Genomic DNA, 55,598 nt, shown 5'->3' on the forward strand with positions numbered 1-55,598 from the left:
GGGGTGCCGAGGAGCGGAGCTTTTCGTGGATCAGGGCCGCGCGTGTTTGAGCGCAGCGAGTTTGCGCGGACCCCACGAAAAGCGAGCACCGCAGGTTGCCCGTAGCGCAGCGAAGGGACGCCCACAGCAGGGTCGCCTTTTCTTTGCTTCCTTTCTTTTGGCGAAGCAAAAGAAAGGAAGTCGCCCGCCGGGGCGAGTCCCGGCCAACGGCCTAACCAAGCACGCCACCCCATGACCCTCCTAAAAGTCCAAGACCTAGGCAAGTCCTTCGGCGGCGTAAAAGCCGTAGACGGCATCACCTTCACCCTCCCCCCCGGCGAGCTCCTGGCCCTCATCGGCCCCAACGGCGCAGGCAAGTCCACCACCTTCAACATGGTCAACGGCCAACTCAAGGCAGACCGCGGCTCCATCCTCCTCGACGGCGAAGAACTCGTAGGCCGCAAGCCTAGAGAGATCTGGCGCATGGGCGTAGGCCGCACCTTCCAGATCGCCGAAACCTTCGCCTCACTCACCGTGGCCGAAAACGTGCAGATGGCCTTGCTCTCCAATGACCACAAACTCTTCACGACGTGGCGCCGCGCAGCCGACCACAAGCGCGACGAAGCGATCGAATTGCTCGACCAGGTCGGCATGAAGGCGCAAGCCGACCGCCCCTGCAGCGTGCTCGCCTATGGCGACGTCAAACGCGTCGAACTCGCGATCGCGATGGCCAACCGTCCCAAGCTCCTGCTCATGGACGAGCCCACCGCCGGCATGGCCCCCAAGGAACGCAACTCGCTGATGGCGCTGACCAAGCAACTGGTCGTCGATCGCGGCATGGCGGTGCTCTTCACCGAGCACAGCATGGACGTCGTCTTCGCGTATGCCGATCGAATGATCGTCCTCGCGCGCGGGCGGCTGATCGCGCAAGGCAAGCCGCTGGAGATCCGTGACCATCCGAAGGTGCAGGAGGTGTATTTCGGCAGCGGCAAGACTTTCGAGAAGATCGCGGAAAAGGCGGCGGCGGTGAACGCGGCGGTGGGAGAAAGCGCATGAGTTCGCACGAGGTATTGCTCGAAGCCAAGGCACTTTGCGCCTGGTACGGCGCTGCGCAGATCCTCTACGACGTCGACCTCGAAGTGCGGCGCGGCGAAGTGGTGGCGCTGATGGGGCGCAACGGGGCGGGCAAGTCGACGACGCTGAAGGCGCTCATCGGCATGCTCGGCAAACGGCGGGGCGCTGTGCGCTTTCTCGACCATGACATCTCCAAGAGCGAGCCGCATCAGGCCGCGCGGCTGGGCCTGGGCTTCGTGCCGGAGGACCGTCGCGTGTTCACCGATCTGAGCGTGATGGAGAACCTCGAAGTCGGCAAGCAGGACGCACGTCGCTGGAGCGATGGCACCGACGCGCCGCTGTGGACGCCCGAGCGGCTCTTCAAGCTGTTTCCCAATCTCGGCGAGATGCCCCATCGCCCGGGCGGGCGCATGAGCGGTGGCGAGCAGCAGATGCTCACGGTGGCACGCACATTGATGGGCAATCCCTACCTCGTGCTGCTCGACGAGCCTTCCGAGGGTGTTGCGCCGGTGATCGTCGAGCAGATGGCCAACATGATCCTGGAGCTCAAAGGGCAGGGCGTGAGCATTCTCTTGTCGGAGCAGAACATGCACTTCGCGGAGCTGGTGTCCGACCGTGCCTATGTGCTGGAGAAGGGGCAGATCCGCTATCAGTCGACGATGGCCGACCTGGCCACCAACGACGAAGTACGCCGTGCATACCTGAGTGTCTGAGCATCGATTTTTCAACCACGAGGAGTGAAGACCATGACGACCATGCATCTCACGCAACGCAGAACTCTCTTGAAGTCCGCAGCCGCCTTCGGCCTGATCGGCGGGCTGGGTGCCTCGGCACCGCTCTTCGCAGCTTCGAAGATCAAGCCGGCATCCAACGCGGCGCTGATCGTCGTCGACGTGCAGAACTGCTTCATCGATGGCGGAACCTTGCCGGTCAAGGGTGGTGCCGAGGTCGTGCCGATCATCAACAAGCTCGCCGGATCCTTCGACAACATCGTCGTCACGCAGGATTGGCACACGCCGGGCCATGCCTCCTTCGCGAGCACTTACGCGGGCAAGAAGCCGTTCGAGACCACCAAGCTGAGCTACGGCACGCAAGTGCTTTGGCCGGACCACTGCGTGCAGGGCACGGACGATGCCGCGCTCAACAAGGATCTGAAGCTGCCGACGGCGCAGATCATCATCCGCAAGGGCTTCCACAAGGGCATGGACAGCTACTCCGCATTCGAGGAAGCCGATCACAAGACGGCGACCGGGCTTGGCGGCTACCTGAAGGCACGTGGCGTGAAGACAGTGTTCGTCACCGGGCTCGCGACGGACTTCTGCGTGGCCTGGACGGCGATGGATGCGCGCAAGGCGGGCTTCGATGTCTACGTGATCGAGGATGCGACGCGCGCCATCGACCTCAACGGCTCGCTCGCCGCGGCATGGAAGCAGATGACCGCCAAGGGCGTCAAGCGCATTCAATCTTCCGATATCGAAAGCGTGTGACACCGACCCGCCTCACGGTCAACGGACGCGGCGTCGAACTCACCGCGCCGCGCGAGGCGACGCTCCTGCACGTATTGCGCAACGACCTGGGCCTGAACGGGCCCAAGTACGGCTGCGGCCTCGGGCAATGCGGTGCCTGCACGGTGTGGGTGGACGGCGTGGCCGCGCGTTCGTGCGTGATTCCGGCGCACGGCGTGGCGGGCCGCGCCATCACCACGCTCGAAGGCCTCGGCTCGCGTGATCGATGGCACCCCGTCCAGCAGGGCTTCGAAGACGCACAGGCGGCGCAATGCGGCTATTGCCTGAGCGGCATGGTGATGCAGGCAGCAGCATTGCTCGCCCGTGAGCCGAACCCGAGCGAGGCTCGAATCCGCAGCGAGCTGTCCGGCAATCTCTGCCGTTGCGGCACGCACGTGGAGATCGTGGCGGCCGTGCAGCGCGCGGCACTGTCGATGGCGAGGGACGCGGCTTCGTGACTCGGCGCGCCGACCAGCCCCGCACGCGCAGCGATTTCCTCCATGCCGACGGCGTGCTCGTCGTCGTGCGCGACACGCCGCCGGCACCGCCCCCGGCAAAGGGACAGCCGGCGCTCATCGCAGGCAACCCGGCAGAGGGGCCGGAGGTGTTGGTCGCGATATGGGACGACGGCAGCGTGACCGCGCTGAACGGCCATGTCGACCTGGGCACCGGCATCCAGACCGCGCTGTCGCAGATCGTCGCGGAAGAGCTCGATGTGTCGCTGGCGCAGGTGCGCATGGTGTTGGGCGACACCGCCAAGGCGCCCAACCAGGGCGCGACCATCGCGAGCGCATCGATCCAGATCCATGCCGAGCCGCTTCGCCGCGCGTCGGCACAGGCGCGCGCCTGGCTCGTTGCGCAGGCATCGGAGCAGCTTGGCGTACAGCCTTCGCTGCTGAAGGTGCGCGATGGCCGGGTGCACGCCGGAGACGATCCGGCCTTCAGTCTCGGCTTCGGCGAACTGGTCGCCGGCGCGCGCACGGTGCTGCAGCTTGATCCTGCATCGCGCTTGAAAGACCCTGCCGACTACCGCATCGTCGGCAGCCGCATTCCGCGCGTCGATATCCCTGCCAAGCTCACTGGCGAACTCGTCTTCGTGCATGACATGCGCGTGCCGGGCATGCTGCACGGCCGTGTCGTGCGCCCTCCGTATGCGGGGGCGGACCATGGTGACTTCATCGGCAATACGCTCGAATCGGTCGATGAATCGTCGATCGCCCACATCCCCGGAATCCGCGGCGTGGTCGTCATTCGCGACTTCGTCGGCGTGGTTGCGGAACGCGAAGAGCATGCCGAGCAGGCCCTGCGTGAACTGCGCGTGACCTGGAAAGCATGGCCCGGCCTGCCCGCGCTCAGCGATCTGGAAGGGGCATTGCGCAACAACCCTTCGACCCAGCGCGTGCTGGTCGACGAAGGCGACGTGGACCGTGCACTTGCGAGCGCCGCGAATCCGATGCCGCGCACCTACGTGTGGCCCTATCAGATGCACGCGTCGATCGGGCCCTCGTGCGCAGTCGCGCAGTGGGAGCCCGAGGGCGATGACGGCTACAAGCTGCGCGTGTGGGCCGGTTCGCAAAACCCGCACGTTCTGCGCGCCGATCTTGCAAAGCTGATGGGCCTCGACGACCTAGCTGTCGATGTCGTGCGGATGGAAGCGGCCGGTTGCTACGGACGCAATTGCGCCGACGACGTGGCGGCCGACGCGGCCCTGCTCGCGCGCGCAGTGAGCGCGCCCGTGCGAGTGCAACTCACGCGCGAACAGGAGCATGCGTGGGAGCCCAAGGGCGCCGCTCAGTTGATGCAGATCCGCGGCGGGCTCGACGCTGACGGCAATGTTGCGGCTTACGATTTCGAAACCTCCTATCCATCGAACGGTGCGCCGACGCTGGCGCTGCTGTTGACGCGCACCATTGAACCTGTCGCCCAAGCCTTCGAGATGGGCGACCGCACCGCCCGCCCGCCCTATGCCTACGCAAACCTGCGCGTCAAGGTCAACGACATGGCGCCCATCCTTCGGGCTTCATGGCTGCGCGGGGTGTCCGCGTTGCCGAGTTCGTTTGCGCACGAGTCCTACGTCGACGAACTCGCGACGGCCGCGGGCCTTGACCCCGTCGCCTTCCGCCTGCGCCATCTGCACGATCCGCGCGCCGCGGACCTCGTGCGCGAGACGGCACAGAAGGCAGGCTGGCGCATGCGCACCGGCCCGCAAGAGAACGCCGATGGCGGGCTGGGACCCGGTGGCGACATTCTTTTTGGGCAGGGCTTTGCCTATGCGCGCTACGTGCACAGCAAGTGGCCGGGCTTCGGGGCCGCATGGTCCGCCTGGGTTGCGGATGTGGAGGTCAACCGAAAGACCGGCGAGGTGCACGTACGCCGTGTCGTGGTTGGGCATGACGCCGGCCTCATGGTCAACCCGGCGGGCGTCGAACACCAGATTCATGGCAACGTGATCCAGACGACGAGCCGCGCGCTGAAGGAGCGGGTGCAGTTCGCGCCGCAGCGAGCGCCGGACGCCGAAACGCTCCCCGGCGTGCGGCCTTCAGGCGTGGTCGCGAGCCGCGAGTGGGGCAGCTACCCGATCATCAACTTCCGCGAGGTACCGGTCATCGAGGTGATGCATATGCAGCGCCCCGGAGAGCCGCCGCTCGGCGCGGGCGAATCGTCTTCGGTGCCGGGAACGGCGGCGATTGCCAACGCGATCTTCGATGCGACGGGCGTTCGCTTCCGGTCACCGCCGTTCACACCGGAGGTGGTGCTTGCGGCGTTGAATCCACTCGCGGCGCCGACGCCAGCGGGCGAGGGCGATGGTCCGCAGCCGAGGCGTGTCGAGCCGCTTCGCGAGCCGCCTGCTGACGCGCGGTGGCCTCGTCGCAGAGGTCTGTGGGCCGGACTCGCCGCGCTGGTCGTCGGCGGCATAGGGGTCATCGCGGGTTCCATGGGCTGGCGCTCCGCCATTGCGCCGGTGTCTTTCAGTGCACCGGCCTACAGCGAATCGATCATCGAGCGCGGCCGCACGCTCGCAGCACTCGGCGACTGCGCGGTTTGCCACACGGCAACCGGCGGCAAGCCCAACGCCGGCGGGCGCCCGATGCAAACGCCCTTCGGCACGATCTACACCACCAATCTCACGCCCGATGCCGAGACAGGGCTTGGCCGCTGGTCGTTCAGCGCCTTCCAGCGGGCGATGCGCGAAGGCATTTCGCGCGACGGCCATCATCTTTATCCGGCATTTCCGTACATGGCGTTCGCGAAGACCAGCGACGACGATCTGCAGGCGCTCTACGCGTATTTCATGTCATTGACGCCGGTCAGCGCCGAAACACCGAAGGCGGACCTGAAATTCCCCTTCGGCGCGCGGCCGCTCATGGCGGGGTGGAATGCGCTGTTCCACGATCCTTCGCCGATGCAGCCCGTTGCTTCGCAGAGCGCGGAATGGAACCGCGGCGCCTACCTCGTCAATGGGCTGGGCCACTGCGGCGCCTGCCACACGCCGCGCAACGCACTGGGCGCGGAGCAGGGCGGCACCGCGTTTCTGTCGGGCGCGATGGTGGACGGCTGGGAAGCGCCGGCGCTGACTTCAGTATCGACATCCGCCGTTCCGTGGAACGCCGAATCGCTCTACAGCTACCTCCGCCACGGCCACGCGAAGAACCACGGCATTGCAGGCGGTCCGATGGCGGAAGTCGTGCGCGAACTCTCAGCAGTGCCGGACGCGGACATCCGCGCGATGGCCACGTACCTTGCGTCCTTCAACCCCGACACATCCGATGAAGCAACCGCAGCGCAGGCGAAGCGCGTGGTGGCCGACGCTGCCGCCCGACAGGGGCGCCTGCTGGGCAGCGGTCAACGCTTGTTCGACGGCGCTTGCGCCGCCTGCCATCACGATGGCGACGGACCGACGCTGCTCGGCGTCAACACGCCCCTGGCGCTGAACACCAATCTCACGAGCGCCCGGCCAGACAATCTCCTGCGCACAATTCTGGATGGTGTGCGAGAACCGGCATCGCGAGACATCGGCTTCATGCCCGCGTTCGGCGATGCGCTCGACGATGCGCAAATCGCCGAACTGTCCAGTTACATGCGCGCGCGTTTCGCGCCGCAAGAGCCGGCATGGAAGGACCTGCCGCAGGCGATTGCCCGCGTCCGCGCGAGCGGTACCGACAAAGCGCGCTGACAGTCCCGTACGATCTGCAAATCAAAAAGGAGACTTCTGCATGACCTCGTCGCTTTCGCCAGATCAATCATTGCCTCAGGATGCCGAGCGCGCCACGCTGATCGGCCGCATCTGGCTGCCCGACGTCGGTCCGGTGCTCGTTGCCCTGCACGAGGGCGGACTGCACGACCTCTCGCGCATCGCCGCGACTGCCAGCCAATTGCTCGAACTCGATGACCCGGTGGGCGCGGTGCGCCAGGGGTTGCGTGACGAACGCCTGCCGCGCGTGGCTGCACTGGAGCCGACCTTGGCCAACAGCGACGAGTCGCAACGCGACACCCTGCATCCCTGGATGCTCGCGCCGTGCGATCTGCAGGCAGTCAAGGCCAGCGGCGTCACCTTCATCGCGAGCCTGCTCGAACGCGTCATCGAAGAGCAATCGCGCGGCGATGCGTCGAAGGCGGAATCCATCCGCGCAGCGCTCGGCGGGGTGCTCGGAGACAACCTCGCCGGCATCGTGCCCGGATCGCCGCAAGCAGCCAAGGTCAAGGACGTGCTCATTGCACAGGGCGCGTGGTCGCAGTATCTGGAGGTCGGAATCGGCCCCGACGCCGAGATCTTCACCAAGGCGCCGGTGATGTCGGCAGTCGGAACCGGCGCCGACGTGGGCATTCATTCGGGATCGATCTGGAACAACCCGGAGCCCGAGGTGGTGCTGGCCGTCAACAGCCGTGGACAGACGCTCGGTGCGGCGCTCGGCAACGACGTGAACCTGCGCGACTTCGAAGGCCGGAGCGCACTGCTGCTCGGCAAGGCAAAGGACAACAACGCTTCTTGCGCCATCGGGCCTTTCATCAGGCTCTTCGACGAACACTTCGGCATCGAAGATGTGCGCCGCATCACTGTCGCGCTGCGAGTGCTCGGGCCGGAAGGCTTCACGCTCGAAGGGTCGAGTTCGCTCTCCAAGATCAGCCGCGATCCCCTGGACCTCGTGTCGCAGGCGATCGGGCCGCACCATGCCTATCCGGACGGCCTGATGCTCTTTCTCGGCACCATGTTCGCGCCCACGCAGGACCGCCATGGCCCGGGCCAGGGGTTCACGCACGTGGTGGGCGACCGCGTCACGATTTCGGCCCCTGAACTCGGCGCCCTGGAGAACCGTGTGGTGCATTCCGAAGACGCCGCACGTTGGAACTTCGGGATCGGCGCGCTGATGCGCAACCTTGGAGGTCGCGGACTTCTTTGACCCACTATTCAGTGAGCGTCGCGTTCTGCATGGCATCGCTCTCGCTCGCGCAGTTGCCGAATTCGCAGCGCACCACCATCACCTCTCCATCGCTGCACGGCACTGCGTGAAGCTCGAAGCCGGGGCCTTTTTCCTGCAGTGATGCAAACGGAACCGCTGCGCAGTTCCGATCCTTGGCCAGGGCTTCGACGTTGTAGGTGTCCCGTCCCGTCGCACGGGGCGGCGGCTTGTTTGGCATCAATGAGCGCGGTGCCCAGGTGACCTTCACGCCCGGATCCGCGTTGACGTAGCCCTTCTCGGCCAGGCAGTTCATCAGCATGGTTTCCTGGCGCGACCACCAATCGACGCGCTCGGGCATGTACGCGACGAAATGCAGGCCCGCCAGTCCCAGCAGCGCGCCGCCGCCGGGAAGAACGCCCCAGCCAGCCGCCCAGCCCAAGCCGACCGTACCGACGTCGATGGCTGCCAGCGCATCGTCGTGCCGGTCCATCTTGAATGGCACGTTCACCGCACTTAGCCTGCAGTGCGCGACGTCCTTGTCGAAGGCCGCGATGTCGGTCGATGGGGGATGAACGTTGGGTACGTAGTCCGCCCCGTAACGCGATCCCGGCCCCTCGTTGGGACGAATCGCACAGCCGCAAACCAGCGCGGCCGCGCACGCCATGCTCAGCACTTTTTTCATACCTCTCCCTGCGAAATTCTTGATTTAGGGTGCGGATTCAACCACACCGGCCAATCAAGTCGCAGTGCGCAACGCGCGCCGGTATTGCACCGCTTCGGCGACGTGGCCCACCTGGACTTCACCGGCTTCCGCCAGGTCCGCGATGGTGCGGGCCACCTTCAATGCCCGATGTGTGCTGCGCGCCGACCAGCCCAGCTTGGCCGCCGCTGTGTGCATGAACTTCAACGCGTCGGCTGCCAACGAAGCGTGCTGGTCGATCTCTGCGCCCTGCAACGCGTGGTTGGTCTTTCCTTGTCGCTTTACTGCAAGTTCGCGAGCGCGAACGGCGCGCTCGCGAATGGCGCCGGTCGCTTCGCCGGCAGGCGCCTCCAGCAGTTGCTGCGCGGACACTGCAGGCACTTCGATGTGAAGATCGATGCGGTCGAGCAAGGGTCCGCTGAGCTTGCCCTGGTAGCGCGAAACCTGATCCGGCGTACAGCGGCAGGCTTTCAGCGTCGATCCCAGATAGCCGCAGGGGCAGGGGTTCATCGCCGCGATCAACTGGAACTTCGCGGGGAACTCGGCGCGCCGCGCCGCGCGTGCGATCGTGATGGTCCCGGTCTCCAGGGGCTCGCGGAGCGCCTCCAAGGCGGGCCGTGTGAATTCCGGAAATTCATCGAGAAAAAGGACACCGTGATGCGCCAGCGAAATCTCGCCGGGCCGTGGAGGCGACCCGCCGCCCACCATGGCGACGGCGCTCGCCGTGTGATGCGGGCTGGACGTCGGCCGGCACATCCAGCAGTCGACCGCGAACCGGCCACCCAGACTGGCGACGGCGGCGCTTTCGAGCGCTTCGTCGACGCTCATGGCAGGCAGCAACCCGGCGAAACGCTGCGCCAGCATCGACTTGCCTGAACCGGGCGGCCCCACCATCAAGAGGCTGTGATTGCCAGCGGCGGCGATTTCCAGTGCGCGCTTGGCGCCGGCGTGTCCCTTCACATCAGCCAGATCGGAATGAGCCACAGCGGTTCTGCCAGGCACCGGCAGGACGCGGGCCCAGCCGTCATCCCTGGCTTCGGGCGGAACGCTGTCCGGCGGGAGAAACTGCTGGACCACGTCGAGCAGATGCCGCGCGCCATAGACCTCCGCGCCGGGCACCAGGGCGGCCTCCTGTGCGCTGTCGGTCGGCAGCACCAGCCGGGTGGCGATGCCGCGCGTATGCAGCGCCAGCGACATGGCGAGCGCACCACGCACGGGACGCAGCTGCCCCGAAAGCGAGAGCTCGCCCGCGAACTCATGCCCCACCAGTCGCGCGGCCTCGATCTGGCCGCTCGCCGCGAGGATGCCAAGGGCGATCGGCAGATCGAAGCGCCCGGAATCCTTCGGCAGATCCGCAGGCGCGAGGTTGACCGTGATCCGCTTGTTATTGGGGAACTCGAGGCCGGCGTTCTGGATGGCCGACCGCACGCGTTCGCGTGCTTCCCTCACTTCGACGTCGACCAGACCGACCAACGTGAAGCTGGGCAAACCATTGGCCAGATGCACCTCAACCGTGACGCTGGCGGCTTCCAGGCCCAACAGCGCGCGGCTTTGCACCAAACAAAGACTCATGACACTCCCTATCCCCAGGATGGTGCACCCATCCCTTTCTTGTATGAAACGACGTACATGCCGCGCCGGCCCTTGTAAGGCAGGCCTTGTTGCGCTTGGCACGCTCCCTGCTTTGAGGTGGTTGATCACCACTTTCAAAAACAACTCCGAGGAGTCTTTCGATGATGCACCGTAAACCCGTCCGAATCCTGGCTTTGGGCGCACTCGCTGTCTTGCCGATGCTTGCGAGCGCGCAAGCCACCGACGCAAGTGCAGCGCCGGCGGCAGCTCCAGCCCCGAATCTCACGGGCAATATTTCGCTGACCACGAACTACAAGTTCCGCGGCCAGGATCAGGACACCATCGGGCACAACGGCTTCGCCAAGACCAGCTGGTTCAAGCCCGCCATTCAAGGCGGCCTGGACTACGCCTTTGGAGAAAGCGGCTTCTACGTCGGCAACTGGAACTCCAGCGTGAACTGGCTGCCGGGCAACTCGATCGAGATGGACTTCTACGGCGGCTACAAATTCAAGGGCGGCCCGATCGACTGGGACGTGGGCGTCTACCAGTACTACTACCCCGGCAACACCGCGGGCAACACGACTGAAATCTACGGCGGCGCAAGCTGGACCGACGAGCGCATCGGCACCTTCGCGGGCAAGTATTCGTGGACCGTATCGAGCGACTACTTCAACTACGCCGGCAGCCAGGGCGGCTCGGGGCTCGATGGCCAGAACACCAGCTACCTGAATCTCTCCTACTCGAAGGAGATCTTCCCGAAGCTGACCTTCAAGACGGCCGTTGGCTACACCTTCTTCACCAGCGACATCAAGAGCCTGGGCTACAAGGACTACCTTGACTACAACGTAGGCGTTTCCTACGACTTCGGCAGCGGCTTGGCGTTGGCCGGCTCGGTGCAGGGGGGCAACAACCAGAGCGCCTTCAACCTGGTTGCCAGTCCAGGGATCCCCACCGGGACTGCCTTCGGACCGATCGGCCAGACCACCTTCTCGCCGAACGTCACCCGATTCATCGTCATGCTCACCAAGACGCTGTAGCTGCCGCAGGCGCGGCACCCATGGCCGCGCCGCTTCCATCCATCAGGAGAAACATCATGAAGCTGGTCACAGCCATCATCAAACCCTTCAAGCTCGATGAAGTGCGCGAAGCGCTCTCGGCCATCGGCGTGCAAGGGATCACCGTCACCGAGGTCAAGGGCTTCGGTCGGCAGAAGGGCCACACGGAGCTGTATCGCGGCGCTGAGTACGTGGTCGACTTCCTGCCCAAGGTCAAGATCGAGGCCGCCGTGGCCGACGAACTCGTCGAGCGAGTGATCGAGGCGGTCGAGTCCGCCGCACGCACCGGCAAGATCGGCGACGGCAAGGTTTTTGTGTACGACCTGGAGCAAGTCGTCCGCATTCGCACCGGCGAAACGGGCCGCGAAGCGCTCTGAACTACAAGGCATGAAAGACATACCGAAATGAAGAAATTCCTTGTTTCACTCGCGCTCGGCCTGAGCGTGCTTGCCGCCGGCACCTCCGGCTTCGCGCAGACGCCGCCGGCAGCGCCCGCTGCAGAGGCGAGCGCCCCGGCCGCTGCCGCCACCGCAGCAGCACCTGCCGCAGCCGCTGCTGCCGCAGCACCGGCCGACGCCGCTGCAGCAACGCCCGCTGCTGCACCCGCGCCTTCCTTCAACAAGGGCGACACCGCCTGGATGCTCGTCTCCACGCTGCTGGTGATCATGATGACGATCCCCGGCCTGKCGCTGTTCTACGGCGGCCTCGTCCGCAGCAAGAACATGCTGTCGGTGCTGATGCAGGTGATGGTCACCTTCTCGATGATCGTGGTGCTGTGGCTGATCTACGGCTACAGCCTGGCATTCACCGAAGGCAATTCATTCATCGGCGGATTCGACCGGCTCTTCATGAGGGGCATCTTCGATGCGTCGACCGGCGTGTTCGCGCCCGGCGCGACCTTCAGCAAGGGCGTGTACATCCCCGAGCTGCTGTTCGCCGCCTTCCAGGCAACCTTCGCCGGCATCACCTGCTGCCTGATCGTCGGCGCCTTCGCCGAGCGCATCAAGTTCTCGGCCGTGCTGCTCTTCATGGCGATCTGGTTCACCTTCAGCTATGCGCCGATCGCGCACATGGTCTGGTTCTGGATGGGTCCTGACGCTTACTCGAGCAAGGACGTCGTCGACGCCATGAACGCCAAGGCCGGTTTGATCTGGCAGTGGGGCGCACTCGACTTCGCGGGCGGCACGGTGGTGCACATCAACGCGGCCGTCGCCGGCCTCGTCGGCGCCTTCCTGGTCGGCAAGCGCATCGGCTACGGCAAGGAATCGTTCACGCCGCATTCGCTGACGCTGACGATGGTCGGTGCTTCGCTGCTGTGGGTGGGCTGGTTCGGCTTCAACGCCGGCTCCGCGCTCGAGGCAGGCACCAGCGCCGTGCTCGCCTTCATGAACACCTTCTCCGCGACCTCCGCCGCCGTGCTGGCATGGTGCATCGGTGAAGCGCTGATGCGTGGCAAGGCTTCCATGCTGGGTGCCGCATCGGGCGCCGTCGCCGGCCTCGTGGCCATCACCCCCGCCGCCGGCAACGTCGGCCTGATGGGCGCGATCATCATCGGCTTCATTGCCGGCTTCGCCTGCCTGTGGGGCGTCAACGGTCTCAAGAGACTGCTCGGCGCGGACGACTCGCTCGACGTCTTCGGCGTGCACGGTGTCGGCGGAATCGTCGGCGCACTGCTCACCGGTGTCTTCAACACCCAAGCGCTCGGCGGACCTGGCCTCGTCGGCGACTGGGTCACCGCCAGCGTCATCTCCAACGGCATCGGCGCCCAATTTTGGATCCAGCTCAAAGCCGTCCTGCTGACCGTCGTCTGGTCTGCCGTCGTCGCCTTCATCGCCTTCAAGATCGCCGACCTCACCATCGGCCTGCGAGTCACCGAAGAAGAAGAACGCGAAGGCCTGGACATCTCCGCCCACGGCGAAACCGCCTACAACCGTTAACCCAAGCGTCTCCTCTGGATATTAGGCCCGCTAACGCGGGCCTTTTTTTGCGCAAAGAAAAAGCCCAGCGAAGCGGGGCCCCCACCAGAAACACCGCGGAACCGGCTTCGCCGGGCCGCTGGTGTTGCCCCCGGTAGGGGGTGGAGAGCGACACGAAGTGCGCGAGCCTGGGGGCGAGCATAATTTTTCGGGCGAGCATAATTTTTAGATGTGGACCACACTGAATGAGAGCTTGAGCCAGCTCGGCGAATCGCCCTTCTGGCATCCGGCGGAACGATCGCTCTATTGGCTGGACATCCCCGGCCGCGCCGTTCTGCGCACGCGCGGCGACATCGCCGATCCGAAGGTCGAGCGATGGGACATGCCGACCGAGCCCGGCTGCATGGCGCCGGCGCGGCGCGGCGGGCTGGTGATTGCGCTGCGCGACGGCGTCTATCGCGCGCGCGAATGGGGCCGCACGCTGCAAGCCATGGCCGGTGCCGACCACGACGTGCGCACGATGCGCTTCAACGACGGCAAATGCGATCCGCTGGGTCGCTTTTGGGCCGGCACGCTCAATGAGGCCAAGGACCGGCCCAACGCGGCGCTCTATTGCCTCGACGCACGCGCCGGCCGCGCGCCGACGCTCAGGCAGATGGCCAACGAAGCGACCACGGCGAACGGGCTGGCCTTCTCGCCCGATGGCGCCACGCTGTATTGGGCCGATACCGCGGCGCACTGCGTGCGTGCGTGGAATTGGGCCGCGCGCGCCAACACCATGACGCATCCTCGCGTGTTCCAGCAGTTCGCCGACAAGCCCGATGGCTGGACGCCGGAGTCGCCCGTGCGCTACGAGGGCCGGCCTGACGGAGCGACGATCGACGCCGAAGGGCACTACTGGGTCGCCATGTTCGAGGGCGGCCAGTTGCTGCGTTTCTCGCCCGCGGGTGAGCGCGTGTTGTCATTGCCCACGCCCGTCCAATGCCCGACCATGCCCTGCTTCGGCGGGGACGACCTGCGCACGCTGTTCGTGACCACGGCGCGACGCGGCAGGCCGGCGGCGGAGCTCGAAAAGCGGCCCGCGTCGGGGCATGTGCTGTCGATTCGCGTTGCGACGCCGGGGCTGCCGGTCCAGTTTTTCGAAGAGTGATTGCGCCGGCGGTACGATCGCCCGCATGGATCCAGCCCTCTGCCCGATCACCGAGCGCATACGCGCCGCCGCGAGCGCCGCCGACGGCACGTTTCTCTGCATCCGCGGCCACGGAACCAAGGACTTCTACGGCGAGATGCCGCAGGGCGAACCGCTGCTCACTGGAGGACTCGCGGGCATCACGAGCTACGAGCCCAGCGAATTGGTGGTCACGGCGCGCGCCGGAACGCCGCTCGTCGAGCTCGAAGCCGCTTTGGCGGCGCAAGGCCAGTGCCTGCCTTTCGAGCCGCCGCGCTTCGGTGCCGGCGGCACGGTGGGCGGCATGGTGGCTGCCGGACTCAGCGGGCCTGCGCGCGCGAGCGTCGGCTCGGTGCGGGATTACGTGCTCGGCGCCACGATCGTCAATGGTCGCGGCGAGGTCCTCACCTTTGGCGGACAGGTCATGAAGAACGTTGCGGGATACGACGTCTCCCGCGTGCTTGCCGGTTCGCTGGGCGTGCTCGGCCTCATCGCCGAGGTAAGCCTGAAGGTGCTGCCGCTGGCGCCGGCCGAGGCAACGCTCGATTTCGAATGCAGCCAGGCCGATGCGATGCGATTGCTGAACGAATGGGGTGGCCGTCCGCTGCCGCTGAACGCCAGCGTCTGGCGTGAACGCGACGGCGCGGGCGTGTTGTCGCTGCGCTTGCGCGGCGCGGCGGCGGCGGTGGAGGCCGCGTGCGTGCACCTCGGCGGTGAGCGACAGGACAACGCACGCACGGGCGCCGGCTGGGATTCTCTGCGCGATCAGACGCATCCGTGGTTCGCCTCGGCGCAGGGTGCGAACGACCTCTGGCGGATATCGGTGCCGCAGACCGCGCCAGTGCTCCAAGTGGACGGCACGCCGCTGATCGAATGGCACGGCGGCCAGCGGTGGTATCTCGCGCCGCCGGACCAGCGCCCGCGGCTGCGAGCTGCCGCGCGTGCAGCCGGCGGCCATGCGACGTTGTTCAGGGCTTCGGACGCACACAGCCAGCGCGTGCTCGACAAGTTCGACGCGTTGAGCGCTCCGGTCGAGCGCATTCATCGCGCACTGATGCAGGAGTTCGACCCGCACGCCGTGTTCCATCGTGGCCGGCTCTATCCCGCGCATTGATGCGCAACCCCATGCACTGACACGTACACGCACGCACCAGCATGCAAACCGAACTCGCACCCGAATTCCAGGGCACTCCCGAAGGCCGCGAAGCCGAAGCGATCCTGCGCAAGTGCGTGCACTGCGGCTTCTGCACGGCCACCTGTCCGACCTACCAGTTGCTCGGCGACGAACTCGACGGGCCGCGCGGGCGCATCTACCTCATCAAGCAAGTGCTCGAAGGCAAGGCCCCGACGCGCAGCACGCAACTGCACCTCGATCGTTGCTTGACCTGCCGCAACTGCGAAACCACCTGCCCGAGCGGCGTGCAGTATGGCCATCTGGTCGACATCGGCCGAAAGATCGTCGACGAGAAGGTGCCGCGGCCCGCATTCGAAAGCGCCGTGCGCTGGACGCTGAAGGAAGCGTTGCCGTCACCGCTCTTCGCGCCTGCGATGAAGCTCGGCCAGTCGGTGCGCGGCCTCTTGCCTGCCAAGCTCAAGGCCAAGGTGCCAGCGCCGCAACCGGCCGGTGCGTGGCCTGCGCGCGCCCACGCGCGCAAGATGCTGATGCTCGCCGGCTGCGTGCAGCCTTCGATGTCGCCCAACATCAACAGCGCGACGGCGCGCGTGCTCGATGCCGCCGGCATCCAGGCGGTGGTGGCGCCCTCGGCGGGTTGCTGCGGTGCCGTCAAGTTTCACCTCAACGACCATGAGGGCGGCAAGGCCCAGATGCGCGCGAACATCGACGCGTGGTGGCCGCAGGTCGACAGTGGCGAGGTCGAGGCGATCGTCATGAACGCATCGGGCTGCGGCGTGACAGTGCGCGAATACGGCCACATGCTGAAGGACGATGTGGCCTACGCGGCAAAGGCTGAACGCATCAGCGCCCTCACACGCGACTTGAGCGAACTGCTGCCGGACATGGTCGAGACATTGAAGCCGCGCGTCCGTGCGCCATCGGGCGTGGTCGCCTACCACCCGCCCTGCACGCTGCAGCACGGGCAGAAGCTGCGCGGCGGGGTCGAGAAGAACCTGCGCATCCTGGGTTTCGACATTCAGGTTGCGCAGGCCGAGGCGCACCTCTGCTGCGGATCGGCGGGCACCTATTCGGTCCTGCAGCCGGACTTGGCCTATCCGCTGCGCGACCGAAAGCTCGGTCACCTCAACCAGTTGCAGCCGACGACTATCGTGTCGGCCAACATCGGGTGCATCACCCATCTGCAAAGCGGCAGCGAAGTGCCCGTGCGGCATTGGGTCGAACTGCTCGACGAAGCGCTCGCTCCCGCATCGGCACCCTGATCGGACAGCGACAGGGGGTTTGGTCCGACCCTGGCGCAGACGTTGTGCCGCGAGCATTCCCGGATGTTCATGACGGGAGTGATGTGATGGCTGCCTCTTTCCGGAATCTTGCGCGCGGCGCCGCCGTATGTGTGTGCGCACTCGTGCCATGGGTGGTGCAAGCCCAGTCCGCCGCTCACGTCACCGAAGATGGTGGCGCGAAATATGTGTGCGGCGGCGTCGGCTCGGACGAATCCGTCGCGCTCCGGGCGTCGATGAAAGACCATCCGTTGTCGCTGCTGTTTGCTCGGTCCAACGGTGCCTATCTGGCGGACGTGGCTGTGACGGTCAAGGATGCCGGCGGCACAACGGCGCTGGCGATGCGCGCCACCGGGCCCATCTGCCTGGTGGACCTTCCGGCCGGGCGCTATACCGTCGAGGCCGAGAGCGAGGGCGTCACCAAGACGCAGGTCGTGACGCTCGGCGGCAACGGGTCGAAGACGGCCGATTTTCGGTTCTGACCCCGCACGTGCTCTTTGCGCGCGTCACGCCGCCAGCGCGGCCTCGATGTCGCGCGTGATCGACTCGGGCTTGTCCAGCGGCGCATAGCGCCGGATCACTTGCCCGTCCTTGCCGATCAGGAACTTGGTGAAGTTCCATTTGATGGCCGTGCTGCCGAGGAGTCCCGGGGCTTCCTTGACGAGCCACTTGTAGAGCGGCGCCGCGTCCGGTCCCTTGACGTCGATCTTTTCCATCATCGGAAAGCTCACGCCGTAGTTCTTCGTGCAGAAGGCGCCAATTTCCTCGTTGGTGCCCGGGTCCTGATGGCCGAACTGATTGGATGGGAACCCCAGCACCGCCAGGCCCTTTGCCGCATATTTCTCGTACAGCGCCTCAAGCCCTGCGAACTGCGGCGTGAAGCCGCACTGGCTGGCCGTGTTGACGATCAGCAGTACCTTGCCCTTGAAGCTTGCGAGCGACACCGGCTTGCCGTCGATCTGGCGGGCTTCGAAGTCATAGACGCTGGTCATGGCATGTCCTTCCGGAAAACAGTGGGACGATCATCGTCGGCGACCGGATTTCGCGCAAACGCCGACCACACCGCCGCGAGCACGATGAGTGCGCCGCCGATCCAGATCCGCTGGTCGAGAGTCGCCGCACCGAGCGCAACGGAGGACACGCTCGCAAACAGCACTTCGGACAGCATGAGCACCGAGGTCGCGTTGGCCGCAAGGCGCGCGGCGCCGTATTGCAGGCAGACGTTGGCGAACACGAATCCGCAGCCCAGCACCAGCGCCCAGGCCCACAAGCCGGAACCGCCGAGCGCAGGCGCCGGCATCGCTCCCACGATGGTGCCTGCAACGGCCGTCACGCCGGCTGCCAGTGCGCAGCCGCCGAACATGGCCAGCGCGCGCGACTCGCCCGGTGCGGCACGCAGGCGGCGCAGCAGGATGTTGGTCACGGCAAAGCCGAAGCCCGCCGCGACAGCGAGCCAGTCAGGCAGGCTGGAGGGCACCGGCCAGTCGGTCTCCGGCGTCTTGAGCACCACTGCCACGCCGATGAGCGCGAGCGCCACCCGGGCCAACGCCGATGCCGTCGGCCGCTCGCCGAGGAAGATCCACGCCAGCAGCACGATCCACAGCGGCATCAGATAGAACAGCAGCACCACGCGCACTACGTCGCCCTGGGTCACCGCCCAGTTGAAGCCGACGTTGGTGAAGCCCGCCGCCAAGCCCAGCAGCACGAGCGAGGGAAAGCGCGCAAAGGCGTGCCACATGCTGCGGCGCAGCAGTGCCATCACGGCCGTGATCGCGGCATAGATCAGGAAGGTGGCCCACACCGGATGGACTCCGTGGCTTTCGATCTGCCGAAACGGAAACCACGAGACGCCCCAGACGAAGGCGTTGAAGATCAGCGCAATAGCGGGCAAGGCTGTTCCGGACCCGCGCTCAGTGATGCTTGTCGCTGCGTGCGATGGCGAGGAGGTGCTCGACTTCCTCCGGGTAGCGGCGGAGATTGTTCTGGTGCCAGCGCTTGATCAGCCACATGAAGCCCGCCACCACGACGCCGAAGGCGGTAATGGCCGAATAGGCCGACATGCCGATGCCCGTGCAGGCGCTGTAGAAGGCGCCGAGGACCAGGATGCAGGACTGCTCGTTGAAGTTCTGCACGGCGATCGAACGGCCGGCGCCCATCAGGTTGTGGCCGCGATGCTGCAGCAGCGCATTCATGGGCACCACCAGAAAGCCGCCCAGGCCGCCCAGCAAGATGAGGAAGGGCACGGCCAGCCAGATGTTGCCGATGAAGTTCATGCCGATGACCAGCACGCCCATGCCGATGCCCATCGGGATCACGCGCGTCGCCATGTCGAGCCGCATGCGCACCGAAGCGACGATCGCGCCGACGGCGGTGCCGATGGCCACCACACCCGTCAGCGACGACGCCTGCGCCGTGTTGTAGCCGAGCGCCAGCGAGGCCCAGGCCAGCACGATGTACTTGAGATTGCCGCCCGCGCCCCAGAACAGGGTGGTGGTCGCCAGTGAGATCTGGCCGAGCTTGTCACGCCAGAGACGCGAATTGCAGTGCCAGAAGTCGGGCAGCAGCGCGGCCATGTTGCGCAGGACGCCATGCTGCGGATTGGCCCGCAGCGGCCGCATCTCGACCCCGGTGTCCGGAATGCGGGTGTTGAACCATGCGGCCACCACGTAGACCACGATCAGCGTCGCGATCGCGGCTTCGGGCGGCGTGTTGACGCCGGTGTCGATGAAGGGGAAGTCCAGCGCCAGCAAGTGGCTGGCCAGCGCATGGCTCACCAGCTGACCGCCGAGCACGATACCCAGGATGATCGATGCGATGGTCAAGCCTTCGATCCATCCATTGGCCTTCACCAGCTGCGAAGCCGGAAGAAGCTCAGTCAAGATGCCGTACTTGGCCGGCGAGTACGCAGCCGCCCCGAGCCCGACAATCGCGTAGGCAAAAAGCGGATGCGAGCCGAACAGCATCGTCACGCAGCCGACCACCTTGATCGCATTGCTGATGAACATGACCTTGCCTTTGGGCAAGGCGTCCGCAAAGGCACCCACGAGCGGCGCGAGCGCTACATAGAAGACGGTGAAGATGGGGACCAGTGCGGCGCGCTGCCATTCGGGCGCGCCGCTGCTTCGCATGAGTTCGACGGCAGCGACAAAGAGCGCGTTGTCGGCCAGCGACGAAAAAAACTGGGCCGACATGATCGTATAGAAACCGCGCTTCATCGATGGCTGACTGGCCGGTAACAAAAGTGGTCCGGCGATAGTGGAAGAGGGGCCGCTTCAGCGGCGGCTGCGCGGTTATAGCATGGGGGTGCGATGTCAAAATGGCGCGATGTCCCCGTAGCGCCGGGCACATTTTTGTGAGTGTTTTCTGCTTTTTCAGGGTTTTTATCGTGCCGCGTCCGATCCTTGCCACTGTTCATCTTTCCGCCCTGCAGCACAACCTCGACCGGGCTCGCCGTGCGGCGCTCGACTCGCGCGTCTGGGCCGTCGTCAAAGCCAACGCCTACGGACACGGCATCGAACGGGTCTTCGAGGCGTTTCGCGGCGCCGACGGGTTTGCGCTGCTCGATCTGGCGGAGGCCGAGCGCGTGCGTGCCTTGGGCTGGCGAGGCCCGGTGCTGCTGCTCGAAGGCGTCTTCGATGCGCGCGATCTCGAGCTTTGTTCCAGGCTCGACCTCTGGCACGTGGTGCATTGCGATGCGCAGATCGACTGGCTCGCGGCCCACAAGACACAGGTGCCGCACCGGGTCTTCCTGAAGATGAATTCAGGCATGAATCGCCTGGGCTTCCCGCCGGATCGCTTCCGTTCGGCATGGACGCGCCTGAACGCGCTGCCGCAGGTGGACGAGATATCGCTGATAACGCACTTCAGCGACGCGGACGCCGAGCGCGGCATCGGCCACCAGATGGAGGCCTTCGAGCGCGCCACGCGGGACCTGCCCGGCGAGCGTTCGATCGCCAACAGCGCCGCCACCCTCCGCCATGCGCCCAGCACACGCGCCGATTGGGTCCGCGCCGGCATCATGCTGTACGGCAGTGCGCCGGATTTTCCCGAGCACGACATTGAGCACTGGCAGTTGCAGCCGACGATGACCTTGTCGACTGAACTCATTTCTGTGCAGACGCTGGAGGCCGGCGACAGCGTGGGGTACGGTTCCAGGTTCACAGCCGAAGGCCCGATGCGCATCGGCGTGGCGGCGGTCGGCTATGGCGACGGCTATCCGCGTCATTGCGGCACCGGCACGCCGGTGTTGGTCAATGGCGTGCGCACCCGGATGGTGGGACGCGTCAGCATGGACATGGCGACCATCGACCTTACGCCCGTGCCCGGCGCGGGCTTCGGCAGCGAAGTCACCTTGTGGGGCCGCGCCTCCGGCGGGGCGATGTTGTCGATCGACGAGGTCGCGCAGGCCGGCCATACCGTGGGCTATGAGCTCATGTGCGCGATCGCTCCGCGCGTGCCGGTCGTGGTCGACTGACCGACCGGCCAATTCAGAGACTCTTCAGGTCGGCGCCCGGTGCGCTTCCGCGGCGGCGCCGCGCGACATCGCCACCTTGTGCAGCAGTTCGATCAGCATCATGCGCTCGGCCACTGAAAGATTGCCTAGCGCTTCGTGCTCGCCCTCGAGCACGGATCGGGTGGCCTGGCCGGCGAGCGCCGCGCCCTCCGGCGTGGTCCGCAGGTACTGAGCCCGACGATCGGTTGCGTGCGGCGTGCGCTGGATCAAGCCCCGGCGCTCAAGTCTCTCGATCCATGCAGTGATGTTGGGCGCCGTTACCGCGAGCGCCTTGGCCAGCCGCGCGGCCGAGACATCGGGGTTTTCATGGATCAGGCTGAGCACCGTGTATTCGACTGGGCGCAGATCGAATGAGGCTCCGATGCGGCCCGCAAAAACCGCATTGGTGACGATCGACGCCTGCGCGAGCTGGTAGCCGAGCACGAGGTGCAATGAGGCTTCGACCAGCCGGCCGGCCGGCGTGGCGTCCTGCGGAGTGCTTCTGTTCTTGGGCATCGCCGGCATTGTCGCGCGACTCGTATTGATTCAGTGACTGAACTTCATGGGGATTTGAGGCGCCAGTCTTTCGCACACTCTGTAGTGGAAAACCATGACTGATTGCCAAATATAGTTAAATAGACTAACTAAATGGCGCCGTCAGCATGCGTCAAAGGAGACATTCTTGAAGACCTCTGTATCGCTTTCGGCCATCGTTGCCGCCTCTCTGTTGACCGCTTGCGGCGGCGGCGGCAGTGGCGGTGGTATCTCCTCTCTGGTTTCGCCTGCGGGCGGGACGACGACGGGAAGCGGCACCACGGCCGGCAACGGCTCCGGCAATACGAGCACCGGCAACACCAACACCAACACCGGAAACTCGACGCCGGTCGAAACCTTGCCGGTCCTCGGCGTGGCCACTGGCGCAACGCTTGGCAACTGCGCCGCGCTCGCCGGCTTCAGCTTTGCGAACACGACCATCACCGCCGCGAACTCGATTGCCGCCGGAACGCTGAAGGTCGCTGGCAAACCGATCGACGCCCATTGCCAGGTGCGCGGCAGCATGTACGCGCGCACCAGTTCGGTCGACGGACAGAACTACGCGATCGGCTTCGAGATGCGCTTTCCGCAGAACTGGAATGGGCGCTTCTTCTATCAGGCCAATGGCGGCGTGGACGGCAGCGTTGCCACCGCAACCGGCGCTATCAACGGAGGCGGCGGCTTGAACAACGCCTTGAACATGGGCTTCGCCGTCATCAGTTCGGATGCCGGCCATCAGGCGCCGACACCGTTCTTCGGCATCGACCCGCAAGCACGGCTGGACTACGGCTATCAGGCCGTCGCAAAGCTCACGCCGATGGCGAAGGCGCTGATCGCGTCGGCCTACGGCAAAGGTCCGGACCGGTCGTACTTTGGCGGCTGCTCCAATGGCGGGCGGCACACGATGGTCGCCATGTCGCGCTATCCGGACGACTACGACGGCTTCCTCGTCGGCGACCCGGGCTTCCGGCTTCCGCTCGCGGCGTCGGCCAACATCGTCGGTGCGCAAAACTACAACGCCCTGGCGACCACGCCCGGCGATTTGGGCACCGGCTTCACGCAAGCCGAACGCACGCTGGTTTCCAATGCCGTGTTGGCCAAATGCGATGCGCTCGACGGCTCGACCGACGGGCTGGTCCAGGACACCGGCGCCTGCCAGGCCGCTTTCAACCTGAATCGCGACGTCCCCACCTGCAGCGGTACCCGCGACGGCACTTGCCTGAGCGCGGACCAGAAGCAGCGCATTGGCCAGCTCTTCGCGGGCGCGCTCGATGGGAACGGGCAGAAGTTCTATTCGAGCTTTCCGTTCGATTCGGGGGTGAACACGAACGGCTGGGCCTCGTGGAAGTTCAACAGCTCGCTGAACCTCGATTCGGGTGCCGTGGGTTTCATCTGGCAGGTTCCGCCGGAAACGCAAGCAGGCTTCAATGGCCCGAACTTCACGCTCACCACCAGCATCGACACCATCCTCGCGAAGATCACCGCGACCAGCGCGCTCTACACCGAGAACTCGCTGTCATTCATGACGCCGCCGAATCCCGCGGACCTGAGCCGGCTCAAGAAGCGCGGCGCCAAGGTGATGGCCTATCACGGCACCAGCGATCCCATCTTCTCGAGCGACGACACCCAGCATTGGTACGACCAGCTCGCCGCAGCCAACTCGGGAGATGCTTCGAACTTCGCGCGCTTCTATCGCGTCCCGGGCATGAACCATTGCAGCGGCGGTCCCGCAACCGACCAGTTCGACATGCTCACGCCGCTCGTCAACTGGGTCGAGAAGGGCCAGGCCGCCGATTCAGTGGTCGCATCCGCTCGCGGCGCGGGCAATGCGGGTGGGGTGAACGCCGACGTTCCTGCAAGCTGGGCGCCAGACCGTACTCGTCCGCTTTGCGCATACCCGAAGGTTGCGCGCTACAAGGGCACGGGGGATGTCGAGAAGGCGGAGAGCTTCAGCTGCCAGTGACGGATAGCCATGCGAATGGCCATACGCCATTGCCCTCGCATGGGTGCAGCACCGGGGTCACGCAAGCTGCCCCGGTGCGCTCGCGTGTGCCGTGACTTGGGCGGGCGCGCGCAACAACCCGAACAGATCCTTCGGATTCCTTGGCTCGGGCAGCAGTTCGATCCGCTCTCCCATGCCGAGCGCCAACGCCTGCTCGCGCATGAAGGCCAGCGCCGCGAAATCCTCCAGCGCAAAGCCGACCGAATCGAAAAGCGTGAGCTGCTTCTCGTCGACGCGTCCCGGAACTACGCCGGCCAGCACGCGCCAGAGCTCGGTCACCGCGAAGTCCGCAGGCATTTGCTGGATTTCGCCCTCGATACGCGATTGCGGTTCGAACTCGACAAAGACGCTCGCGGCTGCGACCACGCCGCGCGCCAGTTCGGTCTTGCCGGGGCAGTCGCCACCCACCGCATTGATGTGCATGCCTGGCTCGACCATTTCTGAAGTGAGGATGGTCGCGTTCGTCTTGTCGGCGGTCACCGTGGTCACGACGTCGACCCCGCGCACAGCATGCGCGGTGCTGTCGAAGATGCGCACTTGCAGGCCCTGGCCGCGCAGGTTCGACGCCAGCTTCTCGCTGGCGGCGCGATCCACGTCGTACAGATGAAGCTCCCGAATGCCCACGAGGTCGCGGAAGGCGAGCGCCTGGAATTCGCTTTGCGCGCCATTGCCAATGAGGGCCATGCGGCGGCTGTCCTTTCTGGCAAGTGCGCGCGCGGCGACGGCGGACATCGCCGCCGTGCGAACAGCCGTCGTCAGCGTCAATTCGCTCAAGAGGCGCGGCGCGCCGGTGTGGACGTCGGCGAGCACGCCGAAGGCGATCACCGTCGGAAGCCCGAGGCGGTAGTTGCCGGGGTGCCCGTTGACGTACTTGAAGGCGTATTGCTCGGCATCGGCAATTGGCATGAGCTCGATGGTGCCCACGGGCGAATGGCAGGCCGTGCGTGCGCTCTTGTCGAATTCGTTCCAGCGCAAAAACTCGCGTTCGATGCGCTCGGCCACGCCAGCGATGCATGCCGGGACGCCGAGCTGCTGCACAAGGCGGATCATCTCGGGCGCGCTGAGATAGGTGATGGTCGGATAGCGGGAACTCGTGTGCTGCATGGGTACCTCCAGAAGGGTTGAAAAGATTCCTGTCTGAAAAGTAGTTTCCCAACGGAAGGGGTCAATCCGAAGGCTGCAGACTGCTGCGCTCTGCGCGATGTGCTGCCACAGTGGCAGCGCGGATTGCCACCTTGTTGGCTAGCGGTAAGTGGCCAGCAGGATGTTGGTCTCGCTGTGCGCGATACCTCTGGCCAGCCGGATTCGTTCGAGCAGGTCCGAGAGCTCGGACATCGATCCGGCGCTGAGTTCGGCCAGCATGTCCCAACGGCCATTGGTGTCGTGCAGTGCGCTCACGCCAGGTTCGCCGATCAAGGTGGCGATCACGCTTCGGGCCTGGTTGCCCTCGACACGGATGCCCATCCACGCCCGGATGCGATGCGGCTCGGCGTCCGGGCGAAGGCTGATGGTGTAGCCGGTCACGACGCCTTCGTCTTCGAGTTTGCGCAGGCGATTGGCGACCGTGCCGCGCGACGTGTCCAGCTTCGAAGCGAGCGTTGCGAGGGGCGTGCGCGCGTCTCGGCGCAGCAGCGCGATGAGTCGGCGGTCGAGATTGTCGAGGACCATGAAGAAGGCAGGCGATCAGGCGTGCCCCTCCGGTTTTGCGGCGGCGGCAGCTTGGGGGGCAGGGAGTCGAGAGCGAATCAGCGCGGGGCGAGATGCTCCAGCGCCGAGAAGGCGGCTGCGCGTTCGATGACTTCGCCAGCGGCCAGCGCCAAATCTTCGCGGTAGCGCGTGCTGACGATCTGCACGCCGGCCGGCAGGCCATCGGCAAGCCCTGTAGGAACGCACAGGCCCGGCAGGCCCAGCGCCGCGGTGCTCAGCAAAGGCGCCTGGGCCTCGAGCATCTCCTCATAGCGGGATTGCGATCGCTGATCGTCGTCGATGGGAAACTGCCGCTCCCAGGACACCGGCATCAAGAGAATCGGGTAATCGGCGAAGAACAGCGACCATGCACGCGCAATGCTCAGGCGGTGCTGGAACGTCGAGAGATACGCGTCCCGGTCCATCGATTCGAGGTCGCCCATCTGGAAGCGCAATGCATTGCGCACGGCCGCATCTCCCATGGCTTCGATCGCCGGGCGCCCACCGCGGCGCAGGTCGTCGTTGAGCATCGAGCGCCACAGACGGGCTGCTTCTTCGACGCAGGGCGGGGCTGCTTCTTCCACCCGGTAGCCGGCGTCGGCCAGCGATTGCGCGGCCTGTTCCAGGGCGCGCACCACGCTGGCATCAGCCTTCGCGCCCGCCTGCTGCTTGAACAGCGCCACTCGCACCGGCCGGGCACTGTCAGGGTAGGCCAGCGGTGCCGGCACCCAGAGCGGATCGCGCGCGTCGCCTTGCGCCATGACCTCGAATGCCAGCCGCGCGTCGGCGACGGTGCGCGTGAGCGGTCCCTGCACCGACATTAGCTGGTTGGTGACGATGCGGTCATCCTTGGCGCTGGCATTGAAGGCCGGCACCCGCCCGGCCGTGGGGCGCAGGCCCACCACGCCGCAGGCCCATGCGGGGTAGCGGATGGAGCCTCCGTAGTCGTTGCCATGTGCGATGGGCCCCATGCCCAGCGCGACCGCCGCCGCGGCCCCGCCGCTGGAGCCGCCGGGCGTCACGGCCGGATCCCACGGATTGAGCGTGCGGCCATGGGCCTCGTTGTCGGTGAACCAGCGCAGCGAAAACGAGGGTGTGTTCGAACGACCGACGATGATGCCGCCGGCACGCCTGAGATTGTTCACGAGCGGCGCGTCGATCTCGGGCCGGAAATCCTTCAGCGCGGTGATGCCGCCGCTGCCGGTACTGCCCGCCACATCGACGTTGATCTTGATGGTGAGCGGAACGCCATGCAGTGGCCCGAGCGTCTCGCCGCGCGCCTGCGCCGCGTCGGCCTCGCGCGCTGCCGTGCGGGCGCTGTCGTGCAGTACCTCGGTGAGGGCGTTGACGACGGGGTTGGTGCCCGCGATGCGCGCCAGCACGCTGTCGGTCGCTTCCAGTGCAGAGATTTCCTTCCGCCGGATGCGGCCGGCGAGTTCGGTGGCGCTCAGGCGCCAGGCTTCGAGGTTCATGGGAAAGGCTCCTGGGATGTCAGTCTTGTTCCAGCTTGCGGCCGCGGCTCTCGGGCAACGCCAGCATGGCGAGTGCGCTCACGACGCTGGCACCCGCCATGTACCAGGCCGGCGCCACCGGATTGCCCGTCGCGCCAATGAGCCACGTGATGATGAACTGCGTGGTTCCGCCGAACAGGGACACGCCGACCGCGTAGGCAATGGCGAGTCCGGTGGCGCGGAAGCTGGCCGGAAGAAGTTCGGGAATGGCGGTCATCGACGCCGCGCCGCTGATGGCGGTGAGCGCGGAAAGCACGCTGGACACGGCCAACAGCATGCCGACGCCGGGATGGGTGGTGAGCAGCATGAAGGCCGGCACCGCGAGCACCACGGTAAGCACGCGCGGCCACAGCATCGTGCTGCGGCGGCCATGGCGGTCTGCCAGCCAGCCGCCCACCAGCGCGAAGCCGGCAGTGACGAAGCCCCCCACCACCGTCGCGCTGAGCGCGATGCCGGGCGACATCTTCAGAGTCGTGATGGCGTAGGTCGTCATGAAGTTGAGCACGTAGGTGGAGACGGTGCCTCCGACCATCACCAGCACGGCAATGGCGATGAGGCCGCGCCAGCGCGCCCGTCCGCCTCGGACGGCGGTATCGATGCCGCGCGGCCGGGATTCGCGGTGCAGCGTCTCGGGCATGCGCCGACGCAGATAGACCGCCACCGGCACCAGCAGCAGGCCGACCAGGAAGGGCACGCGCCAGCCCCAGTCACCCATCTGAACGGGCGTGAGGAGGGTCGTCATTGCCAGGCCCATCACGCCCGCCACGCCCGCAGCCAGGCCCTGGCTCGCGAGTTGCCAGCTGGCGTACAGGCCGCGCCGGCCGTCGGGCGCGGCCTCGATGAGGAAGGCGCTCGCAGGACCCACTTCCCCGCCCAGTGCCAGGCCCTGGACCAGGCGGCAGACCACCACGATCACGGGCGCGGCGAGGCCGATGCTGGCATACGAAGGCGTGAGCGCAAGACCCATCGTGCCGACGGTGATGAGCGCGATCGTCAGCAGCATCGCGGGCTTGCGGCCCGCACGGTCGGCGAACGCGCCGATCAGCACTCCGCCGATCGGCCGTGCGAAGAAGCCCACGCCGAAGACCGCGACGGACAAAAGAAGACTCCCCGTCGGCGTAGAGGCGGGAAAGAAGGCCCTGCCGATGTAGACGGCGAAGAACGCATAGGTGACGAAATCGTAGAACTCCAGCGCATTGCCCGCGACCGTGGCGGCGATGACGCTGCGCGGCATCTTGCCGGTGTGTGCGGCGCGCTGCGGGTCGGAGTCGTTGGAGGGCATCGTGGCATCGATCGTGGCGGTACCGAAGGACATGGGCGGCTCCTAGGTTCAAACGGCGCGTGAGGAAGAAGGGGAGTGCAATCCGCCATGGCGCGCGCTCAGGAAGCGGCGCGCGAGCAGCACCCAGTAGGCGGCGCCCACGGCTACGTTGTCGTCGTTGAAGTCGTAGCCGGGGTTGTGAACGGAACAGCCGCCTTTGCTGTCGCCATTGCCATTGCCGATCATCAGATAGCTGCCGGGGCAGTGCTCCAGCATGATCGCGAAGTCCTCGCTGCCGTTGGCAGCCGGGCCCTGCTGCACCACCCGTTCGGGGCCCACGAGTTCCAGTGCCACACTGCGCGCGAATGCTGTCTCGGCCGGTGTATTGACGAGCACCGGATAGTCGCGCTTGTAGTTCACCTGCGCCTCGCAGCCGTAGCTGCGCGCCTGATCGACCGCCAGCGCCCGAATGCGCGCCTCGAGCCGATCGCGCACCGCCGCGTCGAGCGCACGCACGCCGATCTCCATCGTGACTTCCTGAGGTATGACGTTGTTGGCCTGGCCGCCATGGATCGCTCCGACGGAGACGATGGCGGTCTGTTGCGGATCGACGTTGCGCGAGACCACTGTTTGCAAGGCCATCACGATGCTCGATGCCGCCACCACCGGATCGGCCGCCAGATGCGGCATGGCGCCATGCCCGCCGTTGCCGCGCACGGTGATGGTCACGTCGTCCGACGAGGCCATGGTCGCGCCGTCGCGAAAGACGAGTGTTCCCTGCGCGACGCCCGGCATGTTGTGCATGGCGAAGATGGCGTCACACGGAAAGCGTTCGAACAGGCCCTGCTCGATCATCAGCCTTGCGCCGCCGGGGTGTTCCTCCGCCGGCTGAAAGATGAGGTTCAGCGTGCCGTCGAAGTCGCCCTCGTTGGCCAGTTGCCATGCTGCGGCCAGCAGCATTGCAGTGTGGCCGTCATGGCCGCAGGCGTGCATGACGCCCGCGTGCGTGCTGGCCCAATCGAGCCCCGACTCCTCCTGCAGCGGCAGCGCATCCATGTCAGCCCGCAGACCGAGCCGCAGGCGGCCCGTTCCGCGGCGCAAGGTGCCGACGACACCGGTGATGGCCAGTCCGCGATGCACTTCGTAGCCCCAGGCCTGCAGCCGCTCGGCGATCAAGGCGGAGGTGCGGTGCTCTGCGAGCCCCAGTTCAGGATGTCGGTGAATGTCGCGCCGCAAGGCCACGAATTCGGGGGCCTGCACGTGCATGCGTTCGAGAAGAAGGGCGGCGGACATCGGGCTCGATCCAGGTCGGTGATTGATAAGACGATGCTATGCAGGCCGTCAGAAAACCAAAAGGCAACTAATTCTGTTCATGACCACCGCTTGTTGTCTGTGGGGACTCCAGACTGGCAAAAGAGGGTGGTGATGCACTGAGCGCCTGAATTCACACCTGTCTCGATGCATTGCGCAGTTGGAATGACTGCACAATTTCCCGTCGGAATTGACTTGTGAACTAACCGGAGGTTGTCGTTCCAATGAAATTGGGTCAACTCGAGTGCCTTGTCGCCGTTGTGGAGCATGGCAGCATCCGCGCCGCCGCACGGGCGCTGAATCTCTCACAGGCTGCCGTCACCAAGTCCATGCGGCTGCTTGAAGATGAAGCCGCCTTGCCACTGTTGTTGCGGCAGTCGCGTGGCATCGCGCTCACCGCCGCTGGCAGTCGGCTGCTGCAGCGCGCCCGAGTCATCACGAGGCAGACCGCACTCGCGCGCGAGGAGTTGCGCCAAGCCGCCGGCGAGGATTTCGGCACGCTGCGCGTGGGCATCACGCCGTTTCTGACGTCGAGCGGGCTGGGTCAGGCATTCGGCTGGTTTCGGCAGCGCTATTCCAATGTCCAGCTGCAGGTCATCGAAGGACTGATGACGCGGGTACTGCCGCGCTTGCGAGAAGGCACGTTGGACATTGCAGCCGTGGCGGCCGACGTGGGCGAGATGCAGGGCGACGAGTTCCGGATCCGCCGGGTCTTCCGGGCGCCGCAACGCATCGTGGTACGCGAGGCGCATCCGCTCCTGGAGCATCCCACCGCGCGAGCGCTGGCTGCTTGCGAATGGGTATTGACGCAGCCTATCGGCAACGGTCAGCAGCCCCGCGTCGAAGCGATGTTCAGCCTCGCCGGCGTGGCGCCGCCGACGCATGTGGCCGTGTGCGAGGCCATGTCGACCGTGGCGCTACTGCGCAGCACCGACGCCGTGAGCATCATGCCCGCGCCGGTGTTGGGGCACAGCGATGCCGCTGGCATTGTCGCTATCCGGAATGGGATCTTCAGCCCGAGCGACATCGAACTATTGATCCTCACGCGCGCCGATGTGCCGCTGACGCCCGCGGCGGAATACTTCGTCCATTGCCTTGAGACGGTGAGTCGGCCTGACAAGTATTAGTCAGGGGCCGCTGGATCAGTAAAGGCCCAACTGCCGCGCCCGCAAACGCGCGAGCCCCAGCAGCGCATCGGTGAACGGCGTCTGCACCCCCGCCAGTTGCCCGAGTTCGCGCACCGCCGACACCAGCGCGTCGAGCTCCACCGCTCGGCGCGCTTCCACGTCCTGCAGCATCGAAGTCTTGAATGCGCCGAGCTTGCGTGTCACGGCATGCCGGTCTTCGGGGCTCTCTGCGATGGGCACGCCGATGCGCGCGCCGATCTCGCGGGCCTCCAGCATGATCGTGGAGATGAAGCCACGCACCAGGTCGTCGCCGAGGATCAGGTCGGTGGTGGCGCCGGTCAGGAGACTGATCGGGTTGACCGTCATGTTGCCCCACAGCTTGTACCAGACGTCTTTCTGGATCTGCGGCGAGAGCTTGGTGTCGATGCCCGCGCGCACCAGCAGATCGCGCAGCGCCTCCGCTCGCGGTGTGGCCTCACCCGAAGGCTCTCCGACGATGAGGCCGTTGCCAAAGTGGTGCCTGACCACGCCGGGCGCGTCGAGTGAGCAACTCGCGTGCACCACGCAGCCGACCACGTGCTTGGCGGGAATGGCGGCATCGATTTTTCCGCCCGGATCGACCGCCTGCAACTGGCCGCCGGCCACGCTGCCGCCAAAGCCCCCTTGCAGGAACCACCACGGCACGCCGTTCATGGCGGTGAGAACGATGGTCTCCGGCCCGAGCAGCGGTGCGATCTTTTCTGCAACAGCAGGCAGCGCCGGCGCTTTCACCGCGACCACCACCAGTTGCTGAATGCCGAGCTTGCCGGGGTCATCGCTTGCATTGACCGGCACCGAGACGCGCGAATCGCCGCTCACCAGCGACAGGCCATCACGCTTCAGCACATCGAGCGTTGCGCCGCGCGCGACGACGTCGAGTTCACAGCCCGCCTGCGCGAGCTTGACTCCCATCCAGCCGCCGATTGCGCCGGCGCCATAAATGCAGACTTTCATGATCGAGTTCGGGCTCCGGTTCGGATTCGAGTTCAGGTTCGGGTCAGTTCTTGTACGAACCATCGATACGGTCGACCTGCCGGACCAGCGCATCGAAGACGTCCTTGCCCGCACCGTGGTTCGGGTTGAACTGCAGTGCATCGCGCGTGCATTTTTGCGCGACGTCTTCAGACACAGGGATCGCGGCGCCCATCGAGAGTGTCGCCATCTGGATCTCGCAGGCACGCTGCAAGGTCCAGAGGATCGCAAACGTCTGCGGCAGCGTCCGCCCCCACGCCAGCAAGCCATGATTGCGCAGGATGACGGCGTTGCGGTTGCCGATGCTCTTGAGCAGTCGCGGGCCTTCATCGGCGTGGATCGTGATGCCCTCGAAGTCGTGGTACGCGACCATGCCGTGCAGTTGGGCCGTATAGAAATTGGTCTGCTGCAGTCCGCTTTGCAAACACGCGACAGCAACTCCTGCCGTCGTGTGCGTGTGCATCACGCAGTGAGCGTCGGGCAACCCGTCATGGATCGCGGCATGCACCGTGAAGCCGGCAGGGTTCACCGGATACGCCGAGCCGTCGAGCACCTTGCCCTGCAGGTCGATCTTGACGAGATTGCTTGCGGTCACCTCGCTGTAGTGCAGGCCGAACGGATTGATCAGAAACTGCTTCTCGCCGCCGGTCACGCTGTCGGGCAGCCGCACGGTGATGTGGTTGTAGATCATCTCCGTCCAACCGAGCATCGCGAAGACGCGGTAGCAGGCAGCGAGTTCGAGCCTTGCGGCGCGCTCGTCCGGATGCATCTCCAAATGGTGAGGGACAGACAACGGCGTGTCGATTCGCGTGTTCATGATCGCTTCCCTTCAGTAGGTGCCGCCGACCGCCAGCGTCGCCTTGGCATCGCCTTTGAAGCGAGCCGCGAGTGCGGTGGTGGTGCGCACCAGCAGGTTGGTGTCGAGGCCCACCGCGACGAAGAGCGCACCCAGCTCCAGGTACTTGCGGGCTTGCGTCTCGTCCGGCGTCAGGATGCCGGCAGCCTTGCCCGCGCGGCCGATGCGTGCAATGGCGTCTTCGATCGCGGCCTGCACTTCGGCATGGCCCGCGTTGCCGACGAAGCCCATTGACGCCGACAGGTCGGCCGGGCCGATGAAGACGCCGTCCACACCGTCGACTGCCGCAATCGCATCCAGGTTAGCCAGCGCCTCGCGCGATTCAGCCTGCACCAGCAGGCAGACGCGGTCGTTGGCGTCCTTTGCATAGCTCGGAAAGCGCCCCCAGCCCGATGCGCGCGCACCGCCCATGCCGCGGATGCCGAGGGGCGGGTAGCGCATTGCGCGGACGATCGCCTTCGCCTGCTCGGCCGTGTCGACCATCGGCACCAGCAGCGTCTGCACGCCGAGGTCGAGGTACTGCTTGATCAGCGCCGTGCCGGATTCGCCATGGCCCAGCGGCACGCGCGCAATGGCGTTGACGCCCGGATAGGCGGCGATCGCCTGCGCCTGCTGCAGGATGCTCTGCAGGCCATTGGGCGAATGCTCGCCATCGATCAGCAGCCAATCGAAACCGGCGCCCGCACAGATCTCTGCGCTGTAGGCATCGGCAAGGCCGAGCCAGAGGCCGATCTGAGCGCGCTTCTCGATGAGGGCTTGCTTGAAGAGATTCGGGGGTGTTTGCATGTCGAGCTTTCAGATGAAGCGAAAGGCGATGGAGCCGAGTGGGCCGTAGTCGGCGTGGAAAGTGTCGCCGGCCAAGGCCGTGGTCGGCCGCGTGAACGAACCGCCGAGCACGACCTCGCCGGCTTCAAGGCATTCGTCCCACGGCGCGAGCTTGTTGGCAAGCCACGCAACGCCGGTGGCGGGGTGGTTGAGCACGGCCGCGGCCACACCGGATTCCTCGATCACGCCGTTCTTGTAGAGCAGCGCGCTCACCCAGCGCAAGTCCACCGCGTCGGGCTTGACCGGCCGGCCGCCCGTCACGATGCCGGCGTTGGCCGCGTTGTCGGCAATGGTGTCGAAGACCTTGCGCATGGCTTTCGTGTGGCGGTCGAGCTGCTCGATGCGCGCATCGATGATCTCGATGGCCGGCACGACGTATTCGGTGGCGGCGAGCACGTCGCAGATCGTCACGTTCGGGCCCTTCAGCCGCTTGCCCAGCACAAAGGCCAGTTCGACCTCGACGCGCGGCGCAATGAAGCGCTTGAACGGAATGTCGCCCTGCTCGAAGAACATGTCGTCCAGCAGCGTGCCGTAGTCGGGCTCGGTGATCTGGCTGGCTTGCTGCATCGCGCGCGAAGTCAGGCCGATCTTGTGGCCCTTGACGATGCGGCCTTCGGCGATCTTCGCCTTGACCCACTCGCGCGAGATCGCATAGCCATCTTCGATGCTCATCTGCGGAAAGCGCTTCGAAAAGTGCTCGACCTGCACGCGCGACTTCTCGCTTTCATGGAGTTCGGCGGCGAGTTGCTGGATGACGTCTTGAGCGAGCATGTGGCTGGCGACCGGGTAGGCCTGTTGTTTGTTTATCTGTTGAAAAGCGGATGCAGGTTGCTGTGCTTGGCGTCATAGACCTGGCCGGGGCTCTCGTCGATGTTGAGCGTGATGCCGATGTGCCGCTTGTCGAAGATCGTCTCGAAGTGTTTGCGGGTGGCGGCCATCAGTGCATCGCCGGCCTTGGTCTTGGCTTCGTCGCTGCGGCCCTGCGCGATGCGCACGTTGATGTAGACGAAGGCGTAGTCGTCTTCGCCATCCGCGACCGAATAGTGGTGCGCCGGATAGGCCAACACGCGCGTGCCGCCGGTCGGGAAGATCTTTTTTCCCTCCTGGTCCTTTTGCGCGACAAGCACGGCGGCAAGTGAGCGGCAGAGGCCGCTGATGTCGGCGTCAGCCTCGAGGTTGGCGGTGTACTGGATCACGGTATGCGGCATGGCTTTGTCCCGTCTATTCAATCGAAGTCGCAATCGAAGGCGCAATCGACATCACGGCAGCCGTGCAGGTCACCGCGAAGATCGGAATCGCCTTCATGTGGAAGATCTCGCCCCTTCCGCGCGCGGCAGCCGCCACGGCGATAAAGGTGCGAATCTCGAAGCCGCCCTGGCCCGCTTCGCGGTAGGTGGCCTCGTCGTTGTAGTCGTCCTGCGACAGCAGCGCCTCGCGGTCGTTGGCGCACCAGCGGCGCATGAACTCGGCGTCCCATTCGGCGTTGACCTTTCCCGAGTCGGGCGTTGCCGGCCAGTGCGAAATACCGCCGGTGCCGATGATCGCGATGCGCTCGGGCGCCTTGTCGCACGCTCGGCGCAGTGCTTCGCCGAAGGCCCATGCGCGGTGCAGCGGTGTGAGCGGCGGACCCTGGCAGTTGATGTTCACGGGAATCACCTTCGTGTCGAACTTCGGCGTCAGGAAGTGGAGCGGCACGATGATGCCGTGGTCGAATTTCCATTCTTCTGCGTAAGCCACGTCGACCGTCTGCATCACCTCGCGGATCAGCCGCTGAGACAGCGCCGCGTCGCCAGGAATCTTCGTCTTCTCGATGCCGAGCCACTTCGGATCCTCGATGGGGCCTTCGTAGCTGTCGGCCATGCCGATCGCATAGGCCGGCATGTTGTTCATGAAGAAGTTGGCGAAGTGCTCGGCCGCGATCACGATCACCGCGTCGGGCTTTGTCGCATGCAGCGCTTCGCCCATCCGGCGGAACTGCGCATGGAATTCATCCTTGATCGCCGCATCCGCCAGGTGCGCGCGGCCCGTGATACCTGGGGCGTGACTGCACACGCCAGCAAAGACAAGACTCATACGCCAGCCACTTTCTCGTCGTGCGAAGTTGTCATCGCGTAGATGCCTGCGCGGACCGGACCGTACTTGAGAACGCCCTCGCGCATCGCCGCGATGTAGTCGGCCCACGGCATCCCGAGCAGCGGAGCGAAGTGCATCAGCAGTTGTCCATTGCAGCCGAGGACGTAGAGCTTGCCGATGTCGCCGGCATCGATGGCCTGGCGCTCCTCGGCGTTCAGGTCGTAGCCGTCGAGGAGGGTGGCCCGCGCTGGGCCGCCTTCCGCGTACAGGCGCTGCACCTCGGGTTCGCGATTCAGTGCAAACAAGAATTTCTGCATGGCGTAGAGGCTCATTGCGCTCTCCTGTTTCAGCCTTCGACTTCGATGCCGGCCTTGCGGATCACGTCGCCGTACTTTGCAACCTCTGCGCGGATGAATGCCGCGAACTGGTCGGGCGAGCCCGATAGCGACGCAATGCCGCCTTTGTGGAATGCCTCGGTCACCACCGGCCCTGCGAGCGCGCGATTGACTTCGTCGTTCACGCGCCGCACGACCGCATCGGGCGTGCCCGCAGGCGCCAGCAGTCCATTCCATGAGTTGGATTCGATCGGCACGCCCTGTTCGGCCAACGTGGGAATGTCGGGCGCATATTGCGAGCGCTTTGCTGTTGCCATGCCCAGCGCGACCAGCTTGCCGGCCTGGATGTGGCTGCGGAACTCGGGCCAGTTGCCGAACATCATCGTCACCTGCCCGCCGAGCAAATCCGACAACGCAGGGCCCTGGCCTTTGTAGGGCACATGGACGATGTCCAGGCCCATCTGCATCTTGAGCATCTCGCCCGAAAGATGCGCTGAAGTGCCGTTTCCGAATGACGCAAAGCTCAGCGTGCCAGGCTTTGCCTTGGCCTGCGTGCGCAGGTCGGCGAGTGTCTTGATGCCGCTGTTCGGATGGGTCGCGAGCACGTGCTCGGACATGCCCATCAGCGCGACAGGACGGAGGTCTTTCAGCGTGTCGTAGGGCAGTTTTTTCAACAGCGTCTGGTTTGCCGCGAAGCTGTTCGCCACGCAGACGAAGCTGTAGCCGTCGGGCTGCGACTTGGCAACTGCATCGACGCCGATCACCGTGCCGGCGCCGGGCTTGTTCTCGACGATCACCGGCTGACCGAGCGACTTGGCAAGTTCGAGGCCCACCAGCCGGGTAACGAAATCGGTCGTCCCGCCGGGCGTGAAGGGCACCACGATCCGAACAGGCTTTGCGGGCCATGCCTGCGCAAACGCGAGCGAGGGCAGGGCCGCGACTGCCGCGATACCCTGCACCAGCGTGCGGCGCGATCCGTTCATGCCACACCCCAATGCGGGATGTGATGCGAGCCGAGCGAGACCGCGACGTTCTTCGGCTCGCAGAAAACCTCATAGCTCCACGTGCCGCCTTCGCGCCCGGTGCCTGAAGCCTTGGTGCCGCCGAAGGGCTGGCGCAGGTCGCGAACGTTCTGGCTGTTGACAAAGCACATGCCGGCCTCGACCGCAGCGGCAACGCGATGCGCGCGGCCGATGTTCTCGGTCCACACATAGCTCGACAGGCCGTACTGGATATCGTTGGCCAGCCGGATCGCGTCGGCTTCGTCCTTGAACGGAATGAGGCAGGCGACCGGTCCGAAGATCTCGTCCTGTGCGATCTTCATGCGGTTGTCGACATCGGCGAACACGGTGGGCAGCACGTAGTTGCCGCGCTTGACGCGGTCCGGCAATTCGGGCGCGCCGAGGCCACCGCACATCAGCGTCGCGCCTTCCTTCGGGCCGAGCTCGATGTAGCTGCGCACCTTGGCGAGATGCGCCTGCGAAATCATGGGGCCGACGATGGTCTTTTCGTCCAACGGATCACCCACCGAAATGCGCTTGCCGCGCTCGACGAACTTCGCGACGAAGTCGGCGTAGATCGACTGCTGCACCAGAATGCGCGAACCCGCCGTGCAACGCTCGCCGTTGTTGCTGAAGATCATGAACACCGCGGCGTCGAGCGCCCGATCAAGATCGGCGTCGTCGAAGATCACGAAGGGGCTCTTGCCGCCGAGTTCCATGCTGAACTTCTTGAGGCCCGCACTCTTGACGATGCGGTTGCCCGTCGCTGTCGACCCCGTGAATGAAATCGCCCGCACGTCCGGATGCGCCACCAGCGGCTCGCCGGCTTCCTTGCCGTAACCGTGCACGAGATTCAACACGCCCGCGGGGATGCCCGCTTCGAGTGCGAGTTCGCCGAGACGCGCAGCCGTGAGCGGCGAGAGTTCGCTCATCTTGAGCACGGCCGTGTTGCCGAAGGCGAGGCAAGGCGCAACCTTCCACGTTGCCGTCATGAAGGGCACGTTCCATGGAGAGATCAGTGCGCAGACGCCCACCGGATGAAAGAGCGTGTAGTTCAGATGCGTCGGCGTCGGGTAGGTGTGGCCGTCGACGCGCGTGCACATCTCCGCGAAGTAATAGAAGTTGTCGGCTGCGCGTGGCACCAGTTGCTTGCCGGTCTGCGCAATGACTTGGCCGCAATCATTGGTCTCGGTCTGGGCGATTTCCGGCACGTTTTTGGCGATCAGGTCGCCGAGCTTGCGGATCAGCTTTGCGCGCTCTGGCGCAGGCATGCCGGCCCACTTCGGAAAGGCTTCCTTGGCGGCTGCGACCGCGGCGTTCACTTCGGCTTCACCGCCCGAGGCGACTTCGGCGAGCACCTCTTGCGTGGCCGGATTCACGGTCTGGAAATAGTCGCGGCTGCCGACAGGCTTGCCGTTGATGAGGTGATCGATCTGCATTGAATGTCTCGTTCGGGTATCTCGTTGGGGTGTGCCGCTCAGGCGGCTGCGATCGTGTTGACCAGTGCGCCGATGCGCTCGATCTCGGTCACGATGACATCGCCAGGCCGGCAGTCCACCACGCCGTCGGGCGTGCCGGTGAGGATCAAGTCGCCCGGCGACAGCGTCATGAAGCTGCTGAAGTATTCGAGGAGAAAGGGCGCATCGAAGATCATGTCCTGCGTGTTGCCCGATTGCGTGACCTTGCCGTTCACCGTGGTTTGCAGCGCCAGCGACATGGGATCGGGCACGTCGGCGGCGTCGACCAGCCAGGGGCCGATGGGCGTGCAGGTGTCGCGATTCTTCACGCGCAGATTGGGGCGATACCAGTTCTCCAGGTAGTCGCGAATCGCGTAGTCGTTGGCCACGGTGTAGCCGCCGATGAAGTCGTAGGCATCATCGCGCCGTATCTTGCGCGCGGTCTTGCCGACGACGATCGCGAGTTCGCACTCGTAGTGCATGAACTGCACGTCCGACGGCCGCGAGGTGAGCTGCCGGTGGCCGATGAGCGTGCTTTCGCCCTTCACGAAGACGAGCGGCTCTTCAGGTGCCTTGAACTCGAGTTCCTTGGCGTGGTCGGCGTAGTTCAGTCCCAGCGCGAGGATGGTGCGAGGGCGCGGCGTCGGTGCCAGCGGGGGCATCCACGACACCGCGTCCGGCGCGACGAGCCGGCCGTCCGCCAGCAGCAGTTGTCCATCCTTCTCGACGGCATCGTGCACCGCCCCTTCGAACAAGATGCGTGCGCGCTTCATGCTTCTTCCTTCACGAGCGTGTTGACGAGCGGCTCGAATCCCGGACCGCTGATCTCGATGCGGTCTCCGGCACGTGCGAGCGGACGTCCGGCGTCGCAACCCAGCATCAGCACATCGCCATGCTGAAGCGTCATGAACGCGCCGACGTCGGCCAACAGCTGCGCAGCACTACGCACAGTTTGCGAGAAATCCACCGACTGCCGCAGCTCGCCGTTGATGCGGACTTCGAGCCTGAACTCGGACGGATCGGCGACCTCTTGCGCGTCGCGCATCGCGGGGCCGATGCCCAGGAATCCGTCGAGGCACTTGAACTTGACCGGGGGCCGGAAAAAGCTCGTGTGCGGGATCGAGAGATCGTTCATCAGCACGAAGCCTTCGACGTCGTTGTCCGCACCGATCACCATGGCGACCGTGGCGCCGACTTCGACCTCCGGCACACGCGCCGGAACCGCGATGGCGCTGCCGTGGGGGCTCCAGGTGTTGGCGGTCTTGACGTAGAGGACGGGCGCCTTTGGCGGTGCCTTGTAGGGCGGCTGGTTCATCTGCGGCGCCAGTGCTTCGACTTCCTTTCGGAAATTCAGCAGCACGCCGTAGACGGTGCCGGTTGGCAAAAAGCTCATGGTTGTTCCAATGCGATCAGTTCGTCTAGCAGCGCGTAGAGTTCTTCGAGCTTGTCCTCGCCCAATCTTTCTTCCATCCACCTGTAGTGCGCTTCGATGCTGGTGGAAAGGCGCTTGACGAGTTTGCGGCCTTGGGCGGTGGCCTCGACGACCGTGCGGCGCTGATCCTCCGGATCGCGACTGCGCGTGATGAGCCCGTCGCGCTCCATGCGCGCCAGCATGCCCGTCAGGCTGGGTCCGAGGATGAAGGCTTCGCGCGCCACGCGGCCGGTTTCGACAGAGCCGTGTTCGCCGAGCACGCGCAGAACGCGCCATTGCTGATCGGACAATTCATGCTCGCGCAGGCTCGGCCGTGTGTGGGCCATCACGGCCTCTCGCGCCTGTAGCAGCAGACGCGGAAGATTGCGGTGCGTGAAGGTGGTCGTCATGAAGCCCTCATTTACTTAACATGTTAAATGATTGCCTTGTGACCCCTCTTCGGGTTAACCCTCGCATCCCCCCGGGACGATCCTCTCGGGACGATCAATCGATCGTCGTGCCAGAGAGGCGCACCACTTCGCCCCAGCGCTTGGCTTCGGTCTTCATGTAGGCGGCCAACTCGGCGGGCGTGCTCGATCGCGATTCGAGCCCTTCGCGCTCGAGCTTCTGGCGCAGATCGGGTTGCGCGAGGATCTTCGCGATTTCGCGGCTGTAGCGTTCGGTGATTTCCGCCGGGGTGCCCGCGGGCGCGACGATGCTCTGCCATGCCACAGCCTCGAATCCGGCCGTGCCGGGAATACCGGATTCAGCCACCGTCGGCACTTCAGGCACGGCGCTCTGGCGCTTCAGCGAAGTGACGGCGAGCGCGCGCAGCTTGCCGGTGCGCACGTGCTGCAGTGCCGGCGCGATGTCCGTGAACATCAGCTGGATCTGACCGCCGAGCAAATCGGTCAGCGCCAGCGCGCTGCCTTTGTAGGGCACATGGCTGAGCTTGATGGAAGTCGCTGCCTTGAACATCTCGGGCCCCAGGTGCTGCGGACTGCCGTTGCCGGCCGATCCGTAACTCAACGCATCGGGCTTGGCTTTCGCGAGCGCCACCAGCTCGGCGAGCGAATTCGCCTTCACCGAAGGATGCACCACCACCATCAGCGGCACCGCGCCGATCAGCCCCACCGGCGCGAAGTCCTTGGCCGGGTCATAGGGCAGCTTCTTGTAGAGCCACTGGTTGATGGCAAGCGTTGTGCTGGTCGCCACGAGCAGCGTATTGCCGTCCGGTGCGGCGCGGGCGACCTGACTGGCGCCGATCGCGGTGCCGGCGCCCGGCTTGTTGTCGACGATGACGGTGCGGCCGAGCGCGATGCCGAGCTGCTGCGCGATCAGCCGGCCCAGCATGTCGGTCGTGCCGCCCGGTGCGTAAGGCACGACGATGGTGATCTGACGGTCGCTCTGCGCGAGGACCAAAGATGGCCCGGCGGCGCAGACGGCGGCGGACAGGGTGCCGATGCGGCGGATGACTTGACGGCGGTTCACTGGACGGTCTCCTTGTCTTTCTCTTCGGTTTGAAGTGCGGGGGCCGTTTCGGCGCCGCGCACGAGGTCGATCAATGCGATCGGATCGGCAGGTGCCGCATCGCCGCGCCACGCCACGTGCTGATCAGGTCGCGACAGCACCAGCTTGCGGTCATAGAGCGTTGCGGCGTCGGCGGAACGAAGGTCGAGCACCGTCAACGGCACGCCGCGCGAAGCTGCAGCGGCTTCGATCGAACGGACATCGACATTCGGATCGCGCCGCAACAGCGTGTAGCCGGGGCCCATCGCGTCGTAGAGCGATCGGCCATCGTCGAGCCAAAGATGGGGCGTGCGGCAGCCGGGCACGGTCGATGGCGTGAAGGTGGCCATGGTGTAGGCCGGCGCCGGTTCGCCGTCGTAAGCGATCAGCGGCGAACGATCATAGAAGTAGCCGAAATTGAGCCCGCCGCAGCAATACTGCTGCACGTTCAGGTCATAGAGCGCGCGCCCGGTGGCTTCGCGCAGCGCGTCGCCTTCCACGCCCGGCGCTTCAATGCCCGGCGGCACGCCCTCACGCTGGCGTTGCAACGCGATCGCGTGGTTCATTGCAAAGTTCGACACCTGCTCGGTGATCGGCTGGCGCTCCGCTTCGTACGCATCCAGCGCGGCCTCCGTGGCCCAGCCTTGCAAACGGCCCGCGAGCACCCACGACAGATTCATCGCATCCGCGATCCCTGCGTTCATGCCGTAGCCGGCCATCGGAATCCACAGGTGCGAGGCATCGCCGCAGATGAACACGCGCCGGTCGCGGAACCGGTCGGCCACCAGACGGCGCCCGATCCAGTCCTCCTTCGAGATGATCTCGTACTCGAACTCCGGGCCGACCCCCAGGATCTCGCGGATCGCCCAGTCGCGGTCGACCGCCTCGAAGTCCGTCTCGTCCGCCAGCAGATAGTTGTGCAGCAACCAGGTCTCGCGTCCATCGATGGCGTAGACGTTTCCGCAGCGCCGCGGATTGAGCGAAAACGTAGCCCAGGCAGGCGCGTGCTTCAGCAGCCCAAGCAGCGCCGGGGCACGAAAGTAGGTCGATTGCACGCGGCCGACCACATCGGTGCCGTGCAACTGCGCGCCGATCTTCTTGCGCACCATCGAGCGCCCGCCGTCGCAGCCGATCATGTAGCGGCTGCGGATGCGCACCGGCTGCCCATTGTCGAGATCGACGCCGTTCGCCCACACGCCGTCGTCATCCTGCGTGAAGTCGTCGATGCGCGTCCGGTTGCGGATGCGCAGGCCCGGCACCGCTTCGGCATGTGCGAAGAGCACCGGCTCCAGATAGATCTGGTTGATGCGGTGCGGCGGTTCCGGCGTCGGCCACCCCGTGTCGGGGCCGCCCGTCGCGGTGTAGCGGTCGCGCCGCGCGGGGATCGGAATGCGCGACAACTCGTCGCCCGTCATCGTCGTGCGGTAGGCCACGTCGTTCGGGTAGTCGGCAGGCAGGCCGCTGTCGCGCAGCTTGGCGGCAACGCCCAGCCGGCGAAAGATCTCCATCGAGCGGGCCGACACGTGGTTGCACTTCACGTTCGGCGGTTCGCCGCGATGGCGGATCTCGGCCACCAGCACGTCGATGCCGCGCTGCGCCAGATCCATCGCCAGCGTCAGTCCGACCGGGCCGGCGCCGACAATCAGCACCTGCGTTTGGAGTTCTTCACTCATCGCTCTTTGTCTCCAGAAGTCTCAGCCGTCCATTAAAAGCCGATGTGCATCGGCTAAAAAATGAAGCTTTCATGGCGATTCATAAAAAACCGTTATCTATGCGCGGCCTGCCCTCCGTGCGGCAGTTGCGCGCCTTCGTCGCCGTGTATCACAGCGGCCAACTGTCGAGCGCGGCGGACCAGCTTGCGCTGACACAGCCGGCCGTCAGCGTGCTGCTGCGCGAATTCGAGCAACGCATGGGCTTGCGCATGTTCGATCGCACCACGCGTTCCCTGCGCAGTACAGAGGCGGCCGACCAGGCCATCGTCTTCGCCGAACGCGTGCTGGCCGAGCTGGACGCGCTCGGTTCCGCGATGTCTGATCTCGCCAGCGGCCGGCATGGCCGCGTGCGCGTGGCTGCCACGTCGACCATTGCGCAGACCCTGATGCCGAAGGCCATGCAGCGCTACTTCGGCACGCATCCGGACGTGCAGGTCAATATCGACGACTGCGCGCCCGGTCAGTTTGTCGAACGCATCCAGAGCGAGCAGGTGGACTTCGGCGTCGGGACGCTCGACGGCAAGGTCGCCGGGCTGGAAGAACGCGTCTTCGTGCGCGACCACCTGAGCGTGATCGTCGACCGTGGCGTGCGGTTGTCGTCATCTCCGCAGATCTCATGGAAACAACTGGCCGCGCATCCGCTGATCACCGTGAAGCCGGGCTACGGCGTGCGCGGCAGCATCGATCGCGCCGCCGCCCAGGCGGGCGTGGAACTGAAGATTGCGCACGAGGTGACTTTGCTGGGCACCGCACTCGCGATGGCCGCGAGCGGACTCGGCGCTTCGGTGCTGCCCGCGTCGATCCTCGCGCACGCGAGTTACCCGAATCTGGTGGCGAGGCGACTTGTGCGACCCACGGTGGCGCGCAACATCGCGGTGATCGTCAAGCGCGGCCGATCGCTGTCGCCAGCGGCCGAGGCCTTCGCGGAACTGCTGACGCGCGAATTCGGCGCGAGCCACTGAGCACGAAGAAACCCTTCAGCTTGACAAACGCGCGCTGTCGGAAGCCGGGATGCCCGCATCGGCCGGCGCCGCACACAGCTCTCGCAGTCGCTTCGCCAACTGCTCGGGCTGCACCGGCTTGAACATCACCACCAGACCGCTGTCGTAGGCGGCACGCACGAGCACCGGGTCGGTGTCGCCGGTGATCAGGATGACAGGCAGCATGCGCCCGGCCTGCGCTCGCAGGCGGTGCGTAGCGCCGATGCCGTCGAGTTCGCCGGCCAGCCGGAAGTCCACCAGCATCGCGTCGAGCCTCGCGCCTTCGCGCGCCACCACGACGCTGGCCTCGTCCACCGTCTGCGCGGTGTGGATGGCAGCGCAGTAGGGCGCGAGCCATAGGCGCATGGCCTCACAGACTGCTGCCTCGTCATCCAGCAGCAATACGTGCAGTGGCCGCTCGGGCGCCGCTGCGCCAGCGCTCGCCAAGCTGGGCACAGGCGCACCGGCAACATTGGCGAGCGCACCGGCCTGCGCCGCGGCGCTGGGGCGCAGCGGCAGCTCGATCCAGAACACGCTGCCCCGCCCCGGCGTCGAATGCAAGCCCACCTCACCCTCCAGCAGCACGGCGAGCCGCCTGACGATCGCCAGCCCGATTCCGAGCCCGCGCACGCTGTCGCGATGCAGGTTGTCCACCTGGTAGAACTCATCGAACACGCGCGACAGGTGCGCGGCGCCGATACCGCGCCCCGTGTCCCACACGGCCAGCCTGATGCGCCCGCCGCGCGGCCGAGCGCTCACCAGCACGCCGCCGCGCTCGCAGTACTTGAAGGCGTTGTCGACGAAGTTGAACAGCACGCGCAGCAGCAGATCGCCGTCGCTCACGATCTCGCACGGGATCGGGTGAAAGCGCAGCTGCAGCCCGGCCGCGGCCGCGCGCTCTTCATACAGTTGGGACAGGCGCAGGAAGATCTGATCCACCGCCACTGGCGCGAACACCGGCTGCACCGCGCCAGCGTCAATCTTGGAAATGTCGAGCAATCCGTTGAGCAGACCGCTCACCGACCGCGTGGCCTCCACCACCTGATCGGCCAGCCGTTGCGCCGGCGTACCCTGCACTTCGCGCCGCAGCGCCTCGGAGAACAAAGCCAGTGCGTGCACCGGCTGGCGCAGGTCGTGGCTGGCGGACGCGAAGAAGCGGCTGCGCTCGGCGTTCAGCCGCTCCAGGTCGTGCGACTGAGCCATCAGCTGTCGCGACAGCTCTTCCTTCTCGATCTGCGAACGCAGCCCGGCGCGCAGCAGTTCGCCTTGCTGGCGCGCAAAACGCCACGCCACGATCGCGTACAGCAGGATGTAGGTGCACAGGGTCCAGCCGACCGCTCCGCCCTGTACCGCGGCGCGTGTCGCCATGCCCAGCGCCAGCGGCACGAGCCACATGTAGGCGGCCTTGCGCGACGGCGCCACCACCGGAACGACGCCCGTCATCAGTCCCGATACGAACACCGCCTGCACCGCCAGCCACTCGGTGGGGATCGGCCCCAGCGGCATCAGGAACCAAGGCCCCAGGCCCCAGACCACGCTGGTCGCGGTGTAGGGCGCGAAGTAGCGCCAGTTGCCGGCGGGTTGGCGTTCGGCGTATTGGGGGGACGGGTACACCCGCAGGTTCTGTTCGAGGAAGTACAGGCGCACCATCAGCACGCCACACACCAGTGCCACCCACAGAAAAATGGCAAGCCGAGGGCCGGTGAGCGCCGAGAAGACCGCTGCGAACACCGCCACCGCCATCAGGCCCTGGCGCACGGCCGCATGGCCCAGCACGAACAGCCGCCGGCGCAGCCGGTCTTCCAATTCGCGATCCAGCAGCGCGCCCTCGGCGAGATCTGCCACAGGCCCCAAGCGATCCGCCTCGCCGGCCGAAGCCTGCGGTGTGAACCCCTGGCCGGAAGGCTGATCGAGGCTGGCCGTCATGGTCCGGTGAGTCTAGCGCCGGGACGCTGCGGCGGCGACCTTTGCGGCGCTGCATCTTCCGCGCGCCTGGCGCGGGTTGCGCCTACAAAATGGCCATGATCATCATCACCAGACCCACGATGCTGATCGTCCAGATTGCAGTGCGCAAATAGATGATTCCGGCGTAGTACACCGGGATGTACAGCACGCGAGCCCAGAAGAATATTTCCGCCCCCAGGGCAACTTTCGGATTGGTGGCCCCCACTGCATGTGCGACCAGCGCGATCACGGCAAAGAGCGCGAAGTTCTCGAAGGTGTTCCGGGCAGTGCGTTCGGCCCGTCCTGCGAACGGCGTCGCCACTGGCAGGTTGTCGCGATTCCCGAACGCAAGCATGGTGCCGGAGAAGGTCCATCCTCTGACTCGAACGAGGCCCGCGACAAGCGACGTGAGCCACGCAAGTACGGCCATGTAGATCACGAGCTTCAAGGTGGAGGTCATATCAAGCTCCGGGTTGATTGCCATCGAGCAGAGGGTCTCGCGCGCCATTGTGCGCGGAGCGGCGCCCCTGCGCCTCCCTACACTTGACGGCATGGCCAAAGAAAAAACGATTTACGTCTGCACCGAATGCGGCGGCACGAGCGCCAAATGGCTCGGCAAATGCCCGAGCTGCGGTGCCTGGAACACATTGATCGAGCAGGTCGCGGCACCCGCCGGCGGCACCGCCAACAACCGCTTCGGCACCCAATTCGCGGCGCTCGCCGGATCGGCCGAGCTTGCAACCCTTTCAGAGATCGAAGCCACCGACATCGCGCGCACGCCCACTGGCATCGACGAACTCGATCGCGTGCTGGGCGGCGGCATCGTCGACGGCGGCGTCACGCTCATCGGCGGCGACCCGGGCATCGGCAAGTCCACGCTGCTGCTGCAGGCGGTGGATGCGTTGCAGCACGTCGGCCGAAACGCGCTCTATGTGACGGGCGAAGAAAGCGGCGCGCAGGTTGCATTGCGCTCGCGCCGACTCGGGCTGGAGCGATCGCAGGTGCAGGTATTGGCCGAGATCCAGCTTGAAAAGATCATTGCCACGCTCGACGCAACGCGGCCGGCGATTGCGGTCATCGATTCGATCCAGACCGTCTATTCAGATCAGCTCACTTCGGCCCCCGGCTCTGTGGCGCAAGTGCGCGAATGCGCGGCGCACCTCACGCGCTTTGCCAAGGCCAGCGGCACGGCAGTCGTGCTGGTCGGGCACGTCACGAAAGAAGGCGCTCTCGCCGGCCCGCGCGTGCTGGAGCACATGGTCGACACGGTGCTGTACTTCGAAGGCGACACGCATTCGAGCTTCCGCCTGGTGCGGGCGATCAAGAACCGCTTCGGAGCGGTGAACGAGATCGGCGTGTTTGCGATGACTGAGCGCGGGCTCAAGGGTGTGGCGAATCCGAGCGCGATCTTTCTGAGCCAGCATGCGGAGCCGGTGCCCGGGAGCGTGGTGCTGGTGACGCTGGAAGGCACGCGGCCGATGCTGGTGGAGATCCAGGCGCTGGTGGACAACGGTGGGCCGAGCCCGCGGCGCTTGTCGGTGGGGCTGGATCGCGATCGGCTGGCGATGCTGCTGGCGGTGTTGCATCGGCATGCGGGCGTGGCTTGCATGGATCAGGACGTGTTCGTCAACGCGGTGGGCGGGGTGCGGATCAGTGAGCCGGCGGCGGACTTGGCCGTGATGCTGGCGATCACGTCGAGCTTGCGCGGGAAGCCGTTGCCCAAGGGGTTCATTGCGTTTGGGGAAGTGGGGCTGGCCGGTGAGGTGCGGCCGGCGCCGCGTGGGCAGGAGCGGTTGCGTGAGGCGGCGAAGCTGGGGTTCAGCGTGGCGATCGTGCCGAAGGCGAATGCGCCGCGGAAAGGGGCGAAGGAGATTGAAGGGCTGACGATTCATGCGGTGGATCGCATTGAAGAGGCGCTGGATATCGTGAGGCAGATGCAGTAGCAATAGCGCTCGATATACTGCCCAAGTCGCGTCGAACAAGGACGTGATCGGGATTGGACTCCCGGTAAGCAACCTCTGCGGCGAAGGTCGCAGTTGCCTGCATGGTTTGCGGATTCGCCGCGTTGTGCCCCCTTATGGCGGCTCGACGGGCGGGCGCAAGCCCGGCCGGTTTCTCGCAAGAGGTTGCCCGGTAAGTCCAACTCGTCGAGTCGCCGCCTCGATTGGACTCGGAGCGGCGGTTTTGAAGACTGCAACTTCTTGGGAGGCCAAAAAAATGGCTAAGTCTGGTCGCATTGCCGCGAGTTCTTCCGGCAACTCCAAATCCAAAAGACGCAAAGCCGTTGGACGCCGACAGGCGACAACTACCGCGCTTCAGAAATCAGAGAAGAACAAGGTCGCCCGCAGCGCCGCGCTACTTGTCGAGGACGAGTTCAACAACTTGCGCGCGGCGCATCGTGCGTACGCTTGCATGCAAAACTTTCTGACGCCGAGCTATCTGCAGGAAATCGAGGAGTTCCGTATCCAGCCGATCGAGTTGAGCGCCTTAATGGAGGTGGTCAACGCGGAGATGGTGCGGCGCATGCAGACTGTGACCGACGCGATTCAGTCGATGCGTGAGGCGCTGCACTGAGGGCTGCCGAGGGTTCGACCGCTGCCGTTGTTCCCCGGCGCGGATGTTTACGGCGGTATAGGGACGCCCGCGCAATCCCCGAAAGCGGCCGGGGACAGTTCAACCAGCAAGAACGCCCACTCATGTCGTGCGCTACTCGACTCGGTCTATTCGCTCTGCTAAACGAGTCATGTAGTTCAACATGTCATGCTTGAGTTGCGATACCTCTTGCGAAGTAAATTGGATTCTCTCTCCAAGCCTCAAGACTGGTTTGAGCGACCGGGGAGTGGCTCCGGAAACCTGCTTCACCATTCGGTCGGTCGTAACAGCGCCAGCATGAACGATTACATGTCGAGCGGCTTGTCCAAGGATTATGTTATTTACTATGGCATCGCGTTCTAGCTTGATGCCAACGTACGATTCGAAGGCGCGGGCTGTTGATCCCATGTCTTGAAAAGTGAAATCCTTCTTTGCGATAAGTAGGTCCGCTGCGGCGCTTTGCAGATTCCAGTTGCGGTCCTTCATTTCTCTGAAGGTCAGTTTGATGTCTTCATCAAGTAAGGCATTGTTGTCAGTACGATCCAGTTCATGTGCAATCGCAGTGCGGAAAATATCACCAAGGCTTGACGCGAAGTGAGAGACAAGCAGGACGATTGCCTGGTTGAAGATCACTGAATAGCGCAACCGCAGGGAGTCATTCTGGCGAATCCCTTGAACAATTTGGAGGACGCGACCCCCGTTCATTTGATCCGTTCCGTGATGAGGTTTCAGCCGCTCATGAAGTTCTTCAAGATTCGAAACGACTACTTGGAGAACCTCGCGATCGAAATTGACGAGGCGTTCAACGTCCTCGGCGTTGGATTGAAATCCGTCTAATATTTCTTTAAGCATGTTCGATCAATATACGACGAGAGTGCTCGGGTAGATAATCAGCATTTTCTTGATCGCAATTTCCATTTGAAATAGTACTACACGAAAGCAGTGTAGTGGTTCGCGCCTCGAGTACATTAGTCCCATCTCTCATCGCCCGCAACAGCTTAAGTAGATGATTTCTCTCCCGAAGGATTCAACACCTGCAACGCTGGAGGAGTTCTTGCGGGAAATCCGTGCGGCACCCGGGCAATCGCTCAGATTGCCAGTGACGACCGAACGCGGAGGCGTCTTCGGCTTTTCTGCGCTCGCGATTCAAGCCGTCCTGACATGGGCTCGCTTGCATCCCGGGCCGAGGGTATTGCATGTTGCCCCTTCATACGCCACGGATGAATCGACGCGAACTCGATTCGCTGCCTCGCCGTACGGAATGGGTGCGCTCTACTTTGCGCAAGAGGTTAGAAGCGGAGCGACGATCATTTCTCGCAACGAAGCCCTGAATGATGTCGCGCCTCACGTGAACGCTATGCAGACATTGGACTATCGATCCACCGTCCGTGGCGCTGGCGCGTTTCTCTGCTGCTTTCAGGGCGCCCGAAACGAATTCTTGAATGCTTTGTATATTCGTCGCAAGCGTGGAACAAATACAGATGTGACTGTCAGAGGGCACTCTGGTCTCACAGCGGTGCTATCTAACATGCTCGAAGCCGCTCAAACTGGACTTAGTAAGAAGATTGGTGAAACTCATCTCAGTTCTCTGAGTGCACTTGTCTATCAGCTTTTTAACAACGCTGACATTCATACCGCAGCGGATGAGAGCGGAAATATCTATGAATCTGGATTGCGAGGAATTCAGCTGCGCTTACACCGGTTTACTGGTCTTGATGATATTGAAAACTACGTGCGAGGTGATGCAAAGCTGGCGAACTATTTGATGAAAGTAGCCATGCTGACACCAAATAGGGCGAAGGGATCCGCCCCGGGTGCTCCAAGAACATCGTCAACCTTCATCGAAGTGTCCGTCTTTGACTCGGGTCCGGGCCTGTCCTTAAGATGGCTCGCGGCCAAACGCGGAATGAGCAGTTACGCAGATATGACTCTTTCGGAAGAACTTGAGGGGGTGCGCAAATGCTTTGAGCTTCATTCCACCACTCAATCGTCGGGCTTTGTGGGGGATGGACTAGTAATCGCCAGGCGATCGATGGTCCATCTGAAAGCCTTTATGGCACTTCGGACAGGCCGGCTTAGCTTGATACAAGATTTTTCTTCGAAAGACCAGCAGGCATTTAATCCTCAGCATCGCTTCGTCAAGACGCCGCTTCTTAGCGAGATTGCGGGAGCTTCGTACACCATATGCTTCCCTACTCCGAACTGACAAACCCCCCGGGATTCTTTCATTTCCGTTGGGAACTGGCCGCATCGTGCAGCGGCGCTCGCGACGTTGCCGTTGCTTTCAAAGTTCCTGGAGCACTAACCGACGGCGCTCTTTCGGAGTTGTTTGAAACTGTTTGCCGAGGGCCGCTACTCCCCGATGCCGTCATCCTACTGCAGATTGACGGTGACGCTTCACCTCTCAAGTTGGAACTTGTTAAGCCATCCGTGTCAGACGCGCTGTTGCGCTTTCAAGATCGGTTGCCACTCCTGTTGGCAGAGTTTTGCCTAAAGGATCTATCTATTTCCGTGATCGGAATCCGTCCGAGCGAGGAGGCGAAAAGTGAAGATATCGTGAACTACGTGCATTCGAATGCGAAGGAAATGTTCAAGGCGGGTCTTGCTAGCATCTTCAATAAGGAAATCGTAACACTCGCGCCTGTGGGTTATTCCTTCCTAAAGCCGTCGGGCAAGACGGCGCCGTATTTCATTCGAGCCGATGCTGGTTTAGCATCGTCAGGTGCAATTGCATTCACTGCTTTGGCGCTTTGGAAAAAGCTCGTCAGTGATCGCGCGGAGCTTCCGTTCACAATCGAGCAGATCATGCTCGACACCATGGCCATCTCACCCGTTGCCTTCTCTCTGCGTGAGCTATTCGTGCTCGCGGGACTAAAAAGGCAACCCATAGTGGAGAGCTTTCATTCGTATGGTGGAATAGAGCATGTTCCACAGCCAATTCGAGGTCAGTTGCTTTGCCTAATATCAGCATCGTCCTCGATGGAGATGCATAGAGAGTGGGTTAGAACGAAGGGAGTTGCTACAACAGACGCAGTGACCCTGGTGACTTTCGAAGACTGTGAGGACGCTTCGGCCGCCCTCTGTCTCCTGCCGTGCCAACTTCGGCCACTAGTCGCGCGCACATCTGCCGCTCATCATATTCGCATATCTGGCGAAAACTTCGTCGCTGGAAGCGAGGCTCCTAAGCAGATACTTCTTCGGAAGCCAATCCATTCCTGGCCCGATGGCGTCAAATTGTTGCGTCAGAGCGCGATTGACGAGCAGACGCCACTTTTTGATGTGTTTCGACCATCCAAGCACTCGAGCGTGACAAGGCGCGCTTTGTTTGTCGAAGCAGAATTGCTTGCGCAGTCTTCGACGTTCAATCAATTTCTAGAGAAGAAGCTGCCGCAACACATTCGGGCCATTACTCGGCAGATCATCCATCAAGATGATGCAGGGTCAAAAGAGCTTGCGGAGCGAACTGCGGTTTACTGCAATGAGATCCTTGGAATCGGAGAAATTAGTCTTTTAAGTTTCACAGATGTTGCGCGCGACCCTACAACCGTAGAGTCTGACGTGGGGATCATTGTGATTGGTGTTATTGCCGGGGGGGGATCAGCACTCTTGGGAGTCAGTCGCAACCTAAGAGGAGTCCACCGTGGCCCACGACTGTTTCTGATTGGAATTCAAGTCGCGGAGGCATCATCACAACTCAGAACGCTCGACAACAATCTCCGGGCATCTGCGCACGGAGCCTCAATTGAAATTGTTCGCTACGGTGAATTGGCGATCGGATCGTCGTTGATGGCGAGCTTTGAAGACGAAGTTGTGCTGTACTCAAGTAGTGATGTGGCTGCCATTCCAGAGGCACTGCGTGAGCGCCAGACGTTGTTAAGCTCCGCTCAAAGCCGACGCTTGGATCGCGCTTTCCTTCCCTGGGATGCCGATTGCGCTAGAAGTCTGATTCTGCGGAAGGATTTTGTGTTTTGGGACCCTGGATATGCGGAGGGGCCGCATCAATCAGCCGTCTTGGCGACCATCGCTGTTCTGCTTCAGCGCGCTCGTGAGTCGTCCACCATATCAGAGTCGAATAGGCTTCACGCGCCTCGCCCAACTCACGTTACGTTGGACCCGGAGAACTTTGCAAGATTTGATGATGGCATCATTCAAGCAGCGATCCTTCGCGCCGCACTTCCCAGCGAATTGGATTATCGAAGCGATCATGCTGCGAGCGCGCATCTTCGAAGTTATCTGATACGCTGCACAAGCTATATCGGTACGAGTCGAGCGGAGGGCGTTTTGGAGTTCTTGCTTGCACTCACAACAGGAAAGCTTCAGCTCACGGAGGACGACAAGAAGCTTGTCATTGATGCCTTCAAAAGCTATGCGCAAAACAATGTCACGGCGATTGCTGAAGTGATCGAATGGTTTGTCCGCAAACTTCGCGGAGACATGGACACTGCCTCCTCACTTCCTATCTGAGGCTCACACTAGATTTACGGTGGTGCAAGCGGACCGCCCCCGCACACCGGTCGCGCCGGTGGCGCCCAGTTCGAGTGCGACATCGCGGCTGTAGGCGTCCCTGTCGGAGCCGGTCGGACCATGACCGACGCACCCATCGTGTGAGCCATGGAGAAAAAAAATCGAGACGATCACGCGTGGTCCGCAACTTTCTTCATAACTCGCATGCGGCAGATCGCAATCTAAGATTGCTGCTATGACCAATGAGAAGATTCCGATGACCTTTGTCTCACACACTGTGGAATTCCATATCTCTACCACATGGATGCGCGCTGGGGGGCTGGCGCCGTTCTACATCAGTATGGCCGAGGACGCATTTGAGCAATTTCTAGGCGAGATCGGCAATCCGGTTTCAGAGCCTTCCCCGGATGAAGATCCAATGCCTCACTTTGCGTATGAAGACAGAAGGCTGAGCGCATCCATTCGGACGATCGTCTTTTCCGCGATGGCAACAGAGGCTGCAATTTACGACTTTGCGGCGATCCATCTTGGTGATAAATATGTGCTTGATCATCTTGATAAGCTCGACGTTGTTGCGAAGTGGACGGTTATTCCTCAGCTTGTGTTCGGTGGCGCGCTCCGTGCAAATGGGCCTGCAATGAACGCACTACGCACGCTTGCCAAGCGACGGAATTGGTTGGTACATCAGAAGTCGGCGCCTGGTCCCTTCGATGAAAAACTCATAGCGAGAGCGAACCAGCAAGACTTGCAGATCGCACAAGACACAACAACTGCATTTCAGGCAATCGTCCTTCTCGCCTTAGAGTTGGACCGTCTGCTTAAGACGCCTTCCGGCGTCCTTGGATTCTTCGGCGAGCGTTCGGCGGTTTCGACCCGATCTCGATGCGCCGACGTGGTTGCCTCCTGCAAGGAAATTCACTTGCGCAGTTACCGAAGTCACAAAGAGACCGACAGCGAGCCACTTCCAACCAGCCGCTTTTGAACGTGCAAGGTCCGACCTCGCTCGCTGGTGACGCCCATTCGGCATCTCTCTACGCGCCACGGCGCTCGTCGCCACGCGCCCGGTAGCTCAGGCGGCAGCACGGTCGACAACCTATCGCGCTATGACGTCGAAAGGAGCTTCGGTCTGGCTGGGCACGCCCCCCTTACCGGGGCGGGCTGCGCAGCCCGAATGACGACCGATGAGCGAGCTGCATGTTGAAGATGCCTAAGACATCTGCTTCGGCGACGCGGTCGCACCGGTGGCGGATTCGCGCATCTTTGCTGCCAGCAGTGCGGCCGGCAAACTGGATCGCGTTGACTGCGCGCTGCAGGCAGGACCCGTAGCGCACACAGCGATTGCGGATCGATTTGCGGCTCAGCCGCGCGCAGCCGCCCTCGGCGCGACAATGCCCCACCCCACCAGCAATCAACTCCATGAACGACGATTTGGACGCACGAATCCGCTCAGGCAAGGCCCTGAGCGAATCCATGGGCAATTTCCACGTGACCGAATGGAACCCCGAACGAAAGGCCCTGAAGGCGGCATTCACGGTTCGCCCCGAGTACTGCCACACCAATGGCACGATCGCCCAGGGCGGATTCATCACAGCCTGGCTCGATGCGGCAATGGCGCATGCAGTCATCCATGACACCGGCCACACGCAAACCGTCTTCAGCCTGGAGATCAAGGTCAGCTTCTACGAAAAGGTCGCCCCCGGTGAGGGATGGGTAGAAGCACGAGTGATCCGACGCGGCAAGCGGGTGACCTTCATGGAAGCCTCGCTCTACAACCCTGCAGGCAAGTTGGCGGCCGAGGCCACATCGACCGGAGTACTGGCAGATCTTTGAAGCGGAGGGGCAGCGCGGGTGGGGCGGAATAGGGGCGGGTGAGTGAGTCGTCGATATAAAGTAGCCAAGGTCCGTCTCACCGATCCATCACGCAACGTTGGAGCTCCGCATGAATCTCAGGCCGGTCAACCCCAAACTCGTTCTCGCAGTCGTGGGCCCGGCAGCAAGCTTGCTCCTGGGGGCTGCCAAGCTGAGTGACGATTTCCGGAAGACGCTGATCGACATCTTCCTGGTCCCGGCCAACACCGTCGTGCATGTCGACGGCTCGGTGCTCTTGCTTTCCTGGCCATTGCTCATCTTCTCGATGTTGCTTGCGGCGGGCTGTGCATGGTTCCTGGTCGACAGGCTCTGGTTCGCGGAAAAGGTGGAGAGCAAGCGCAAGGACGATGAAATCGAGAACTTGAAGCTGATGTTGGCTTCGATCAATCGCAGCTTCACGCTCGACGTCGTCACCGGCATACCTCGGCAGGATCGTCTTGAAGAAGACTTCGCGATGTTTGCGCAGGCGCAGGGTTTGAAGCGCGAAGGCCACTTGATCCTCCTCGACATCCATGACTTCAGCAGCGTCAACCAGAAGTTCGGATTCGAGCGCGGCGACCGGTTGCTCAGGGGCATCGTGCAGAAGATCCACGTCAGCATGCGTAGAGACGAGGAGATGTACAAGAAGAAGTTTGGCGATGCCCCCATCGGCAGCGAGTCGCTCGGCAAGGTGCCGTTGACGCAACGCCGCTTCTACAGAAAGTACGCGGCGGGCGACGAGTTCTTGTTCCTGGTCCGGGGCGATCTGACGGAGGCGCTGGGGTTCTGCAACCGCTTGCGCGATCTCTTTCGCGCCTTCAATACCGAGCCCATCCTCGACGAGCGAATCGCGCTGAGTTTTCGGTGCGCGCTGGC

At 64.2% G+C, this 55,598-nt stretch carries 53 protein-coding genes (1 of these 53 running past the window's edge); 24 read left to right on the forward strand and 29 right to left on the reverse strand.

The genetic code is table 11. The features are described from left to right. The first annotated feature begins 231 nt into the window (after nt 1–231). The 6 genes from AC1DSF_RS28115 to AC1DSF_RS28140 are packed head-to-tail and all read left to right on the forward strand — an operon-like array spanning nt 232 to nt 7,957. Nucleotides 232–1,035, forward strand: coding sequence for an ABC transporter ATP-binding protein (locus AC1DSF_RS28115; RefSeq protein ID WP_478128505.1), 804 nt, complete (start codon nt 232–234; stop codon nt 1,033–1,035). After that, on the forward strand, nt 1,032–1,766 hold the full coding sequence (locus tag AC1DSF_RS28120) for an ABC transporter ATP-binding protein (RefSeq protein ID WP_478183874.1): 735 nt from the start codon (nt 1,032–1,034) through the stop codon (nt 1,764–1,766). Before AC1DSF_RS28115 ends, AC1DSF_RS28120 begins: the two co-directional genes overlap by 4 nt. Nucleotides 1,767–1,808: 42 nt before the next feature. Then, complete coding sequence (locus AC1DSF_RS28125; RefSeq protein ID WP_478183904.1) at nt 1,809–2,540, forward strand: nicotinamidase; 732 nt, start codon at nt 1,809–1,811, stop codon at nt 2,538–2,540. Beyond that, complete coding sequence (locus AC1DSF_RS28130; protein WP_478183875.1) at nt 2,537–3,016, forward strand: (2Fe-2S)-binding protein; 480 nt, start codon at nt 2,537–2,539, stop codon at nt 3,014–3,016. The genes AC1DSF_RS28125 and AC1DSF_RS28130 overlap by 4 nt, the downstream gene beginning before the upstream one ends. Further along, nucleotides 3,013–6,732, forward strand: coding sequence for a molybdopterin cofactor-binding domain-containing protein (locus AC1DSF_RS28135; protein ID WP_478183876.1), 3,720 nt, complete (start codon nt 3,013–3,015; stop codon nt 6,730–6,732). Before AC1DSF_RS28130 ends, AC1DSF_RS28135 begins: the two co-directional genes overlap by 4 nt. 40 nt (nt 6,733–6,772) lie before the next feature. Beyond that, entirely contained in the window at nt 6,773–7,957 is a 1,185-nt protein-coding gene (locus tag AC1DSF_RS28140; RefSeq protein ID WP_478128509.1) for a fumarylacetoacetate hydrolase family protein, read from the forward strand. Between the two features lie 4 nt (nt 7,958–7,961). Here the strand turns inward: AC1DSF_RS28140 and AC1DSF_RS28145 are convergent, their stop codons facing one another. Both AC1DSF_RS28145 and AC1DSF_RS28150 read right to left on the reverse strand, forming a co-directional pair. Continuing rightward, nucleotides 7,962–8,639, reverse strand: coding sequence for a hypothetical protein (locus tag AC1DSF_RS28145; protein WP_478183877.1), 678 nt, complete (start codon nt 8,637–8,639; stop codon nt 7,962–7,964). 54 nt (nt 8,640–8,693) lie between these two features. After that, nucleotides 8,694–10,229: a YifB family Mg chelatase-like AAA ATPase gene (locus AC1DSF_RS28150; protein WP_478183878.1), complete on the reverse strand. Its 1,536-nt coding sequence runs from the start codon at nt 10,227–10,229 to the stop codon at nt 8,694–8,696. Nucleotides 10,230–10,393: 164 nt separating this feature from the next. On the opposite strand from AC1DSF_RS28150, the gene AC1DSF_RS28155 reads away from it, so the two are divergent. From AC1DSF_RS28155 to AC1DSF_RS28185, 7 genes are all read left to right on the forward strand, one after another. Continuing rightward, on the forward strand, nt 10,394–11,266 hold the full coding sequence (locus AC1DSF_RS28155; protein ID WP_478128579.1) for a TorF family putative porin: 873 nt from the start codon (nt 10,394–10,396) through the stop codon (nt 11,264–11,266). 56 nt (nt 11,267–11,322) lie between these two features. Beyond that, complete coding sequence (gene glnK / locus AC1DSF_RS28160; protein ID WP_162565354.1) at nt 11,323–11,661, forward strand: P-II family nitrogen regulator; 339 nt, start codon at nt 11,323–11,325, stop codon at nt 11,659–11,661. Between the two features lie 27 nt (nt 11,662–11,688). After that, complete coding sequence (locus tag AC1DSF_RS28165; protein ID WP_478183879.1) at nt 11,689–13,221, forward strand: ammonium transporter; 1,533 nt, start codon at nt 11,689–11,691, stop codon at nt 13,219–13,221. Between the two features lie 208 nt (nt 13,222–13,429). After that, complete coding sequence (locus AC1DSF_RS28170) at nt 13,430–14,350, forward strand: SMP-30/gluconolactonase/LRE family protein (RefSeq protein ID WP_478183880.1); 921 nt, start codon at nt 13,430–13,432, stop codon at nt 14,348–14,350. Between the two features lie 25 nt (nt 14,351–14,375). Beyond that, nucleotides 14,376–15,482: a glycolate oxidase subunit GlcE gene (glcE, locus tag AC1DSF_RS28175; RefSeq protein WP_478128514.1), complete on the forward strand. Its 1,107-nt coding sequence runs from the start codon at nt 14,376–14,378 to the stop codon at nt 15,480–15,482. Between the two features lie 41 nt (nt 15,483–15,523). After that, entirely contained in the window at nt 15,524–16,762 is a 1,239-nt protein-coding gene (gene glcF, locus AC1DSF_RS28180; protein ID WP_478128515.1) for a glycolate oxidase subunit GlcF, read from the forward strand. 86 nt (nt 16,763–16,848) lie between these two features. Then, entirely contained in the window at nt 16,849–17,262 is a 414-nt protein-coding gene (locus AC1DSF_RS28185) for a carboxypeptidase regulatory-like domain-containing protein (protein ID WP_478128516.1), read from the forward strand. A gap of 24 nt (nt 17,263–17,286) precedes the next feature. Here the strand turns inward: AC1DSF_RS28185 and AC1DSF_RS28190 are convergent, their stop codons facing one another. From AC1DSF_RS28190 to lplT, 3 genes are read right to left on the reverse strand one after another with little or no spacing between them, the layout of a single operon-like run. After that, on the reverse strand, nt 17,287–17,772 hold the full coding sequence (locus AC1DSF_RS28190) for a glutathione peroxidase (protein ID WP_478128517.1): 486 nt from the start codon (nt 17,770–17,772) through the stop codon (nt 17,287–17,289). Continuing rightward, nucleotides 17,769–18,671: a DMT family transporter gene (locus tag AC1DSF_RS28195; protein ID WP_478128518.1), complete on the reverse strand. Its 903-nt coding sequence runs from the start codon at nt 18,669–18,671 to the stop codon at nt 17,769–17,771. The genes AC1DSF_RS28190 and AC1DSF_RS28195 overlap by 4 nt, the downstream gene beginning before the upstream one ends. 19 nt (nt 18,672–18,690) lie before the next feature. Further along, a complete protein-coding gene (gene lplT / locus AC1DSF_RS28200; protein WP_478128519.1) occupies nt 18,691–19,995 on the reverse strand; it encodes a lysophospholipid transporter LplT in 1,305 nt (434 codons plus the stop codon). A 170-nt stretch (nt 19,996–20,165) separates the two neighbouring features. Here lplT and alr point away from each other — a divergent pair, with 170 nt between their 5' ends. Further along, entirely contained in the window at nt 20,166–21,254 is a 1,089-nt protein-coding gene (gene alr, locus AC1DSF_RS28205) for an alanine racemase (protein ID WP_478183881.1), read from the forward strand. A 24-nt stretch (nt 21,255–21,278) separates the two neighbouring features. Here alr and AC1DSF_RS28210 read toward each other — a convergent pair whose 3' ends face one another. Then, nucleotides 21,279–21,788 carry a MarR family winged helix-turn-helix transcriptional regulator gene (locus tag AC1DSF_RS28210; RefSeq protein WP_478128521.1) on the reverse strand — a complete coding sequence of 170 codons (510 nt, stop codon included), beginning with the start codon at nt 21,786–21,788 and terminating at the stop codon, nt 21,279–21,281. Nucleotides 21,789–22,164: 376 nt separating this feature from the next. Between AC1DSF_RS28210 and AC1DSF_RS28215 the strand changes: the two genes are divergently transcribed. After that, entirely contained in the window at nt 22,165–23,769 is a 1,605-nt protein-coding gene (locus AC1DSF_RS28215; protein ID WP_478128580.1) for a tannase/feruloyl esterase family alpha/beta hydrolase, read from the forward strand. A gap of 57 nt (nt 23,770–23,826) precedes the next feature. Here the strand turns inward: AC1DSF_RS28215 and AC1DSF_RS28220 are convergent, their stop codons facing one another. From AC1DSF_RS28220 to AC1DSF_RS28240, 5 genes are all read right to left on the reverse strand, one after another. Continuing rightward, nucleotides 23,827–24,912: an ornithine cyclodeaminase gene (locus AC1DSF_RS28220; RefSeq protein ID WP_478128522.1), complete on the reverse strand. Its 1,086-nt coding sequence runs from the start codon at nt 24,910–24,912 to the stop codon at nt 23,827–23,829. 138 nt (nt 24,913–25,050) lie between these two features. Then, nucleotides 25,051–25,476 (reverse strand): Lrp/AsnC family transcriptional regulator, encoded by a 426-nt coding sequence (locus tag AC1DSF_RS28225; RefSeq protein WP_478128523.1) that lies wholly within the window; start codon nt 25,474–25,476, stop codon nt 25,051–25,053. Between the two features lie 77 nt (nt 25,477–25,553). Further along, the gene (locus tag AC1DSF_RS28230) at nt 25,554–26,966 is read right to left on the reverse strand and encodes an amidase family protein (RefSeq protein ID WP_478128524.1); all 1,413 of its coding nucleotides are present in this window, start codon (nt 26,964–26,966) and stop codon (nt 25,554–25,556) included. 19 nt (nt 26,967–26,985) lie between these two features. Further along, nucleotides 26,986–28,320, reverse strand: coding sequence for an MFS transporter (locus AC1DSF_RS28235; RefSeq protein WP_478128525.1), 1,335 nt, complete (start codon nt 28,318–28,320; stop codon nt 26,986–26,988). Between the two features lie 15 nt (nt 28,321–28,335). Further along, nucleotides 28,336–29,559: a M20 aminoacylase family protein gene (locus AC1DSF_RS28240; RefSeq protein ID WP_478128526.1), complete on the reverse strand. Its 1,224-nt coding sequence runs from the start codon at nt 29,557–29,559 to the stop codon at nt 28,336–28,338. 242 nt (nt 29,560–29,801) lie between these two features. On the opposite strand from AC1DSF_RS28240, the gene AC1DSF_RS28245 reads away from it, so the two are divergent. After that, entirely contained in the window at nt 29,802–30,704 is a 903-nt protein-coding gene (locus AC1DSF_RS28245; RefSeq protein ID WP_478128527.1) for a LysR family transcriptional regulator, read from the forward strand. 15 nt (nt 30,705–30,719) lie between these two features. Here AC1DSF_RS28245 and AC1DSF_RS28250 read toward each other — a convergent pair whose 3' ends face one another. The 14 genes from AC1DSF_RS28250 to AC1DSF_RS28315 all read right to left on the reverse strand — a co-directional run bounded on the left by AC1DSF_RS28250 (nt 30,720) and on the right by AC1DSF_RS28315 (nt 42,855). After that, a complete protein-coding gene (locus AC1DSF_RS28250) occupies nt 30,720–31,697 on the reverse strand; it encodes a 2-dehydropantoate 2-reductase (protein WP_478183882.1) in 978 nt (325 codons plus the stop codon). A gap of 43 nt (nt 31,698–31,740) precedes the next feature. Beyond that, nucleotides 31,741–32,532, reverse strand: a complete 792-nt coding sequence (locus AC1DSF_RS28255; protein ID WP_478128529.1) for a class II aldolase/adducin family protein — start codon at nt 32,530–32,532, stop codon at nt 31,741–31,743. A gap of 12 nt (nt 32,533–32,544) precedes the next feature. Then, entirely contained in the window at nt 32,545–33,357 is an 813-nt protein-coding gene (locus AC1DSF_RS28260) for an aldolase/citrate lyase family protein (protein WP_478128530.1), read from the reverse strand. 9 nt (nt 33,358–33,366) lie between these two features. Continuing rightward, the gene (gene hpaH / locus AC1DSF_RS28265) at nt 33,367–34,167 is read right to left on the reverse strand and encodes a 2-oxo-hept-4-ene-1,7-dioate hydratase (RefSeq protein WP_478128531.1); all 801 of its coding nucleotides are present in this window, start codon (nt 34,165–34,167) and stop codon (nt 33,367–33,369) included. A gap of 32 nt (nt 34,168–34,199) precedes the next feature. After that, nucleotides 34,200–34,604 (reverse strand): 5-carboxymethyl-2-hydroxymuconate isomerase, encoded by a 405-nt coding sequence (locus AC1DSF_RS28270; protein WP_478128532.1) that lies wholly within the window; start codon nt 34,602–34,604, stop codon nt 34,200–34,202. A gap of 13 nt (nt 34,605–34,617) precedes the next feature. Then, on the reverse strand, nt 34,618–35,469 hold the full coding sequence (locus tag AC1DSF_RS28275; protein ID WP_478128533.1) for a DODA-type extradiol aromatic ring-opening family dioxygenase: 852 nt from the start codon (nt 35,467–35,469) through the stop codon (nt 34,618–34,620). Beyond that, nucleotides 35,466–35,801, reverse strand: coding sequence for an aromatic ring-opening dioxygenase subunit LigA (locus tag AC1DSF_RS28280; protein WP_478128534.1), 336 nt, complete (start codon nt 35,799–35,801; stop codon nt 35,466–35,468). Before AC1DSF_RS28280 ends, AC1DSF_RS28275 begins: the two co-directional genes overlap by 4 nt. Nucleotides 35,802–35,815: 14 nt before the next feature. Further along, on the reverse strand, nt 35,816–36,787 hold the full coding sequence (locus tag AC1DSF_RS28285; RefSeq protein WP_478128535.1) for a tripartite tricarboxylate transporter substrate binding protein: 972 nt from the start codon (nt 36,785–36,787) through the stop codon (nt 35,816–35,818). Continuing rightward, nucleotides 36,784–38,244 (reverse strand): 5-carboxymethyl-2-hydroxymuconate semialdehyde dehydrogenase, encoded by a 1,461-nt coding sequence (gene hpaE / locus AC1DSF_RS28290; protein ID WP_478183883.1) that lies wholly within the window; start codon nt 38,242–38,244, stop codon nt 36,784–36,786. Before hpaE ends, AC1DSF_RS28285 begins: the two co-directional genes overlap by 4 nt. 38 nt (nt 38,245–38,282) lie before the next feature. Beyond that, on the reverse strand, nt 38,283–39,035 hold the full coding sequence (locus AC1DSF_RS28295) for a fumarylacetoacetate hydrolase family protein (RefSeq protein ID WP_478183884.1): 753 nt from the start codon (nt 39,033–39,035) through the stop codon (nt 38,283–38,285). Beyond that, nucleotides 39,032–39,655, reverse strand: coding sequence for a fumarylacetoacetate hydrolase family protein (locus AC1DSF_RS28300; RefSeq protein WP_478183885.1), 624 nt, complete (start codon nt 39,653–39,655; stop codon nt 39,032–39,034). The genes AC1DSF_RS28295 and AC1DSF_RS28300 overlap by 4 nt, the downstream gene beginning before the upstream one ends. Then, entirely contained in the window at nt 39,652–40,083 is a 432-nt protein-coding gene (gene hpaR, locus AC1DSF_RS28305) for a homoprotocatechuate degradation operon regulator HpaR (RefSeq protein WP_478183886.1), read from the reverse strand. Before hpaR ends, AC1DSF_RS28300 begins: the two co-directional genes overlap by 4 nt. A gap of 94 nt (nt 40,084–40,177) precedes the next feature. Further along, complete coding sequence (locus AC1DSF_RS28310) at nt 40,178–41,164, reverse strand: Bug family tripartite tricarboxylate transporter substrate binding protein (RefSeq protein WP_478183887.1); 987 nt, start codon at nt 41,162–41,164, stop codon at nt 40,178–40,180. Then, nucleotides 41,161–42,855, reverse strand: coding sequence for an FAD-dependent oxidoreductase (locus tag AC1DSF_RS28315; protein WP_478144887.1), 1,695 nt, complete (start codon nt 42,853–42,855; stop codon nt 41,161–41,163). Before AC1DSF_RS28315 ends, AC1DSF_RS28310 begins: the two co-directional genes overlap by 4 nt. Nucleotides 42,856–42,926: 71 nt before the next feature. Here AC1DSF_RS28315 and AC1DSF_RS28320 point away from each other — a divergent pair, with 71 nt between their 5' ends. Next, on the forward strand, nt 42,927–43,856 hold the full coding sequence (locus AC1DSF_RS28320) for a LysR substrate-binding domain-containing protein (protein ID WP_478183888.1): 930 nt from the start codon (nt 42,927–42,929) through the stop codon (nt 43,854–43,856). 15 nt (nt 43,857–43,871) lie between these two features. Here AC1DSF_RS28320 and AC1DSF_RS28325 read toward each other — a convergent pair whose 3' ends face one another. Then, entirely contained in the window at nt 43,872–45,800 is a 1,929-nt protein-coding gene (locus AC1DSF_RS28325; RefSeq protein WP_478183889.1) for a hybrid sensor histidine kinase/response regulator, read from the reverse strand. A gap of 82 nt (nt 45,801–45,882) precedes the next feature. Next, nucleotides 45,883–46,278: an MAPEG family protein gene (locus AC1DSF_RS28330; RefSeq protein WP_478128546.1), complete on the reverse strand. Its 396-nt coding sequence runs from the start codon at nt 46,276–46,278 to the stop codon at nt 45,883–45,885. A gap of 91 nt (nt 46,279–46,369) precedes the next feature. Here AC1DSF_RS28330 and radA point away from each other — a divergent pair, with 91 nt between their 5' ends. After that, nucleotides 46,370–47,761: a DNA repair protein RadA gene (gene radA, locus AC1DSF_RS28335; RefSeq protein ID WP_478183890.1), complete on the forward strand. Its 1,392-nt coding sequence runs from the start codon at nt 46,370–46,372 to the stop codon at nt 47,759–47,761. 241 nt (nt 47,762–48,002) lie between these two features. Continuing rightward, entirely contained in the window at nt 48,003–48,392 is a 390-nt protein-coding gene (locus AC1DSF_RS28340) for a hypothetical protein (RefSeq protein WP_478183891.1), read from the forward strand. 132 nt (nt 48,393–48,524) lie between these two features. Here AC1DSF_RS28340 and AC1DSF_RS28345 read toward each other — a convergent pair whose 3' ends face one another. After that, the gene (locus AC1DSF_RS28345) at nt 48,525–49,262 is read right to left on the reverse strand and encodes a hypothetical protein (protein WP_478183892.1); all 738 of its coding nucleotides are present in this window, start codon (nt 49,260–49,262) and stop codon (nt 48,525–48,527) included. A gap of 154 nt (nt 49,263–49,416) precedes the next feature. Between AC1DSF_RS28345 and AC1DSF_RS28350 the strand changes: the two genes are divergently transcribed. From AC1DSF_RS28350 to AC1DSF_RS28360, 3 genes are all read left to right on the forward strand, one after another. Further along, the gene (locus tag AC1DSF_RS28350; protein ID WP_478183893.1) at nt 49,417–50,616 is read left to right on the forward strand and encodes a hypothetical protein; all 1,200 of its coding nucleotides are present in this window, start codon (nt 49,417–49,419) and stop codon (nt 50,614–50,616) included. Between the two features lie 224 nt (nt 50,617–50,840). Continuing rightward, a complete protein-coding gene (locus tag AC1DSF_RS28355; RefSeq protein WP_478183894.1) occupies nt 50,841–52,874 on the forward strand; it encodes a hypothetical protein in 2,034 nt (677 codons plus the stop codon). Nucleotides 52,875–53,109: 235 nt separating this feature from the next. Beyond that, on the forward strand, nt 53,110–53,856 hold the full coding sequence (locus AC1DSF_RS28360) for a hypothetical protein (RefSeq protein ID WP_478183895.1): 747 nt from the start codon (nt 53,110–53,112) through the stop codon (nt 53,854–53,856). A 163-nt stretch (nt 53,857–54,019) separates the two neighbouring features. Here AC1DSF_RS28360 and AC1DSF_RS28365 read toward each other — a convergent pair whose 3' ends face one another. After that, entirely contained in the window at nt 54,020–54,346 is a 327-nt protein-coding gene (locus AC1DSF_RS28365; protein WP_478183896.1) for a hypothetical protein, read from the reverse strand. On the opposite strand from AC1DSF_RS28365, the gene AC1DSF_RS28370 reads away from it, so the two are divergent. Both AC1DSF_RS28370 and AC1DSF_RS28375 read left to right on the forward strand, forming a co-directional pair. Further along, entirely contained in the window at nt 54,345–54,704 is a 360-nt protein-coding gene (locus AC1DSF_RS28370) for a PaaI family thioesterase (protein WP_478183897.1), read from the forward strand. The genes AC1DSF_RS28365 and AC1DSF_RS28370 overlap by 2 nt on opposite strands. 109 nt (nt 54,705–54,813) lie before the next feature. Further along, nucleotides 54,814–55,598, forward strand: partial view of a diguanylate cyclase domain-containing protein gene (locus AC1DSF_RS28375; RefSeq protein WP_478183898.1) — the 5' portion only. The gene runs 241 nt beyond the window's last position; the window shows 785 of its 1,026 coding nt (coding positions 1–785); it begins with the start codon at nt 54,814–54,816; its stop codon lies off the right edge, out of view.

This window comes from Variovorax sp. 01N429 (genome assembly GCF_056399425.1).

Excerpts from the sequence above, each read along its gene's own strand:
- AC1DSF_RS28115 (WP_478128505.1), top strand. The coding sequence starts at position 232 with ATGACCCTCCTAAAAGTCCAAGACCTAGGCAAGTCCTTCGGCGGCGTA.
- AC1DSF_RS28120 (WP_478183874.1), top strand. The coding sequence starts at position 1,032 with ATGAGTTCGCACGAGGTATTGCTCGAAGCCAAGGCACTTTGCGCCTGG.
- AC1DSF_RS28125 (WP_478183904.1), top strand. The coding sequence starts at position 1,809 with ATGCATCTCACGCAACGCAGAACTCTCTTGAAGTCCGCAGCCGCCTTC.
- AC1DSF_RS28140 (WP_478128509.1), top strand. The coding sequence starts at position 6,773 with ATGACCTCGTCGCTTTCGCCAGATCAATCATTGCCTCAGGATGCCGAG.
- AC1DSF_RS28145 (WP_478183877.1), bottom strand. The coding sequence starts at position 8,639 with ATGAAAAAAGTGCTGAGCATGGCGTGCGCGGCCGCGCTGGTTTGCGGC.
- AC1DSF_RS28150 (WP_478183878.1), bottom strand. The coding sequence starts at position 10,229 with ATGAGTCTTTGTTTGGTGCAAAGCCGCGCGCTGTTGGGCCTGGAAGCC.
- AC1DSF_RS28155 (WP_478128579.1), top strand. The coding sequence starts at position 10,394 with ATGCACCGTAAACCCGTCCGAATCCTGGCTTTGGGCGCACTCGCTGTC.
- glnK (WP_162565354.1), top strand. The coding sequence starts at position 11,323 with ATGAAGCTGGTCACAGCCATCATCAAACCCTTCAAGCTCGATGAAGTG.
- AC1DSF_RS28170 (WP_478183880.1), top strand. The coding sequence starts at position 13,430 with ATGTGGACCACACTGAATGAGAGCTTGAGCCAGCTCGGCGAATCGCCC.
- glcE (WP_478128514.1), top strand. The coding sequence starts at position 14,376 with ATGGATCCAGCCCTCTGCCCGATCACCGAGCGCATACGCGCCGCCGCG.
- glcF (WP_478128515.1), top strand. The coding sequence starts at position 15,524 with ATGCAAACCGAACTCGCACCCGAATTCCAGGGCACTCCCGAAGGCCGC.
- AC1DSF_RS28185 (WP_478128516.1), top strand. The coding sequence starts at position 16,849 with ATGGCTGCCTCTTTCCGGAATCTTGCGCGCGGCGCCGCCGTATGTGTG.
- AC1DSF_RS28190 (WP_478128517.1), bottom strand. The coding sequence starts at position 17,772 with ATGACCAGCGTCTATGACTTCGAAGCCCGCCAGATCGACGGCAAGCCG.
- lplT (WP_478128519.1), bottom strand. The coding sequence starts at position 19,995 with ATGAAGCGCGGTTTCTATACGATCATGTCGGCCCAGTTTTTTTCGTCG.
- AC1DSF_RS28210 (WP_478128521.1), bottom strand. The coding sequence starts at position 21,788 with ATGCCCAAGAACAGAAGCACTCCGCAGGACGCCACGCCGGCCGGCCGG.
- AC1DSF_RS28220 (WP_478128522.1), bottom strand. The coding sequence starts at position 24,912 with ATGCAGCACACGAGTTCCCGCTATCCGACCATCACCTATCTCAGCGCG.
- AC1DSF_RS28225 (WP_478128523.1), bottom strand. The coding sequence starts at position 25,476 with ATGGTCCTCGACAATCTCGACCGCCGACTCATCGCGCTGCTGCGCCGA.
- AC1DSF_RS28230 (WP_478128524.1), bottom strand. The coding sequence starts at position 26,966 with ATGAACCTCGAAGCCTGGCGCCTGAGCGCCACCGAACTCGCCGGCCGC.
- AC1DSF_RS28235 (WP_478128525.1), bottom strand. The coding sequence starts at position 28,320 with ATGTCCTTCGGTACCGCCACGATCGATGCCACGATGCCCTCCAACGAC.
- AC1DSF_RS28240 (WP_478128526.1), bottom strand. The coding sequence starts at position 29,559 with ATGTCCGCCGCCCTTCTTCTCGAACGCATGCACGTGCAGGCCCCCGAA.
- AC1DSF_RS28245 (WP_478128527.1), top strand. The coding sequence starts at position 29,802 with ATGAAATTGGGTCAACTCGAGTGCCTTGTCGCCGTTGTGGAGCATGGC.
- AC1DSF_RS28250 (WP_478183882.1), bottom strand. The coding sequence starts at position 31,697 with ATGAAAGTCTGCATTTATGGCGCCGGCGCAATCGGCGGCTGGATGGGA.
- AC1DSF_RS28255 (WP_478128529.1), bottom strand. The coding sequence starts at position 32,532 with ATGAACACGCGAATCGACACGCCGTTGTCTGTCCCTCACCATTTGGAG.
- AC1DSF_RS28260 (WP_478128530.1), bottom strand. The coding sequence starts at position 33,357 with ATGCAAACACCCCCGAATCTCTTCAAGCAAGCCCTCATCGAGAAGCGC.
- hpaH (WP_478128531.1), bottom strand. The coding sequence starts at position 34,167 with ATGCTCGCTCAAGACGTCATCCAGCAACTCGCCGCCGAACTCCATGAA.
- AC1DSF_RS28270 (WP_478128532.1), bottom strand. The coding sequence starts at position 34,604 with ATGCCGCATACCGTGATCCAGTACACCGCCAACCTCGAGGCTGACGCC.
- AC1DSF_RS28275 (WP_478128533.1), bottom strand. The coding sequence starts at position 35,469 with ATGAGTCTTGTCTTTGCTGGCGTGTGCAGTCACGCCCCAGGTATCACG.
- AC1DSF_RS28280 (WP_478128534.1), bottom strand. The coding sequence starts at position 35,801 with ATGAGCCTCTACGCCATGCAGAAATTCTTGTTTGCACTGAATCGCGAA.
- AC1DSF_RS28285 (WP_478128535.1), bottom strand. The coding sequence starts at position 36,787 with ATGAACGGATCGCGCCGCACGCTGGTGCAGGGTATCGCGGCAGTCGCG.
- hpaE (WP_478183883.1), bottom strand. The coding sequence starts at position 38,244 with ATGCAGATCGATCACCTCATCAACGGCAAGCCTGTCGGCAGCCGCGAC.
- AC1DSF_RS28295 (WP_478183884.1), bottom strand. The coding sequence starts at position 39,035 with ATGAAGCGCGCACGCATCTTGTTCGAAGGGGCGGTGCACGATGCCGTC.
- AC1DSF_RS28300 (WP_478183885.1), bottom strand. The coding sequence starts at position 39,655 with ATGAGCTTTTTGCCAACCGGCACCGTCTACGGCGTGCTGCTGAATTTC.
- hpaR (WP_478183886.1), bottom strand. The coding sequence starts at position 40,083 with ATGACGACCACCTTCACGCACCGCAATCTTCCGCGTCTGCTGCTACAG.
- AC1DSF_RS28315 (WP_478144887.1), bottom strand. The coding sequence starts at position 42,855 with ATGAGTGAAGAACTCCAAACGCAGGTGCTGATTGTCGGCGCCGGCCCG.
- AC1DSF_RS28320 (WP_478183888.1), top strand. The coding sequence starts at position 42,927 with ATGGCGATTCATAAAAAACCGTTATCTATGCGCGGCCTGCCCTCCGTG.
- AC1DSF_RS28325 (WP_478183889.1), bottom strand. The coding sequence starts at position 45,800 with ATGACGGCCAGCCTCGATCAGCCTTCCGGCCAGGGGTTCACACCGCAG.
- AC1DSF_RS28330 (WP_478128546.1), bottom strand. The coding sequence starts at position 46,278 with ATGACCTCCACCTTGAAGCTCGTGATCTACATGGCCGTACTTGCGTGG.
- radA (WP_478183890.1), top strand. The coding sequence starts at position 46,370 with ATGGCCAAAGAAAAAACGATTTACGTCTGCACCGAATGCGGCGGCACG.
- AC1DSF_RS28345 (WP_478183892.1), bottom strand. The coding sequence starts at position 49,262 with ATGCTTAAAGAAATATTAGACGGATTTCAATCCAACGCCGAGGACGTT.
- AC1DSF_RS28350 (WP_478183893.1), top strand. The coding sequence starts at position 49,417 with ATGATTTCTCTCCCGAAGGATTCAACACCTGCAACGCTGGAGGAGTTC.
- AC1DSF_RS28360 (WP_478183895.1), top strand. The coding sequence starts at position 53,110 with ATGACCAATGAGAAGATTCCGATGACCTTTGTCTCACACACTGTGGAA.
- AC1DSF_RS28370 (WP_478183897.1), top strand. The coding sequence starts at position 54,345 with ATGGGCAATTTCCACGTGACCGAATGGAACCCCGAACGAAAGGCCCTG.
- AC1DSF_RS28365 (WP_478183896.1), bottom strand. The coding sequence starts at position 54,346 with ATGGATTCGCTCAGGGCCTTGCCTGAGCGGATTCGTGCGTCCAAATCG.